Below are 57,671 nucleotides of genomic sequence, written 5' to 3'. Positions count from 1 at the left end.
TTAGTAAAATATTGTTTCGGTTCCTGATGCCCATTTTCTTTTAACCTAATGCACAGACCGTCATTTTCACTGATAACGCGATTCACAACTTGGTTTAATTTTGAATAATTCATTTTTCGATGAAGTTTAAATAAAAATCTTAAATTACATATTCCTTTATCAGAATGAACGACTTCTGTATACCATATTCTTCGCTGCGGATGGCTTAATGGATAGCATTCCTCATTGGTCATAAAAATCTTCCCTTCAAAAATTATTTGCTCTTATAGGTTCGTGTTTATGTTTAGCCCATAAATATTTCTGCAGTGAAACTCCAATTACTCCAATAATAACAAGCCCAATCCCTCCATAAACATAGAGTTGAGTTACTCCAAACAAATGCACTAATGGACCACTCATAGCAGGAGAAATAATTAGAACTGCGTTTGTTAAACTGCTTTGTATACCAAATACTCTTCCTACTTGATCTTGATCGGATTCTATTTGTAAAATGACTTGATTAGATACAAGCATCAGCCCACTTCCGATACCAGCGATAAAACTAATTAAATAGGCTAAAACGAAGACCGTACCGGGCGTTATCAAACCAATCCCCCCAAAACCAATTCCCATTAAAACCATACCTCCACATACTACCCAGCCATATTGAAATTGTTTTAATTTCTGAGTTAGTAATGCACCAAGTATTCCGCCAAGACCAATAATAGAAATGATATATCCCATTTTACTTTTATCATGTGGGAATAAGCTCTTAAATAAAGTTGGGAATTGTGAGTCTACTAATTGTAATACTGCCATGGCTATTGTAACGAAAATCATGGTTGATAATATTATCCGATTAGATAACACATAACCCCACCCTTGTACCCAAGCGGTCCAAGTACTTTGTTTTTGCTTTTCAACAAATTCTTTCGATATAGTTTCTTTAAATTTTATTGTGGGTATCAGAACCAAGGTAGCTAATAAACAACTTATAGCTCTTATAATGAGGCAGAACTCTGGTTGAAACCAGCTCAGCAACATGCCCCCTATAAGTGGGCCTACTATCTTTGTACCCTGCTCTACTATTCCGTTGATACTTACTGCTTTAGTAAGCAAGTCCGGGGATACAATCTGTCTTGTTAGTGTTTGCTGTGCAGGATAATAGAAAACAATAAAAATGGAACGAATCATTAATGCCACTAAGAGCCAGTGGATATCTTGTACAAATAAAAGAGCAATTGTTATTAGACCAACCATTAGGTTACAGAACATCATAATTGGAATTTTTCTAAAACGATCCGCAATAACACCTGCCCATGAGCCAAAAATAATTCCAGGAAGTGCATATGCAACAGGGATCAACCCAATCATAGTAGGATCTACTTCCCATTCAAACCCAACTATAGTCATAATCGCTAACATATCAATAAAAACACCAAGCATAAGCAATGAATAGGCAGAGAAAACTTGTAAATAAACCCTATTTCCTAATAGGCCTTTTGAATCGGTAGTTTTCATAAAAGCAAGCTCCTTAAGTTACTAATATAAACGCTTTTGCGTATAAGGTACCCCTTTATTAAACCTAATTAATTATTATTAACATCTCACCTAGAATTTAACTTCGTCAAAACTCAAACCAGCCTTATTTTTCATATATTTAAAATAGTCAGACAAACAAAAGCGTACCTATTTCTTCATTTTTATATCAACTGTTACAAAATATATCTTTACCTTACACTAATAACAGCTAAACGTTGCCTTAATATAACCCTTTACAGTCGTTTACACATTCAATTCACATCCTTTTTAAAGTTGGCTTTTTTCTATCTCAAATACTATCACACAAATATTTCACCTACTATATTCATAAAGTTGAAATATTCGAATCAGAAAATTCCGATAAAAAACAAAATCCAAAAATCATACCAAAAAATTATTTAGTTATATTGTCATTTTATAGATGGCTTTAGCCATAAGGATATTAAGAATTAAGTTTTTTAATTTTATTAACATAATAGTTTAAAGAGACTATAAATCCTACTAAACAAAAAGATAAATATACAATAAAGTATATTTATCTTTTCTTATCCTACATATTTTCTATGCAAATTAATTCCAATAACTAAAATTGATAATAAAAATATAATACTACCAATTACTAATGCACTCATAACAGAATTGAATAATATAGTATTAATACTTCTGCACCTACTACCTATTTTATTTATTGGATATTTATACTTCAAAAAAATTACACATTATTCACAATTAGGATACATACCCAAAATATGATTTGAATATGTTATTATATTTTAATATAATATAAAATCAGTTTTTCTATAAGAGAACTTAATTTTTATGTAGTACGAAATTGTTAGTAATACAGTATATATTTTAATTTAGTTATAAAAATGTTTAAAGACCACCTATTTCCATAAGTGATCTTTCTTTGTGATTCTACATTTATGAACTACTGTAGAAATATATCGTAGATACGCTTTGTTTGCTAAATGTTTAGTTCTTTCCATTTACTAAAAAATATAAATTCATACACTTAATATCATATTCTTTAAATTGCAAACTATTATTTTATCTTCTGTACAGGCAAACTACTAAAAATTAATTCAGCAACTTTTACATATCCTTTTGAGTTTGGATGAATTAAATCCTTAGACCAAAGCGTATTATCATTAACTAAATGATGATTCCAAAAATCAACATGATGAAGCTTATACTCTCTGCTCAGTGAATGTATAACTTCATTTGCCTCTAATAATTGTTCTTTTATTACTTGTTTTTTTTCAGAAGCAAAAGGAAGCCTAACTGTAAAATCTGGAAGGTTTGCTATAATAATATCAGCCCCTGCTTTACTTAATGTATCTATCATAAATTCCATATCGTTCTTATATGCATCGTGATTCCAACGTCCTTTTAAAACATCGTTTGCCCCTGCAATGAGACTAACCAAATCTGGATTAAAAGTTAGCGCTTTTTCCAATTGCTGCGAGCGAATTTCTTTAGTTACTAACCCACGCTTTGCAAAATTGGCATATTCTATATCGTTTTCACACAGTTGAACAAAATGATCTACCCAGCTTTTTAATGCAATTCCCTCAACTTCATCCCCTATCCCCTCTGTAAAACTATCGCCAATTGCTACAAATCGCTTCCACATATGTATTCCCCCTTTATTATTAACCATATCTATACTATACAATAGCTCACACCGTAATTGTTATTTCTAAGTGGTTTTCGATTTCAATTATATTCCACTTTACTATATTTATATTTAGAATCCAAAATTGACCGATTCCTAAGTATACTTAAGAATCGGTCATATTCATATATTTACTAAAGAGATAAAATCTATCTAGAAATTATACTTTTTTCAAAAAATTTATTGTTCTTTGTTTTGCCCAGTTGATACATTTCTTTTCGATTAAATGATATGAAACTATAGAAAAAAGTAGTGTCATTGCAATGCACAAAGTAAGAAGGAAAAAGATAGGTATCTTTGTATACAATAGTTTAAATAGTACCATCATGATTGGAAAATGACACAAATAGATACTGTATGAAATTTCTCCTAAATATACAAATACACTCTTATTTAGAAATGCTTTTACTTTTAGGTTACTCATAGCCATTATAATAAATATACTAACCCCCATTACGACACCCCAATCTTTTAATAAGAAAGTTGTATCATTACGGGAAAAACCATAAATTAAAATGGAATATAAATATAGAATAACCCCTAATGCAATAAGAAATCCTTTTTTAAATTTTTTCATATTCCTATATGAGTAGATAAGTTTTTCCTGATACTTAAAAAGTAACATTCCAACAATAAACATAGATGTAAAATGCAGTGTATCAGCATAACCATTATAAAATCCTTCAGCTTTCCCAATATGCAACATATTAAGAACAACACTAATTAATGAAAAGCTCAAAGCAAATAGTATCGTTTTCTTCCAATTCAGTTTATAAAAAAGAAGGAATAACAAAGGAAACACAATAGATATACGCATTTCTTGAGCCAATGACCAAATAACTGGATTATAATTTTCCGTAAAAAAGTTATTAAGAAGCACAAAGTGGTTTAGAATATCTAATTTTGTTATAGACCCTTGCCACCTATCATAGAACCAATCCCGTAATCCTACCACTTCATACGACGAAAATAAAATAAATAAAACAAAGGTAACGATTATCCAAAAATAATAAGGAATATAGATTCTTACAAATCTCTTAATTAAATATCCCCAATAATTTGTTTTTGAATGATAAAGTGCCATAGATAACACAAAACCACTTAGTACATAAAAAACGATAACAGCTTCCCCACCCGCCCATAAAAACCTAAGCGGGGAAAATTTAATAGAATTAGGCAACGATGGTAGCATTAAACAAAAATGTCCAAATACCACAGTAAGTGCCGCTAACCCTCGTATGGAATCTAATTCTTTTATTCTGTTACTCATAAAATGTTCTCCTTGTAAATTGTAAATTTTGCTGTTCATAAAGGCCACTATAAGAATGTAGTGGGAGAATTGTACATATTCTTTCTTTAAATTCCTAATATAAGCAGTACAAAGTTAATTTGACCTCCATTTCTTTATATACATAATTTAAAACAAAATATTTAATACAAAGAAAAGATTTTATTAAATTTTTATAAAGTGAAACATTTAGTTGTATCCTATAAAATTAGCTTTTTACTATATCAATCGCACTATCCCACATACTACTAAAAATAGATCCTGTTTTACGTATAAAACGTGTAAACCAATTTGCTTGTTCCACATTAGATTTTGTTACAAGGTCTATTTGTAATGATTTACCTGATAAAAACCCAGGATCTGTATTATCTTTAGGCGAGATAATCATTTTACTAATTGTTACACCTTTTTTAATAGGCACTTCTTGTTTTTTATTCAATACTTTAAATTCTTTTTTATAAATGTCTTTATTGCCCTTCGGCATTGGAAGTGAAACAGCTTGCTTCGTTTGAACTACTACATCTGTGTCTTTTGCATTTGCTACTCGCACTGTTTCATGCCCTTTTACTACTGAATCTTTTCTGTAGACATTCTTCACTTCAAAATTCGCAAATCCATAATCGTATAATTTCTTTGTTTCATCAAAACGTGCCGTATGAGATTTTGCTTTTATCACTACAGAAATTAGGCGCATACCATTTCTTTCTACTGTACCAGTGAAACAATCTCCCGCTTCTGGAGTCGTTCCTGTTTTCAAACCATCTACACCTTCATATTGCTTAATTAAACCTTTTAACATCCAGTTAAAGTTCGCCATATCAATTGGATATTTACCACCCTCTTGGAATGTTTTTTTAGGAATTTTTGCTGTATCTAATATTTTAGGAAAATCTTGAATAAGACGTTGCGCTAAAATTGCACAATCTCTTGCAGACATTTTATTTTTCTCGTCTAGAGTTGTCCCTTCTGGATGATATCCTTTTAAATCGTTATTTGTTAAGCCCGTAGAGTTTACAAATTTATAATCTTTCATTCCAAACTCTTTCGACTTATCGTTCATCATTTTTACAAAGTTGACTTCTTTACTAGCAATCTCTTCAACTAAAGCAATTGTTGCACCATTTGCAGAGTAAATTGCCATTGCCTCATATAACTCTTTTACCGTATAAGAGCCACCATTTTCTAATGGAACGTTTGATAATGAGCGATCTTGCGAAATCTTATGTGCATATTCAGAGATTTTAACTTTTTGATCCCATTTAAGTTTTCCTTTATCCACCGCTTCATGAACTAAGTATTCGCTCATCATTTTTGTCATACTAGCAATTGCCAATGATTCATCTGCATTTTTTTTATATAAAATTTTTCCGGAATTTGCTTCTATTAAAATTGCTGATCCCGCTTCAACGTCTATAGCAGAAACTGTTTCCGCTGCTGCTCTTCCAAATGTAACGAACATGCTAAAAAATAGTGTAAGCACTGTTACTATTGCAATAAATCTCTTGCAAAACATACCTTTCACTTCTGTTACCTCCAATATCTTTGTACTCAAAAAAAGCGTTATTCTAACATAATCTCAAAAAAATAGACAGTGTTCTCAAATTATATATACATATTAGACGTTAGGATCGCTTTCATATAGACCATCTCATCCGACACTTTTAGGTGCCCTAATACTTTGTATTCCCACACATATCACTATTTTTAATCCCCTTATATTTTTCAAAATGATTCGCACTTTCATATTTTTTAGGATTACAATTAATAGACAATCTAAATAATACATTTGTTCCACATGTACAAAAAATAAAGTGAAACTTTAATCAGTTGGGGTCTTACTGCCCGTTAATGCTTTATTAGCTATCAAGGATTTTAATTACTCAATTCAGCTATTTGCTAGACTTATATTAGAGATGAATTTTCTTTAGTCTAAACTATTAGTTTTTTGTAATAAAAAAACTACACCCTATACTGGATGTAGTTTTTCTAACTGATTTATTTATTTTTCACTTCATTTTTATAAAAAGCAAATAATGGTTCGATGGATGGACTAGATAACAGCGGAATTGCCTTCTCAATCAATTTCCTATCCCAATCAAACCAACGCATTTCCATTAACATGTTTATTTCTGTATCAGTGAATCGTTTCTTTATTTCCTTAGCAGGATTTCCACCAACTATTGTATACGGCGGAACATCTTTACTTACGACAGATCCTGCAGCAACAATTGCCCCTTCACCAATAGTAACGCCAGGCATTATTATAGCATTCATTCCAATCCAAGCATCACTTTTTATGACTGTATCACCCTTAGGTTCATATGATTGTTCAATTTGCTCAGCGAATGGATATACTGTAATCCATTCTGAGTGATGATTATGGTTACCACCCATTAAAATGACTACTCCACTTGCAATGCAAACATAATTCCCAATAATGAGTTTATCAAGATGCCATCCCATCTGTTCAATTGGATTGAAAAGTGCTTGAGACTTAGCATCCCCCCACAAATACCTTACACAGCCATCTTCAAAATTTTGATGACTATAATAGCCTGAATAATAGGAGTACTCTCCCACTTCAATGAGTGGATTTGTTACTATATCTTTTATATACTTTGTTTCTGACCAATGATTAAATAATGGATACTTCATAACTTTATTCCTCGCTTCTAAGTATTATATATTTTGCTATTTACTTAGAAGCTTACTACGACAGCTACATTTTTTAGCTTTCTCAAACGACGAATCATTATCTTCAAGCCTTTCTTTTATACTAAAAAAAGCATAACGCAATACATTACACTAGTCAAATTGTGTAATTTTGAACACATCTTAAACAGCGTAATACTGCAATAAGAACATGAAAACACTCAAACTTTGATCCAAATAATATATTGATTACATTCAGTTTATATTTTGTAAAAAAATTTTAATTGCCATGACAAAGCAAACAATAACCACTATTGGTCGTATTAATGCCGTCCCTTTTGTAAGCACCATCTTCGCCCCAATATATGATCCTATAATTTGACCAAGCATCATAATCAATCCAATTGTCCAATCGATTTGGCCAAAAATAATAAAATACAACAAAGCAGCGAAATTACTTGTAAAATTCAAAATCTTAGCATTTGCAGTTGCCCGTGTAGCACTATATCCACATAAGAGAATGAACGCTAAAGCAATTAAACTACCTGTTCCTGGGCCAAAGAAACCATCATAAAATCCAAGGAATGGAGCCACTGTTAACGCAAACAACAACATACTTATTTTTCTCGGTCGATCTTCGTTTGCTATATTTGGAGATAATAGAAAATAAAGACCAATAATAATAAGTAAAAAAGGTAATATCATGATTAGATATTCTGCCCGTATCTGTAAAACAAGCCATCCACCGAAAACGGATCCCAAAAAGGTCATTAAGATGGACAAACGCATATCTTTGAGATTAATTTCTTTCTTCTTAATAAAAATCATTGTTGCCATGAGGGTTCCGCTACTCCCTTGTAGTTTATTAGTTGCTATCGCTACAGAAGGAGACATACCTACTAATAACATTATCGGGATAGTTATCATACCACCGCCCCCAGCAATTGTATCTATCCATCCTGCTAATACAGCTACTAAAAATAGTAGTATGAGTAATTCAATAGTAAAATCCATACAAAGAATAGGGGCAGGCTTGAGCTATTATAACCCAAACCTCCCCATCGCCCCTCCTCTCTTTAAACTAGTTAATGATATCTGTAAAGTAACTTTCTTTCTGATCACGTAATCGGCTGGAAACGTACTGCCTGCAAACAATTCTTCTTCCGTACTTATTATCTCCAATCGGGATTTTATATTCTTCCTCAGATAACCTTTCCCTACCATGAGTTACATTTGTTTGTTTACCATAGTATGAATTTGGGATAATTAATAAATCTTCAGATGTAAGTGGAACCTTATAAGTGGGCGTTGTTCGTAAGAGTTCTAAAAATATGTCAAATTTCAATTTTTCTTCTTCACTTTCTCCCACATAAATCAATCTATTTTCTGCTCCATTCAAACAAGTTGCAATAATATCACCATTATCATCCAAAAATATAATTTGGTTTATTTCCCCTACAAATCCAGATATTTCACCATCCGCCATTCCTGCGATATGAGCAATAGGCATTTTACTTATCGCCAATATATCATCTTTACTGAAGTGATTTTCTTCAAGATGCTTTTGAAGTAATTTTGGCGTTCCAATATGAGTTTGAGTTTTTAAATTTAACACTCCTTTTAATAAAAGAGCATCAACTCTAGTAAATTTTCCACAAGTAATTTCAGACACTATTCGTTCCACGGATTTATTAAGTCTATTTGATACAATTTCTAAATTCGTATTGAATGTTTTCAATCTTGCTTCAATATCTGATTGGTCTTTCATATCTGTATACACTGTAGCATCGTTATGTTGATAAAAGTTCCCACCACCGGTGCTTGCACCGACATTTCGCAAAACTTCATCGTTGTTCAAAGGGGAAATGAGGTGAAATCTATTTTTCCCTGCATGTTCGGATGGGTGAATTAAAGCATCATAATTAAAAAGTGTGGCGAAAAGCCATGTGACCCATTCTGCATAAAAATATTTTTTCATTCTATCGTCTTCGTCTTCACCATAATTAAAACCTTTGCGATTCTCCCCAGGTAATAGTGTTTCCATAGGATCACATGGAATATTTTTAATAAGAGTAGGTGGTACGTTCCCACCACAATTCGCTACTTTTATCATATGTAGTAGTTTTTTCATGTCTGAATTCGAAGTTTTCTTTAAATAATCAATCAAACAATTAAGCCACTCTCTTGAAAAGCTTGCAGCTATTTCTTGATCACAAGTATAAGGATTATGAGTTTTTAATTCATGGTCTATTAGATTCTTCATTTTATCCTTCAATACATTAGGAATGCTAATTTCTTCGATTTCTGTAATCTGCAGTGTTCCTTTATTCATTATAAAACCTCCGTTGTTTTATTTTTTCACACCATATCTTCTATTAAATGACTACCTACTTCTTTTTTGCTCCTTTGCTTTTCTTCAAAGCTATTAGAACTACCAATTTACAGATAAAAAACGTGGAGTATAAGAGATTTCTTCTTAGTCACATTTCCCCCACGAATCTCCGTTAAATTGGCAAATTTAATTTGAAAATCTGATTCATTTTCATACTTTACTTTCAAACTATGTTTATATGATTTTCAATTCAAGTAAGAGTATTTCATTTTCTAAAGTTTTCTTGAGTTTAAAATCAGAATTTTCAAGATAAATATATTGACACTAAAAATATAACACGAAACCAAAAAATGTAAATAAATAGTTTTTTCATAAAAAATAGTCAGACTATTTATAAGGTAATTCGTATTTCATTGAACCAACTACGGCCTCTCAATTTTATTGATAACAATAAAAAGGTCCCCTAAATGGTGATAGAGGACCTTTTTCCAAGTATATTCTATTTTAAATTTCTTACTTACCTTTTATTTTAAAAGATATTGCTGTAACTTCTTTATTAACAGTTCCATCCCGTTTGGACTTACAATAATCTTCCCATTCGCTAACGAAATATTGCTGTCTGAAATATCCCCTGTAAGTGCACAAGCTCTTGGTGATTGATATTTTCGTAAAATAATCTGGTCCTCTTCTATAAACATTTCAAGAGAATCTTTTTCTACAATTCCTAAACTCCGTCTTATTTCCATTGGAATAACAATACGCCCCATGCTATCTGCTTTACGAGTAATTCCTCTTGATTTCATAAAATGCCACCCTTTATATTTATCTAATATTACGGTATTTATTTTAGCAATAAATAACAATTAGGAATAGTTCGTATTACAGCACTTTTTTTAGGAATAAATACCAATTAGGAATAACTTATGTTAGAATTATTTCTTGTTTATTCTTGATTTTTAATATATTTATCCCTGATCATTTTTATATATTGTTTTCTTTCTGTTAATTCAAATATAAATAATGCCTTTTTTATGTATGTTAAACCAACTTCATTAGAGTGCTGAACTTTTAATAAAATTGCACCTTTTTCAAAAAACAATTCACCTAATAAGTATAAAGTATTCATATTTATAGCTAATTTTATGCCTATTTCACTATACTTTATTGCTTCTTCATATTGATTTGCAAGGTGTAAACATTTTGTTAACGTATGAATGAGTCTTAATTTGATTTCTTTTTCTCTAGGGAATTCTATCTTATTAAAATTAATTAAACTTTGTTTTAATATATTTATGCTTTTCTCATAGTCTTCATTTTCTGCATGTATTATAGCAATTGAATTCATTATGCTTATTTCTTTTTCTGATAAAAAGTTACTACTACTTAAGGTTTGTTTTAGTGCTCTATTTAAAATGTCAAAAGCATTAATTGTTGCTCCATTTACATAATATATAGCAATCGCTTCATGCCATAATAGAAATTGTTTATCTTCTTTTGATTGGAAATTATTTTCGTTTTTCTCTTTTTTCACTATTTCGTAAAGCTCATTATATTCTTTTTGTTTCACACAATCTCTCATTACACATTTTACATTTTCAATATATTTTATTTTTTTGTTTTTCGTTAGCGCAAATATATAATTTGGGTCAATACCAAGTCTTTCAGATAATTGATACAACAATATGCTAGATGGATAAATAATACCTTTTTCTATCTTACTAATTTGGCTTTGTGAACATATTCCATGACATAATTCAGATTGTGACATGTTTTTTTTCTTTCTAAGTTCTTTAATAATAATACCAAGATTGTAGAATTCCATCTTTCCTCCCTCAAATGTAACACTTTATGAGTATAAGAATATTTTCCAACTTTTAATGTAATGTAAAATTAGTATAGTTACAATTACTATTTATATGGATTTATAGTTTTTTTGCAAACTTGAATGACAATACGAGAAATTATTAAAATATGGTTCACTAATAATCAATGGGAGTTTTATTCATCCCCACTGATTATTAGTCCACTCCAGGCAGGCTTTTTCAGGGAGTCCGACTTCTTTGCCACATCTAAATTTTGAGGTGGGAGTCTTACTACCCGCAAATAGCCAGATTAAAATAAATATGATTTTTCACCTTTATTTCTTTTAATAGTTTCTTTTGATTTTTATATAAATAATTTCGAAGGAGCGTATTTTATGAAAAGAATGTTGACCGAAAGAGAGTTAGAAGTGGCTATTTATGTAGCAAAAGGATTTACAGATGTAGAAATTTCAAAAAAAATATATGTTACCCCTCGAAGAATTTCAACGATAATTAATCATATTAAAGAAAAATGGCATATTAATTCTAGAGTGGAATTAGGTATTTTAGTTTATCATTATGGTTTTATAGATGCACCCTTATTTTCAAATAAAGAAAATCATTTATTCGAAAAGGTTGCACAATAATTGGCCAAGTATAATGTGTTCATTTACAAATAAAAACAGAAAAGTCGCTGAACTTTTATTATTTAAGGTAATTCTGAAGGTGATGGGCATGTATGGCTTGCTAAAAGAAAAAATATAGATTGTATTTAGATATTTTAGTAAGAATGATTGTACCAGAAACTTTTAAAACCCCGATAATAGAGGACTCTTTGGATGTTTTATTGAAGGGATTCGAACGACTTTTAAAAGGTAAAAACATACCTTTAGACAATGTTTCTTCTTCAACAGCAAGTATAGTTTTTAATGTAGAAAATCCATCCATTTTGATTAAGCTTTTTTCAAAAAGGGTGGGTTTCTTCAGTTTATAGGAAAGGTATACTTAACTTATAAAGTGAAACTTTAATCATTCGAGCTACCCGTTAATGCAGGATAAAAAATATAATAAAATAGGTAAAAATGCCATCGCATCTTTACCTATCCTATGGATAAACAGGTTCTCATAAGAAATAGAAAACTTCTCTAAACACTATAAATATATTATTTTAAATTAATTGGTTGTTGTTGAGTAATACAATGGATCATACCACCATTTTTATAAAGCTCTCTTACATCAATTCCCACAACTTTACGATCAGGATAAAGTTTTTGAATCATCTCATTTGCTATTTTATCATTAGGATCATTATAGTTAGGAACTAAGATAACTTGATTCGCTATATAATAATTAATATATGAACCTTTATAATCAAGCTGCTTCCCATTTTCTAATGTAACATTATTCTTGCTTAGCGGCAGATATACATACTTGTACTTATTCCCCTCAGCATCTTTTGCCTGCAACAACTTGTTAATATCTTTATCAGACGTTCCCCATTCAGCTAAATCTTTTTTGTTTAATGTTATAATAGTAGATTTATCGTGGAATTTTGCAAATCCATCAATATGAAAATCAGTAATATCTAAGTTAGGTACTCCATCTAACCAAATAAAATTTGTTACCCCAAGGTCACTAATATATTTTTCAATATCTTTTTCTGACAATTTTGCATTTCTATTTTTATTCGTTACAGCACTTCTAGTTAGTAAAGCAGTTCCATTACCATCTAATTCAAATGCGCCACCTTCAAGAACAAATTTATTCCAATCAATTCTTTCAATTCCTAACTGTTTACTAAGATTCTCACGAAGACGAGCATCTTTCTTATATGGTGTTTTCTTTCCCCATCCGTTAAATCCTGGGTCTAATATCTTTAGATTTTTGTCATTATCATAAACAAAAATTGGTCCAGTATCTCTCGCCCATACATCGTCAGTAGGTGCGATAAAGAAATCAATTTTCTCCATATTTACCCCGTGATCTATTAAAACCTCAGTAATTCTTTCTTTTTCTTCTTGATCATATGCAACAATATGAACTTTTTCGCCTTTACTTAAAGCATTTGTCATTTGAATCCAAATTGGCTCTACTTCTTGCTGATATTTTTGCCCATATGTAAATTCATGAGGCCATTGTAGCCATGTTCCTTCATGTTTGTTTTTTTCATCTGGCATTGTATACTTTCCTATTTGTTTTCGCACCTCTACTTTCTTCATATCTTTTCTTTGCGTTTTTTCAATTTCCTTCGCCTGAACTTTCTCAATCCCCTTCCCTAGAGCATAACCACTGAAAATAGATGTGGTTAGTATAGCACTCATACACAAATTCGTTATTTTTTTCATTTCTTAACCTCCTTTTCTGTCTTACTGTAAACCTTTACATAGTGTGAAGGTCAAGCTTTTCCGTTTTAATTATTTAAATATTTTAAATGTAAAGTGTAATTTGAATCGAACTTTATACAAAACAAGTAAGAATCAACTATTTCTACTATAATCATCATTTTTTCATAAAATCTTACACTCTTTTCTTTTGTTATCCTTTTTATACTATGTACTGTATTATTTTCGAAAATAATACAGTACATGAAATTTCATATTAAATACATATTCATTCATTTATTAATTTGTTTATTCAGTTTATATTTAACTATTCAAAAGCAGTTACAATTCTCTCTTTCATTTTCTGTAATACTTCACTGCTCAATACTTTTTGACCAGTAGGAAGTTTTAATATGGCAGCGGCACCTTTACTAAGGTATATTTCTTGATCATTATTTTGATTTACTACCAATATTCCTTGCCCTTCAAATTCGAAATAACTAATATCTTTTGTTTCATTTGTATTATTCTTTATTGCTGTATATAATCCATATAAATCTTTACTTCTATTTTCTCCGCCCGTTCGAATCGGTTCAATATCATTCGCAACAATTAGTCCTTCTGGCTGCTCACCCTTCATAATAAACCACAGCTTTTCATTTGTTGGTAATAGTAAATTCTTAAATTCAGAGCTATTTAAAATTTGCTGTGCTGGAATTGTTGCATAGATTGGTAACGAAAATGGAGATGTTGTTATTTTTTCAAAACTTAAATTTTCAGAAGAACTTCCCTTACTATATTGATAATCTTTTAATGCGATCGATTGTACTGATTCACTTTTATTTTTTGATGCATAACTAATTTTACTAGCGAAAATAATAACGGTCATTAAGCACATGCACGGTATCACAAGCTTAAGTAGTTTTCCCATTTATGAACCCCCGCTTTTAATATTATTAGTTTGCATGGATATTATAAACAGTTTCACTCCACCAAAAATTATTATTGTTATGGAACGTACTGAAATTATGATTATAATGATCACCATACCAAGGGTCCATGTACGTTATATAATCTGTTCCATTTGTCCCTTTATAAAATCCATCAAGTACTACAAAGTGTCCGATGTTAGCTCCATTTTGCCACATAATGAGTGCAATCATCGGCTGATTACTATTAATTTGACTTTTGAACCAATCATACGATTTTGCTCCAGAACTTATAGCTGAGCTAACACCATATCCCGATAATCCATATTGTATTTCACGTGAAGTTGCAGGATTATTATATGATCCACCCTTAACATACCTAACGTACTGATCTTGTGAAGGAGTTTTCCCAAAATAATTTAAAACTGAAACCGAAGTGCCTGCCCAACACCAATTTGATCTTTCTTGTAATATGTTAGGTACAGATAATTTACGATCTATTGATGTATTTGGAGGATTTCCATTAATATACGCTGACGTTACATATACTTTTTTTCCATCTTTAAAATAATAAAACCAACGATTATCTAAATTTCCTGTCCAGTAATCTTTAACCGCTTCACCATACTCCCATCCTTTAAAAGATACTGTTGTATTTCCGGGAATCACATCTACAATATTTGCATTCAAACTTTTTGCCTCTCTAACATTTACATTCAATGGAGCTGTTGTTCCTGTAAATTCAACTTCTTCTGCTATTATTTTCTGAACACCAATAAAACTAAATGTGAAGAACAATAAAAACATACAAACAATAAAATGCTTTCTTCCCTTCATTTCTCCACCCCTTCATCAGTACTAAAAAACATCAACAATTCATCCTTATTAATTGTTCAAGCTTAATATTACATACTAACGAAAAATGACTTCTCATAAAGTGAAACTTTGATCAGTAGTGGTTTTATTCATCCCCCACTGATTGTTAGTTAAACCAATCGGGCTGCTCTGCAAATAGCGGGATAAATTCCAATACAAAAAAGGAGCCTATAAATTTTTATAGGCTCCTTTTTATTTCGTCGTTATTACTTAGCTAATTCTTTTGTACCCTTCATTACATCAATGAAGAATCCCCAGTTATTCACTACAGAAGAGATACTGATATGTTCATCTGGAGTGTGGACGTTAAAAATGTCTGGTCCGAATGAAATTGCATCTAATTCAGGCATTTTTTGAACGAATGCGCTACACTCAATCCCCGCATGCACAGCGAAGATTTCAATTTCTTTATTGTATTTTTCTTGATGCACTTTTTCAAATAAATTACGAATTTGTGAGTTTGGATTGTATGGCCATTCTGGATACTCTGACTCTATTTCAAATGTAGCACCAACTAATTCAGCAATATATTTGATTTCTTCTGCAACATGTTGTTTTAAACTACTTACAGAACTTCGCACTTCGTTACGTAATTTAATTTCATCTTGCAACGTTTCAATAACGCCTAAATTTGTTGAGCTTTCTACAAGACCTTTAATATCCATGCTCATACTTTGAATGCCATTTGGAATTAAGAATAATGATGAAATAAGCTGCTTTTGTGTCTCTTTAGCAAATACTTTTTCAACTTTTTCATCCAATTTTGTCAGTGTAACATGAACATCTGGATCAACAGCACGCATTTCTTCTTGTAATACACGTGTCCATGATTCTAGTTTTTCTTCTACTTGTCCTACATCTTCTGTACGAATTAAAATTGTAGCTACACTTTCACGCGGAATTGCATTCGTTTTTAATCCGCCGTGAACTTCACTTATGTTAAACTCCGTATGTGCTGATAAATCACGTAATACTCGTCCTAATACTTTGTTCGCATTACCGCGTTGTTTATCAATTTCCATACCAGAATGTCCGCCTTTTAGACCACCAACATATAGACGGTATGCATCCATATTCGCTGGCGTTTCATCCCAAATTACGGGAATTGTTTCAACAGCTTTCGCACCACCTGCACTACTTACAAGTAATTTATGATCTTCTTCAGAATCAATATTTATAAATATCTTTCCTTCAAAATGATTTGGATCAATAGCAAAAGCCCCGCCCATTGTCGTTTCTTCTTCAGTAGTGATAACGACTTCAAGTGCTGGATGCGTAATTTCTTTTGAATCTAATAAAGCTAATGCATACGCAACTGCAATACCATTATCAGCACCTAAAGTTGTTTGATTTGCATATAACATATCCCCAATGATTCTTAATTCAATTGGATCTTTTTCAAAATCATGTACTGTTGCTTGATTTTTTTCGCAAACCATATCCATATGACCTTGAATAATAATAGCTGGTACATTTTCATAACCAGCTGTTGCTTCTTTTTTAATAATGACATTTAATGCTTCATCTTGAATGACTTCTAAGTTACGCTCTTTTGCAAAGCCCACTAAATAATCACTAATTTCCTTTTCATTACCTGATCCTCTAGGAATCTTTGAAATTTCTGCAAAATGATAAAATACAGGGTGCTTTGTTAATTGTTCTAAAGTAGAATACATGTTCAAGCTCCTCTCAAAATGAAAAAATAGTATGTAAGTCTTTTATCATTATACCATGATTCATTATTTTCCTTTTCTATTTCATACTTTAATATCCGCTCGTTAAACATTAAAATTGCATATAAAAAGAGAAAGAAAATGCACTATGCATTTTCTTTCTCTTTTTTTGCTCTCATATATTTTGAAGTACTATTATTCATTAACTTCTCTAACCGACTTATATTTTCCGTTAATGCACCTTTTACAAGAGAGAAATCTGTATTTGATTCTTCCTTTTTTTCTTTAAAAAATGAAGACTTTTGTACATTTACTTCAGCCATCTCTTCTCCCCCTTTTCAAAAAGATACAATCTTCTATTTATATTATATAGCAAATGCAGAAAGAGTGTACACTTATGATTTTCTTTTTAATTCTTCTTCTAACTCTTCTACTTGCTGCAAAGTATCTCCTTTTATTAAAGAGAAATCTGATGTACCTTTAACTCCTACCTGACGTTCTCTCTTTTTTATTTTTGTTAATTATCATAAAATTACCAATATTAATCTACTATTTAATAATAATATTTGATATTATAAAAAAGTAGATTTTATAATGGATTTAAAAACAACACAGTCTATTTACACTATTATGCGCCTAAATACAACCGAAAAGAATGAGGTTATTTCTGACAATGGATTCTTTGTTATTGAATCACCAAACACCCAATGGCTATTAACTCGAAATATAATAAATGATTCCTTTGATATAACCTATTTAACCAAAAATCTTTTCGAAAATGGAATAGCAAAACTAATAAAACATTAATCCTCTAAGACGGGAGTATATTTATATTGAATAAACATCAGAATTCTAACCAAAAAAAGGAAGGTCTTTTCGAAAATAGGATATTACCTATCATCACTGTTCTTTCAGGTGTAATTCTACTAGTGTACAAAGGGTTAGAATTTATTTCAAAGTATGTACTACTTTTAATCTTATTTGCCCTAATTATTGCTTCTTTATACTTATTGTTTATGCGAGAAATAGTTGGTGCTGCTATTGGATTTATTTTTGCAGCTCTTGGATATTATATGTATAAAATTATTTTTAAACAAAAAAAGAAATAGCGGATAAACAAATCATAAAGAAGTAATTTAAAAGAGAATGCTTTTACGCATTCTCTTTTAAATTACCCTCTTTTATATACTTATATGGGATCGCCTCTATAAGTTTTTCTAATCGATTTACATTTTGAGTTAATGCACCTTTCACAAGAGAGAAATCTGTATTTGATTCTTCTTTTTTTTCTTTAAAAAACGAAGACTTTTGTACATTGACTTCAGCCATCTCTTCTCCCCCTTTTCCAAAAGATACAACCTTTTATTTATATTATATAGCAAATGTAGAAAGAGTGTACACTTATGATTTTCTTTTTAATTCTTCTTCTAATTCTTCTACTTGCTGCAACGTATCCCCTTTTATTAAAGAGAAATCTGTTGTATCTTCGTTACCTTCTTTAAAAAAATCATTGTCATAATCTTTTACCACTACAATCACCTCTACATGCTAGTGTAGGAATGATTGTCCAATTTTATTCAACTTTGTCGGATTTTGTTTTTAATTTATGTATAGAAGAAAAGGACAGAAAAAGATTCTGTCCTTATTTACTAAAATAACTATGATGTATTGTTAAATTATATACATTTTCAAAATCCCGATCTTGCAGGTTATTTTTCTTTCCATCAATAACAATGAAAACGTCACTTACTATTTTTGCTGGTATAATCCCGACATTTTCTACTTGCACCGCTTTCTGCTCATTCAATTGCTCGATATGTTCTAACGGAACGATAATACTAAATTGCGAGCGAATACCACGAAAGTTTGTATTTAATTCCTTCGCGGCTTCAAAAACAACAATTTTCGCACCAATCTTTTCCCCATATGAATCTAAAAATGCATTTAAGCTCTTTGTATATTCCTCTTCCGTATGCCATTCCATCGTACCGAATACTGATGGATTAACATTTTGAATAATTGTCGTGTATATTTCTCCTCTCGCTTTAGATGCAATTAATGATCGTTTTATTGATTGAACTGTCTTGCCAATATCACTAAATTTCGCACCCCATATTTCTGAAATATTAGGTGTTAAAATGAACGCAATATCAACAAAAATAACCATTGCAGTAAACATTAAAAGATTTTTCCAGAGGGTTAAATCAATTCCTTTTATCATGAAATACACGGTGACAGATATGATAAACAAACCATACCAAGTCTTTCTAATACGTTGCTTTTTCTCCTCGTACAACTCCTCATTTTTCCAATAAAAGAAAACAAGGACTACAAAGACAATCGCTAAAACAAATAGGCCAATTCGAATGTTAGAGATCATTAATCACATCACCCTCCATTCAAAAACTACTCACGATATCATTACATGCGCAAGCTGCTCTCTTTATGACAAAAGACGTGGACAAGCTTCTAAAATTAGCTACATCGCATATATATTAGAAAGTACCACGTCTTTTATCCTGTTATTTGTGGGCAGTAAGACCCCCACTGATTAAAATTTCACTTTACCATGAGTCTATATTGTATATGTAGACAAGCATTCATTTCAAATTTTCGTATTAAAAAGAAATATGTTTCGGAATTTCCCCTTCAGGTACTTCTCCATCCATACTTAAATAATAATGACGAATCGGACGTAAGTTTTCGTCTAATTCATAAACAAGCGGAATGCTAGTGGGAATATTTAATGAAACTACACCATCACTTGAAAGGTTGTCTAAATATTTTACTAGCGAGCGAATTGTGTTACCGTGTGATGAAATAATTACTTTGTTACCACTTTTTAATGTCGGCGCAATTTCTGAATGCCAATAAGCAAGTACTCTCTTCTCCGTATCCTCTAAACATTCAGTTAATGGAAATTCACCTTTTTTGAGTGTTTTATATCTTGGATCGGTCGCTTCATATCGAGGATCGTCTTCAGTAAGAGCCGGTGGTCTTACATCAACACTTCTTCTCCAAATATGAACTTGCTCCTCACCATATTTTTGTGCAGTTTCATCTTTATTCAGCCCTTGCAATGCACCATAATGTCTTTCATTTAGCTTCCAAGATTTATGTATTGGAACCCAAGTAAGATCCATCTCATGAAGTACAATCCATAACGTCCGAATTGCGCGTTTTAATACTGATGTATAAGCCACATCAAAAGTATATCCGTTTTTCTTTAATATTGCTCCTGCTTCTCTCGCTTCACTTAATCCATTCTCTGATAGATCAACATCTGTCCATCCAGTAAAGCGATTTTCAAGATTCCATAAGCTTTGTCCGTGACGAATAAGTACAAGTTTTATCATTATAATTCCCCTTTCGGAAATGTGAATTTTATTGTTCCATTGCGTACACGTATAAAGTATCTAGTAATGTATCTTTTTATCCATTCACTCTATGACCAAATCATAGTTGCCAAATGTATGGATAAAATTTGTTCTTTTTCAAACGATAAAAACAGAAGTTTTTTCATTATTTTTGATCGACTGGTAGTTCACGTTTCGTTATCCAAGCATCAAAACCTGATCGGCTATTTGCCATTTCATTCATAACTTGGTGCCAATTGTCCTCACATGATTCACCAAATTTTGAAAAAATAGCACCCATTTGTTGTCTTTGTACATCACTCAGTTTTTTCTCTAAATCTGTACCTTTTTCTGTTAAAGACAACTGTTTCACACGTCTATCATGCATAGCTTCATTACTCTCAATTAAGCCCTTTTCCACAAGTTGACGTAGCGGTCCGTGGAGAGCTTGTTTACTTATTTCTAATAGTGATAATAACTCATTTACACTTATCCCTGGAAAACGTGCGATAAAAAATAAAATTCGATGATGTACTCGTTGAATGCCATATTCTTTTATAATTTCATCTGGCTTTTCAGTAAATGTTTTATATGCAAAATAAAATAATGCTAATGCCTCATTCATCTGTTCTTCTTTATGTTGTGTCATCTACTTTCCCCCTGTATGTAAATTATACCACAATCTAGTAATGAATATTTTAATCAACGCATTAGAACTTATTTAGTCTATTGAAACATTCATTGCATAATTAGGAGATGATTCATTTGAAAAAACAATATACTGTAAGTACATATTTATTGGATAGACTACATGAATTAGGAATTGAACATATATTTGGGGTTCCTGGTGATTATAATCTTGCTTTTTTAGATGATGTGGTAGCACATGAAAATTTAAAGTGGATTGGCAATTGTAACGAATTAAATGCTGCATATGCAGCAGATGGGTACGCTCGCATAAAACGAATCGCTGCTCTTATTACTACTTTCGGAGTTGGAGAATTAAGCGCTATTAACGGTATTGCTGGCTCATATGCGGAAAACGTGCCAGTTATAAAAATCACGGGTACGCCACCAACAAAAGTAATGGAAAATGGAGCAATCGTCCATCATACGTTAGGAGATGGAAAGTTCGATCACTTTTCCAATATGTATCGAGAAATCACTGTGGCACAAACAAATGTAAAACCTGAGCATGCTGCTGAGGAAATTGACCGTGTTTTACGTGCATGTTGGAATGAAAAACGCCCGGTTCATATTAATTTGCCGATTGATGTATATAATAAACCAATTAATAAACCTACAGAACCAATTTTATATAAACCGATTTTAAGTAATAAAGAAGCGTTGGATAAAATGCTACTACATGCCACTTCAATAATAAATAATGCCAAAAAACCTGTAATTTTAGCTGATTTTGAAGTAGATCGATTTCACGCTAAAGAAAATTTACATCAATTTGTAGAAAAAACTGGGTTTCCCATCGCGACGTTAAGTATGGGAAAAGGAATATTCCCAGAAAAACACCCTCAATTTATAGGGATTTATACTGGTGATGTAAGTTCTCCGTACTTGAGAAAAAGAATTGATGAATCTGATTGTATTATTAGTATTGGTGTGAAGTTAACTGATACTATTACAGGCGGCTTCACACAAGGTTTTACAAAAGAACAAGTTATAGAAATCCATCCCTACACTGTGAAAATTATAGATAAAAAATACGGTCCAGTTGTAATGCAGGATGTTTTACAACATTTAAGTGATTCAATTGAGCATCGTAATAAAGATACCCTTGACGTTAAGCCATTTATTTTAGAATCATCACCTTTTACTGAAGAGTTCAATCCAAAAGCACAAATGGTCACACAAAAGCGTTTTTGGCAGCAAATGTACCATTTCTTACAAGAAAACGACGTCTTAATTGTAGAGCAAGGAACACCTTTCTTTGGTAGTGCTGCTATCCCTCTACCTAATAACACTGCATATGTAGGACAACCGTTATGGGGATCTATCGGATATACACTGCCCGCTCTACTTGGTACACAGCTCGCCAATTTATCACGGCGCAACATTTTAATTATTGGTGATGGTTCTTTCCAAGTAACTGCCCAAGAGTTATCAACTATACTAGATCAAAATTTAAAACCGATTATATTTTTAATCAATAACAACGGATACACTGTTGAACGTGCCATTCACGGCCAAAACCAACCTTATAATGATATACAAATGTGGGATTACAATAAACTATCAATGGTATTTGGATCAGAAGAAAAAAGTCTAACATTTAAAGTAGAGAATGAAGCAGAATTAGCAGAAGTCTTAACAAATATAACTTTTAATAAGAATCAACTTATCTTTATTGAAGTTATAATGAGCCAAAGCGATCAACCTGAATTGTTAGCTAAACTCGGGAAAAGATTTGGTCAGCAAAATTCTTAATATAAAAGCATAACCTAATTATACAATTGGTAGTGTAAAACTTGTTTTGAGAATAGTTTCGACACTCAAAATACATAAGGAAAAGGATGGAAAGCACCATCCTTTTCTATTTTAAGAGCATTCTTCGACTAACGCCCCGTATGACAAGCAAAAATTCTTAATCCATCTTTAACTTTATAGCTTTTGTCGCAATAAATGTTTTAATATGCTTATCTAATATCCTTGTCCCACCAAAATCATCCTCATAAAAACCTGTTATAGCAAAACCAGCTTCAATTTGGCCTTGGATTTGGTCTTCTAAAGTATGCGCATATTCTATTGTTTGATTTGAATCGATGTAATCTTGAACTTCATCCTCTGGTAAATAATCCAATGTTGATGAAGGAATTGAATGTTTAACATCAAGAATACCTTTTTGTTCTTGGTTATCATCAAAGATCCATAGTAACGGATTTGTAAATCCAGCAATAAGAATACCTTTATTCTTTAAAACCCTAGAAACTTCATTCCATACAAGATGAACATCTTTTACAAACAAATTAGAAATAGGATTTATAACAATATCAAAATATTCATCCTCAAAATCACCAAGGTCTGACATATCTCCTTGTACGGTTTTTAAAGTCAAACCATCCCGTTTTGCTACCTTTTCATCTTGTTCCAATTGCTTCTTAGATATATCAGTAACTGTTACATCTGCTCCAGCAGCAGCTAGAACAGGTGCTTGTTGTCCACCACCTGACGCTAAGCAAAGTATCTTTAATCCATCTAATGACTTTGGAAACCACTCTCTAGGAACTGACTTTTCCGTAGTGACTGTAATCTCCCATTCACCTGATTTGCTTTTCTCAATAATCTCGCTACTTACAGGCTGCGTGTATCTAGAACCTTCTTCAACCTTCTTATCCCATGCATTACTGTTTTGTTGTGTAATATCCATTGCGATTAGTCCTCCTAACGATCTAGTTGCATTTTAAGTGTAAACTTATTAACTATTTATGCTTTCCTTTTTCTATTAACCCGCCTGATAGTTCATACATAGTTGTCTATATTTATATTAACAGATGAATACTAATAATTACTAAAAATTCTAAAAAGACACAAAAATACACATCCATTCCATTCATTTAAAATAATCGTAGAATTGGTAAGTTTTAAACAACTCATTTCCACAAAAAAAGCATTCCAAATCTGTTGACAGTTGGAACGCTTTTTTATGTTATTTAATTTTTCAAGCTTTTAACTAAATCCATTAAACAAATAAGCTATGCTTTTTCTTTTTTATTCAGCAAGAGTTAACTGCCAAGATACACCATACTTATCATTTAACCAGCCAAACTTTTTACTAAACGGATAAGAACCTAAAGGCATGAGAATTGCTCCATCCTGCGCTAGTTTATGAAAGACCGTTTCAATTTCTTCTTCTGTCTCACAAGTTACATAAAGAGACATAGCTGGAGTGAATGTAAAATTATGATTTACATAACTATCAATACACATAAACTCTTGGCCATTTAGCGTAAAATTTGCATGAATTACAGTTCCCTCTTTACCAGGTCCATTTTCATCGTAGCGAGAAATACTTACAATTTCTGATTGATCAAATAGCGACGTATAAAAATTCATTGCTTCCTCAGCTTTGCCTTCAAACATTAAAAACGTAGTAATTTTTTGATTTGTGTTACTCATATGGAGACAGCCCCTTGTTATGTATTTATGTAAAACATACGTCACTCAAAAACCGAACGTATATTCCTATGAATATATTGTCTATAAAAACGATGAGTTTGTCAATTATCTACTTTATTATTTCTTCTTAAATAATGCTGTCCAAAGAAATGATTCTCCAAACATTTCATTCGGTTGTTTCATTTGTTTCATCCTTCTAATCTCAATTACCTCAAATTCTTTAAATATCTCTCTTAACTTTTCTTCCGAGTATGCAAGACCACCTTGTAGACTCCATTCTCTATATACGTCCCAATCTGTTATTTCTGATCCATTTCGCTCATCTAAATCGCCTGCTGCAAAACATGTTAATCCGAAATAACCACCCGATTTTAATGAGTTTTTAATTAAATCCACATAATTTATTCTTCTATGCGGTGGAATGTGATGCAAACAGCCCGAATCATATACAAAATCAAATTCGTTTTGAACCTCTAAATTAAAAATTGAATCACAAATAAAATGAATTTCTACCCCTTTTGCCAATGCCCTCTCTTTTGCCCAGTTAATGCCTTCTACAGATAAATCCACTGCTGTTACATCAAATCCTTCATTCGCTAGATAAATTGCATTTCTACCCGGACCACATCCAAGTTCTAATATTTTCCCTTTTAAAACTCTCTCTTTTTGTATATAAGAAACTAGATTCTCATCTGGAACATTTTCAAAAAACGGAACATCCTTTTCTCTATTCTCATAAAACTCATTCCAAAATGGTTCAGCAGGTCTTAATAATGAATCAAGCATTTTTAAAATATCTTCTTGTGTTTGTAACGTTTCAGTTTTCATTTTTACCCTCCACATTTTAATAGTCAGAAAATTATTATATATCTTTTTGAACTTTCAAACAAAGAAAAAACTCCTACATTCAATAGGAGTTTTTTCCCTTTAAAATCCAAGTACATCTTGCCATTTTAGCAATTTCTCTTCCCGTACTTTCAAATAATCATGTTCATATTTCCCCATCCATATTTCACTAACAATTTCTCAGTCTGCAAAAAAAAGAACTCTTTCTGTTTTCGCTGCTACCTTTACAACATGAGTCACTTAAGAAGAATACTTTGCTGAAAAATAAAGCCGATTTCGTTAAGGTATATTTTTGCTAACGCCTCTTCTTTCATACAATCATACTTTTCTAATAAAATAACGTTTTTGTTCACTTTTTTGATACATTTACGAAACATTCATGTGTTATCTTCATTAAGTTGTTTTCTTTTTATAATGTCGTGTGAGATATACCAACAGAGGAAGCCCCAGATCCCCTAATCCTAGGGCTTTTTTATAAGAATTTTATACATTTTATTATTTCCACTAACTCTTTAAATTGTATATACATAATATAAAATTCTCATGTTGTTATATTTTTTGATGGCCTCTTATCTTTCCTTAAAAGGCCCTTTTTTCAAATAACGCTTTTGTTTAATTTATATTTAAAAAGTTCCTTTTCATAAAGACTTCCCTTATATGCTATACTCATTCTTAAATAATTGTATAAGGAATGTTAAAAATGGATGATAGATCGTCAAGACAATGGAGATTGCAACAAAAGTTAAGAGCACTGAAAACCAAAAACAACAATGACATAAACCCTTTGTTTAGTGAATGCCTTGAATCCCTAGGAAACGAAACTCTCATTTTCTCCCAAGAAAAAAGCCAGCAGATTGCTACTATTTTAATGAATTCATTTCCTATAACTGTATCGGGAAGAATAGATTGGGAACAGATAGATATTCAATTCATAGCTTCGAACAAAGAACAAATAATTTCCCTTATTAGAGCAAACAAACTAGATTTTGATGAACAGATTTTTATAATATGGGATAACTATGAAATCCCTGTAGTAAGTACAAATCTTGATAAAGTATTCCAATCACTAGTTGACGTTGATGCAGTCAGTTTTTATTACTGGCTATTAGACAAAGAATATAGATTCGTAATTGAAATAAATGATGAAGAATTGATTAGGGTTGGGTTTCGCTAATACTCTAAGCATATGAAGCTAGTTCCCTTCATTTCTTAATATTTTCTTCGTCACCACCGCTATTATTATCATAATGAAACTAATAGCAAATATAGGTAAATAAATTTTCGTACTGAATCCTTCAAACATAAAACCATATACGACTTGCCCAATTGGTGCCATACATTGAGATACCGCTGTTATAAATGCCATCACTTTTCCTAGATTTTCATTTGGTGTTTTCTTTTGGACTACAGTAATCACATAGATGGATACAATTGTCATAATCATTGCGATTAGAAGAGAAGAAAGTATAAAGAGGATAAATGGTGGATAGTATCCTAAATTAAGAATAAACGGTGTAACTGATAGTGCCACTGGCATTACTAATAAAGCTATGATAAGCATCCAATTATATAATGTTTTCATCTGTAACTTTTTAGCAAAGAAACCGATTGACAATGCACCTAATATAGTTGCAAAATCAATTAATCCCATTCCAATTCCATACATCGTATCGCTACTCTGCATAGTTACTCGTAACATAATAGGTCCTCCAACAACAAATAACGGTGTCAAAATTAAGTTTAATAAAGCGGCTAGTAACATAGCCTTCAAAATAAAAGGTTGCTTTAAAACATAAAGAAAACCTTCTTTCATATCTTTTACAATTGTAGGTACGATATGGCCTTCCTGTATTCTTTTTATAAATGGTATTGTAATAAACATTTCTAAAATCGCAGATAAAAAGAAAGCAAGACAACTTGTTATTACGAGCATTTTCAAACCAATTATGCCGTATAATATTCCTCCTAATACAGGAGCAACTATATTAGATAATGCTTGCACACCATTTATGATACCGTTTGCTTGTTCTAACTTTTTCTCTGGAACTAATTGCGGAATACTCGCCATTACAACTGGTGCGTACATTGCACTAATGACTGCTAGTAAAAACATAATTGTTCCAATCAATAAAATAGATACCGATTCAGTTAATAACAAAACTATAAAACTTAATACAATAGCAGCGTTTATAAAATCCAAAATGACTATTACATTACGGCGGTTGGAACGATCTGCTATCGCTCCGCCAAGAGGAGCTAACAAAAACGGGATACTCGTTACGGCATATAACCCTGCAAATATATCGGCACGTCCTGTGATATCTAGCGCATATAAAGACAGTGCAAAACGTAATAGTGTTGAACCTAAAATAGTAATAATTTGACCACTTACCATTAAGTGAAAATCTTTCAAGGAAGATTGAATACTTGCTGGCATACTCATCACATCCTTCATTTAGCTAGACCGACTGCCGGTCGATAATACTCAAACAGAAAATCACTATTTCTGTTTAATTAAAACTTCCATCATATAATCAAAATATCCCTCTTTCGCTCCGACAGATGCTTCCATCATTTTGATATAAGCTTTAGCTCTGTTTATCATTTCTTCCGGTTTCCACTGGAATAAACCATCATCAAATATGACTTGTGCTGAAGAGAGTAATAATTCAATTGTTTCTTGTGGGTATGGAGTAGAAAATATACCTTCTTCTATTCCTTGCTCTAAAACTTCCGTTAATACAGGAGATAAATGTATAATGGATTGCACTAAACTTTTCTGATGCATTTCTGCATTATTTGGTTGATGGAATTGTTCAATCATTTTTTCTTTTACATCTCCTGATTTTGGTGATTGTTCCATTAAAATTTTAAATAACTTATCTAAAACTGGAATATCGGGATTGGAGACAATCCTTTTCGCCTTAGTGACATCCTCTTTAATAATCCTCATAATGATTTCATCCATTACTTCCTCCTTCGACTTAAAATAATAATAAAACGTCCCCTTTGCTATACCAATTTCTTTTAAAATGTCATTCACGGTTGTTTTCGTATAACCTTTCGTAAAAAACAAACGCTCAGCTGTTTCTAAAATTTCCTTTCTACGCTCCTCATACTCCTTTACAATTCGCATTCAAGTTCTCCTTCCTAATAGACCGACTGTCGGTCTATTAAAATTATATGTTTAGTTAGTAAAAAGTTTCCTATTATTGTATATACAACATCCTACTTTCTATTTCCTTTATAAATTTTTATTTTTTAATGTCCGCTCAATTTGTTTAAAACGTATCTCATGTTTTTTATCGTCACCTTTCATTTTAGGAAAAGAACGATGCCCTCCGCTTGATCCTATTTTTCTCGATTCTTCATCCAGACGCACAACACTTTGTAGTTTTTCAGCTCCTTCACCACAAGTCAGCGCATCTCCTTTACATCGATGACTTCAAAAAATGACAATTGATTCATACGATACGGTTCCCCCTCGGTTCAATCTATGTATTTATCAATGGAGTATTTTGTTGAGTTCCAATATGTAATATTGCATATTTCGCACTTTTAATTTTCGCACATGCGATAATTTATTTATAAAAATATAAATTATTAATAAGGGTGATTTATATGAGCAAGTTCCGAAAGAAAATGATTAAATATTTGCAAACATTTTGGGGATGCTTAGCATTTGGTGTATTAATGTTTGCTATCTTCTTAATTACGGATTTAACAGATGCATCTTTAAATACATTAGGCTGGAGAGACTGGCTAGGTTCTGTAGCAGGCGCAACCATTTTATCTGTTGGGATGTTTACTTTAAATAAATTGAATTTAAAATAAATATTCGGTCAATACTGTATGTAGGCTGTATGCCAACATTCATTTAAAGTAGTCTTCTCTGTATCTCCTTGTATTGAGCAGTTAGCTTTTGCTAGCCGCTCTTTTATTTTGTTCCGGTTCTTGCCCTATCTACTTTCCCCCAATAAGTACACATATCTATTCCCCATTGCTACAAAATGAAATCTTTATTTTGTTTTACGGATCGCTTCTTCAATTAGCCAAGATACAATATTAAAATCATTAGCTTCACCCTTTAAAGATGTTCCCTTCCAAAAGTATTCTTTCATCACTTCAAATAATTCTTCAACAGCTTCAATTCATCTCATATTCATTTTCCCTTTCTCCCAAATAACTATTTTGTTTTACTAATTAGCTGATTAATTTCACAAACACCTTTTAAACATTCCATGTTTCTTCACCTCTTGAATATTTTTCAAACAAAAATACATACTATTTTCAAGCCGCCGTTTCCACGGCTAATACCTCTTTCTTTTGTTACTGCAAAAGCAGGTAGGTTCTTCACTTATCTGCTTTCTCTGTATATTTTTTAAGAAATCGAAAATAATACCAACAAGCTGTTTGAACTAGCAGCTTCACTCTTCTCGCAATGGGGATGCAAATTATCACAATTAGCTAACTCATTGAACTCACTGGCAGACAACCAAAATCGTTGTCTGCTTTTTGTATGAGATTTTTCGTTTTACATATACTACTTTTGAACCTGCAGACCAATACGAGCCATTTTGGTGCTTGGGATTTCCCTTCCGGGGATAAGTATTTTTTACTTATCCCTTTTTTGTATAGACACGTATATTTAGGGTAAAACTAATTACAAGCAGATTTTCTGTTTATGCGTAGTTCTAAACAAGATTACTTTTTCTCCTATTAAAGGACGGCAGGTACGACTGCTAGTCCTTTTTTCTTATTTCGCATGCTGTCCCTTCTGGTAACTTCATTCTTCATTACCTTCATCATCATAGTAAGCAATTTACTAATAAGGATGGCAGTTGTGCCTCTTGAGTTCCCCATCGAACAAAAAGAACAAATTATTTTTCCAGTTTCCAACGATCGTACCCCAATACGAGTTAAATTCTTCATAAACTTCTCTTGTCCCCTTTCGATAATTGCGGAACGTGTAATGAAAATACTCGCTCACTTTAATACCTTTTCTTTCAACCAAAGTGTTCTGCCGAAATAATAGACATAATAAGTTCCGTTCTCTTTTGCTACTGCATAACATTCCCATACCGTTTGAATATGTTACAAATTGCTTTCTCTCGATTTTTCCGCTTAAATATTTTTCATGCATAAGTTGCACTTGTTCTTGAATTGCGACATGGTAGTAATACCCTTGCTCTACTGGTTTTGGACTATAAAATTTCCTTTATAAATTTCAAATGCGGTGAATGAAATTTTTGTTTTTTCTTGCCATCATCCTTGTTGTATACAAACAAAAAAAGAGCCACAATATTTTGCGACTCTTTTACAATTATAACTATTTAACGGCCACGTCTTTGCTGACCTTGCTTTGTACTACCTTTTTTATTACTTGGCTTATTAAATGATCGGTTATTTTCATTTCTAGAACTATTTCTCGAACTATTTCTTGAATCACTTCTCGAGCTATTTCTCGAATCACGTCTTGATTCACTTCTTGAACCTTCGCGGCTATCTCTTTGACGATTTTGACCTGATTTCTTTGGAGCCGGCTTTGGTACCGGTTTTCCATTTTCATCTACACGTTTTATCTTCGGTTGTTCGATTATTTCTCTTTGTATTGGTGCACCAAGCGTTTTTTCAATTTCTTCTAAATGTTTTTCATCTTTCGCTGCAACGAACGTAATTGCAAGACCTGATCCACCTGCACGTCCTGTTCGGCCAATGCGGTGAATGTAACTTTCTACATCTTCAGGGATATCAAAATTAAATACGTGCGTTACACCATCTACATCAAGTCCACGAGCTGCTACATCCGTTGCAATTAAGTACTGAATTTTAGCTTCGCGGAAACTCTTCATAACTCTTTCACGTTTCGCTTGAGGTATATCACCATGAAGTTCAGCACAATTATAACCTAGTCCTTTTAAATTATCATAAAGCTTACTTGCTCTAACCTTTGTACGACAGAAAATAACTGCTAAAAACGGCTGATCACGATCCATAACAAAACGAAGTGCATCTGGCTTTGCACGATCTGTCGTCTCAATGACACGCTGTTCAATTGTATCTACCGTTACTTCTTCACTTTGTACTTGAATCATTTGCGGCTCATCCATATAACGCTTCGCTAATTTTTTAATATCTTTTGGCATCGTTGCTGAGAATAACATCGTTTGTTTACTACCAGGTGTCTCATCTAAAATATCTTCAATATCATATAAGAAACCAAAATAAAGCATTTGATCCGCTTCATCTAATACAATCGTTGAAAGATTACTTAAATCAATTGTTTCACGGCGTATATGATCTAATAATCGTCCCGGTGTCGCTACAACAATATGTGTATTACCTTTTAATTTTCTCAACTGTTGTGCGACATCTTGCCCGCCATATATCGCTAGTACATTAATATCTTCTCTTTGAACAAGCATTTTTTTAATTTCAGTTGTAATTTGCAGGGCTAGTTCCCTTGTTGGCGCAACGATTAAAGCCTGAACATCACTACACTCTGGATCGATTTTTTCTAAAATCGGTAACACGAATGCTAACGTTTTACCCGTTCCTGTTTTCGCCTGCCCAATAATATCTTTACCTGACATAATAACTGGAATTGCCTTCTCTTGAATTGGTGTTGCTTCTGTAATTCCATTTTCACGTAATGTATGATTAAAAGTTTCACTAATTCCTAATTCTAAAAAGTTTTTCAAATAGACCACTTCTTTTCCTTATTTTTCACATTAGCTTTCATTGTACCATTTGTTTCGCTAAATATGAAAAATAAAAAAATTCTTATCTTCTTTTTTTATATTCATCCTGTACTAGATGGACAAATTCTTTTTGTTTTTTCTCAGATTTTATTAATGCTTGCATATTAGTAGAAGATAGAATGAACTTTTTAATTTTTCTATTACTCCAAATTAATCTTGTATACTTTGTATCTTCGTGTAGCCTTCGAAACCACTCAAATTCACTTAATTTTGCAATATGGTGTTTCAATTTCATGTCATTTCGAGGATAAAATAAAATAACATTTGCTATTACATCAAATCACGAACCCATCTTTTCCCCCTATACCCTTGCTCAAATTATATATATTCTTCTTTGCATATATATTTCAATTTTACCGAAATATAATGTTACTGATTTGGTTGAAATCGCAAAATATATGAACTAAAAAACCGATCTTTTCGATTTAGGAAAGACCGGTTTTCATTAGTTTATACAGTAAGCTTTCCTCCATGATAGCAATAATACTGTGCTGCTTTAAGACTTTTAATCTTATTTAATGACTCTTTTGCTTTTTCTATATCTAAACAAAAATTCGGATTAGCTATAACTAACTCTCGATTCTCTTGAACCGCTGCGTCTCCTGTAATTACACAGTCTAAATTCGGAAAATATAATGAAATATGCCCCGAAGTATGTCCTGGCGTCGCTACTATTTGACATTCATTATTCAAAATCATTTGACCATCATGTACTTTTTCATCGACGGAAATATGTTTTATATTTTTTAACTGTTGTATAAACCATTTGCCAAATTCTTTTTCTTCATTTGGCATACGTTCTAACATTTCTTCAGCTTGAACTAACCTCTCTGATTTTATATCACCACTAATATAGTTAGATTCAATTTCACTAGCAATAATATTAATTTGAGGATATTTCAATTTGAAATCATATAAAGCCCCTAGATGATCATCATCATAATGGGTAATAATTATATTCTTTAAGTTTTTCATCTCATATCCATGTTTTAACATTGCATTTTCAATTAAAGGTAAAAAGCTTGGATATCCTGTATCGACTAACGTTAATTCATTATGTACTATAATTAAACTTGGATAAATACATTGTTTTTGCCCATTAAATTCGAATTCAATTGGTAGTTCTATTATTTTCATTTTCCTTCCCCCATACCGCTTATAAAATGCATAATAATAACTAAATCACCCACATACATCTTACAATATATATACTATGTAACGGAACACTGTGAATCGTTGCATAATCCAAATTATATTATTTTGAACAGGTATTCCCCTATTTTTATGGAAATATATAATTAAGAAAAACAATAAAATTGATTAATCTCTCACTTCTTTGTCCATCCTTTTAAAAAATCTATGTTTTTGTAAAAGGAGTGTTTATATGGAGAAACAGACACTTTGGAAAAAGTTCAAAAAAAGCTCTGTAAACCTCGGTAAATCCAGCGTATATGAAAGTATTATTTTATTCTACACAATGAAAAAGAAAGAATTACCTACTAAAGCGAAATTCATAATATTAGCCGCTTTATCTTATTACGTATTAGCAATTGATTTCATTCCAGATATAGCTGCTATTATTGGGATTGGCTTATTAGATGATGTTTTAGCAATCGCTGTAGCGCATAAATACGTTATGAGACACGCAGATGCTGAAATTCGAGAGAAGAGCAAATTGAAAATGGAGTCATTATTTACTTCAGCACAAGCATAATTAAACTATCTAGTCATTTACCATGAGAGCATTGCAGAATAAATTCCTAAACAGTAAAAGAATTTCTCTTAGTCCTCAAACTGTAAACAAATAGGGTGTCAGCACTTATTCCTAAGTTCTGTCACCCTATTATTTGTTCTTATATCTATCTGTTATACAGTTGCACGTGTCCCCCTATACAAAACTGCTATTGCCGCAACTATAAGGATCACACCCATAAAAGCAGGTGCAGCATGACCAAGCGATACATAGATTTTCCCTCCAATAATAGGACCAATCATTCTTGCTAAAGCTTGAATAGATTGGCTTCCACCTTGAATCCTTCCTTGTTCACTAGAACTAACAGACTTTGAAAGCATCCCGTTGAATGAAGGCCCGAAAATTGAATCACCAAAGCCGAACATTAACATTCCGACGATAAGTAGTGGATACACCGAAAACAAAGCTGATGCTGCAATAAAACTGTAGCCTATAATCTCCGAAACCATCCCAAGAATTGCTATTTGTTTATCACTAAGCTTGATTAAAAGCTTTGGCATGATAAAACTTTGTGAAACAATGTCTTGAAAGCCCAAAATTGAAAACATAAGTCCGATTAATGCAGGTTTCCAACTGAAAGTATCCATTGTAAATTGTGTAAAAATTGCTTGTAAAGATCCGTTAGGTATCCAAAGTAAAAACGCCGAGACAAGTAACCATTTTAAATTTTTCATGGAAAGTATGTTTGCTAGCTGTGCAAAAGGATTCAACCTTACAAAAGTAATCTCTTTCAACCTATTATTTTTGTCAAGACTCTCAGGCATATATTTCATCCCATATACAACATTTAATAAAGTTATGATTGCTCCAAAATACAAAGGTACAGTAGCACCAAACTTAGCAAGTAATCCTCCAAGGGTTGGGCCAATGATAGTTCCCGCACCTACAACTGCACTCACCCATCCAAAGTATTTCGTTCTCTGCTCTTTTGGAATAATGTCTGCAAAATATGCGAAGATAGTACTTATGCTCCCGCCTGTTATTCCTTCTATTATGCGTCCAGCAAATAGTACCCATAAAGCTCCTCCTATACCAAAAACTAAGTACCCAATTGCAGAACCAAATAAGCATATTAAAAGTAATGGACGACGCCCATATTTATCGCTTAAAGCTCCGAGTACTGGGGCAGCTAAAAACACGCAAGCCGCATATACGGAAGTTAGTAGTGTAACAACTAATGCTTGTTCTTCTGAATTACTTATATATGGCTGTACTAAGAATGGAACTACAGGCATGATGATACTGAAACCTATACCACAAAGAAATACAGAAATAAGTCCGAATAGTAAAGCATGTTTATCTATGTTTTTTTCAGTTTCCCTTTCATTTTGTGATCTAAATATAGACATTTAACTTCTCTCCTCAAAACATTTTGTTGCTGTGTCAACAAAATGATAACTCTGTTTTGTTGATTAGTCAACAAAAATAACATGATAAAAAAGCAGCCTATTCTCATTAGAGTAAGGCTGCCCGTAAAAGCCCGATTGGTGAGGGCTGATAATCAGTGGAGATGAAGAAAACCCCCACTGATTAAAGTTTCACTTTATTATTAAAATGTATTACGATTTAATATGTACACCTTGTTTCTTTATTTCTGCATCCAAATGTCTACTATACTTTTCCACGAAACGAATTATACTGTCGAATTCTTCTTCAGTTACTTGCTCAAATACAGCTTTATCCCGCTCTTGAAACTCTTTGTGCAGATCTTCATGGATTTTATAAATTTCTTTCCCTTCTTCCGTAAGCCTAAAATAAATTTCTTTCTTATTTTCTGACTTTTGGTAGCTTTCAATAAGGCCTTTTTGTATGAGCTTCTTAGTCATTCTACTTATAGCGCCGCGAGTCACATAAAAAGCCTCTGCGAGTTGTGTCACGTTAGAATCTGCATTGTTTTCAATATATTCAATGCAGTGAACTTCAGAAGACTTAAAACCTTTAAGACCTTCTTCCATCTTATCTTTATTAAGCCAAACCAGCTTATTATATAATTCCCTGAAACCGTTCATGACCTGTTCTTCTTTATTCATGACCTGCCCTCCTCACCGCTCATTAGCACATTAAAACTATTATATTAAATTTCTGCTTATGTTTCGACAATATTGAAATAATTATTGTAACATTAAAGATATGTGTAAAAATAGACGCTTAAATAAAACAATTCATTAAACAGCAAATTCTGCAAACTTATTGCTACTTACAGTAAACGGTAGACAAAAAGTAAGAGCTAAGATCATTTCTCTTAGCTCTTCTTTTATAAAACTATTTCACTTCATTAGCGACAAAAAAGTGCTCACATACACTTGATATGCGCTGTAAGTCCACGTTCCCACCAGATATAACCGCTACTACTTTTTTTCCTTTTATATAGCTATCAACTTTCCCTGCAAGCAGTGCAGCAGTCGCTAATGCACCTGCACCTTCTACAACAGCTTTCCCACGTTGTAATAAATCTTTCATCGCTACTTCCAGCTCTTTTTCTGATACAGTTACAATATCATCTACTAATTCTTTTACAATTTCAAATGTTAATTCCCCTGGTATTTTAACTGCGCAACCATCTGCAATAGTAGGCGCCTCATAATGTTCTACGATTGCTCCTTTATCGTAAGATGCCTTCATTCCATGAACATTATCTGCTTGGACACCAATTATATTAATGGATGGATTAAAAGATTTTAATGCTACAGAAATACCAGAAATAATTCCGCCTCCACCGATTGGTACAATGACAGTATCAACATCCCACATATCATCCAGAATGTCTAATCCAATTGTACCTTGCCCAGCCATTACCTCTACATCATCATATGGATGTAAGTATGTCTCACCTGTTTCCCTTATAATTTCTTCACATTTTGCCTTTGCATCATCAAAGGTTTCACCATGTAAAATCACTTCAGATCCATATCCTTTAGTTGCTTCCACTTTCGCCTGAGGTGCAGAAATTGGCATAACAATTTTACTCTTAATACCAAGTAAATGCGCTGATAATGCAACTCCTTGCGCATGATTACCTGCTGAACATGCAATTACACCTTTTTCTTTTTCTTGATCCGTGAGCCGCGACATTTTATTAAATGCGCCACGGAATTTAAAAGAACCCGTTAACTGCATATTTTCTAATTTCAAATGAATTTCTCCGCCCGTTTTACTAGTCAAGTAAAAAGATTTTACTAATGGCGTTTTACGAGCATTTCTATCTAGAATCTTGTGAGCTTTTTTAATATCGTCTATATGTAATGGGAGTTTTCTAGTTATCATACTTACACCTCTTCCAATGTTCTATTCCTAAGTTTTCGTAAGTCGTAGCTCCTTTATACGAAAAGAAAAAGTCTTTATATATGTACCCCACTCTGAAATAAACACATTTGCAAACAATTTAACATCCTCTTCATATCACGTTCTTTATAATGATTCAGGCATGCAATTTGGATCCAGTTATTCTTTTGTAAATACGCTGATTCATAATGGACAATATATCCTTGTAAAGCTAACGCATCACCTACCGTTTTAGAAGACTGACCTTCGCTTAATTGAATCGTAAGTATAATTTTCGCAGCATGTTCTTTAGGTGAAACAAGCTTTAACCCCATATCAGTAATAACTTCTTCAATATACTCGTATGTCTCTTTAATTTTTACAAATACCTTTTCATCTTCAAATCTCTTCAACGCTTCTTGCAATGCATAAATTAAATTCCATGATTGTGAGTATGGAATGCTTTCATTTTCTTCATACATACCAATGTCCATATAGGCCGGCACAGCCTCGTTTATTTTTACAATGTGGTTATGAAAAACGAAAGAAATTCCTGTATATGATTTAATCGCTTTACCGCTAACACCACTTGCAAAATACACATCCTTTAAGTCTAATGGTATTGCTCCAATTGAGCTTATGCAATCTACACATAGTTTTATTTGATTCTCGTTACAAAGAGTGTTTAGCTCGTTTAAATCGTTTAACATTCCAGTAGATGTTTCATGATGAACAAACCAAAGCCATTCATAATTTCCAGTTGTCATGATTTCTTCTAATTCGGTATAAATAAATGGATCTCCCATTTCCTTTTTATAAGTATCAAAATGTAACTGTGCTCGTTTTGCATGTCCAACTAATCTATTACCAAATTCCCCATTTGTTAATACTAGTCCTTTCCCTTTTAAAGAACGTAACTGTAAAGCGATCGCATCATTTGCTAACGTCCCTGTTCCTAACATAAGCTGTACATGTTTTGCTTTTGTCATGTAAAGTAACCGTTTTTTCACATTGTCCATCATCACTTGAAATGACTTAGAGCGATGCGAAATAGGCCGCGTAGAAAATGCCTTTCGAACGTTCTCTTCAATATCTACTGGACCAGGTAAAAACGTATATTCTTTCGTCATAATCCCCCCAACGCTCGATTCTTCAAACATAGCAGGGGTAACATACATTGGCTGGAAGGCCGCTTCTTCTGTACCAACTAACGTATGGAAAACTTTGAATCCCATTTGCTCATATAAAGCTAGTTCACGTGTTGTTGCAGAAATGAGTGCTAATTCATATCCATTTAGAAGCAAATAACGATGTAGAAAACGGATTAATCCTAACAACGCTCTTCCATTCCTATATTCACGTTCTACTGAAAGTAAACGAATTTCATACACTTTTTCTCCATGCTCTTGCAAATAAACATCTAAATTTGAAATTTTATAATCTAACGAGAATGGTCGTTTTCCCCGCACCGCGACCATACCTACTAATCTATCCTCATCTAAACAAATTAAATATGTATTTTCTTCATGAAACCGATCTATACGAAACCGGTCTTTCGTTTCTTCATGTTGCGGAATCTCTTCTACAAAAGTTTTATAATTTAATTTATGTATACTTTCAAATTCCCAATCTTGATCAGCAACTTTATAAATTAACCCCATGCCTTATCTCCTTTATCTATTTAATAAAAAATGATAAGTGGAGATTATCCCCACTTATTAAACATTTATTTTATTCTCGATTTACATATAGAATAAGTACAATAATCATTCCACTTAAAATAGTCGTAACAACAGAATAAGAATAAAGAATCATACAAATTGGTAAACAAGCAATCGTAATTAGTCCTGGCTTCGTAAATCCTTTGAATATTAAATAAAATACAATAAAAATGCCTATGAGGGTAAGCGCTATCAAATAATCAAATGCAATTAATCCTCCAATAAATGTTGAAATACCTTTACCGCCCTTACCTTTAAATAAAACTGGGTAAATATGTCCAATAATAACGGCCAATAATGTTAACATTACGAATGTAGGGTCTTCAAACAGATATTTTGCAACAGTAACAACGATTGCCCCTTTAATCGCATCCCCTAAAAATGTAGCGATGAAATACCCTTTTCCATATACGCGCCCCATATTTCTTGCGCCAGGATTTCCGCTTCCTTCATCCCTAATATCAACGTTATGTCTCAATTTTGTTACTATATAAGCGGTCAATATGTTTCCAATTAAATAAGAAGCCACCAAATATAAAAACTGCATACTATTAATCATGTAATCATTCACTTTCTAAATGGGAATACATATACAATATTCAATTACTACGTATATTGTACGTTTTTAACATACATCCCTTTATACATTTTAACATCATATTTTTACAAATCATACAAACATTCTCATGCGCTATTTTTAAAAATATATATCCCTCATTAAATAATATGTTCCTTTCACTGCCATTTCTGCTTGTGATACGAATGTAATTTCTTTCATACTTTCTTCACAGCATTTCTTAAATACAGCAAATATTTCAGGAACTAAACGCAATATACTGCCACTTACTGCAATTGGAGTTGAGCGCTTAAATTGCATCTTGTTATAAACATCTACCGTAATTCTTGCTAATTCCTTTCCAGCTTGCATTATAATTTCATGCGCATCATCATTGCCACTTCTCGCTTCCTGAATAACTAATGGTGCGATTGCTGCAATTTTATCTTTAGAAGAAGTATATACTAAGCTTTTTATATGAGACGGTGTCAAAAGTTGAAACTGCCTTTGAATATTCAAACTCAATGGACAAAGGCTGATTCCTTGATCGAATTGAATTGTCATTTTCTTTAAAGCTTGTAATGCAATCCAATATCCGCTCCCTTCATCTCCTAAAATATGTCCCCATCCACCGCTATACTGATATACTTCTCCTTTCTTTCCTATACAAATTGCACCTGTACCACCTATAGTTAATATTCCATCCTTACCTTTTAAAGCAGCTGCATGCGCGATCATTGCATCATTAAAAATTTCAATTTTTGTTCCGTATTTCTTTTTTAAACGTAATGTTAATTCATTTGTATTCGCTCCGCTTATACCAGCTAATCCTAAACAAATACAAACGCAATGCTCATTTATTAAATTCTTCTGGCATTGATTAATTGCTTCCATAATATGCAAAAGCGCCTGATCAAAATCTATTAATACATTTCCAAATCTGCTCGTACCTCTTACAACTTCATTTCCATTTTGATCAAATGCAATTGCCTCTGTCTTCGTTCCCCCGCCATCTACTCCAATCATATACTTCATATGTTCGCCTCATTTTCATTTACATATTGGAGGGAATGTTACATTCCCTAAAACCACGGAATTCTTAGCACCTGTTGCGCTCGGCACATTACTCGGATTACGATGATACGTTTCGTTTGCTAAAATAGCAAATGCAATCGCTTCTTTCGCTGCTGAAGAATGACCAATATCCTCTTGTATACATATACTACATTTCTCTTCTCTTAATCCATTCCGTATCATTTCAACAAGTGTATTATTATAACTTCCACCACCACCTAAAATCACCTCATCAATGTCATAATACGGTAAAATACACTCCTTATAATGATGAACAATTGAACATGCTGTAAACACCGTGACAGTTGCCAATATATTTCCTTTACTATGCTTTTCAAATCGATTTAATAATTCAGTCACAAACGCTTCTCCAAAATCTTCTCTACCTGTTGATTTTGGTGGTTTCACGTTCAAAAATGGATGGTTCATACAGTATGTTAAAATTTCATCTACAACCACCCCTTGACTTGCGATCCAACCATTTTGATCATATGGTACATGAAATAATCTTTGACATACTTCATCGATTACCATGTTGCCTGGTCCAGTATCAAAAGCAATAACACTCTCATTACTTCGTTTACTTGGAACCACTGTAACATTACCAATCCCGCCAATATTTTGCAGTAGTCTATTTTTAGTTTGATGCCGATATAAAATAATTTCTGAATATGGTACAAGTGGTGCACCTTGTCCCCCTGCCGCCATGTCCATCGTTCGGAAATTCGAGATAACCGTCGTGTTCGTTTCATATGCTATTACTGCTGGTTCCCCAATTTGCAATGTTGAAGAAATAATATTCCCTTCTTGCTTTGGCTGATGATAAATCGTTTGTCCGTGAGAGCCTATTAAATCTAATTGTCTCAAAGGAAAATTGGCCTCTTTACAAACTTCCTTTACAGCATTGGCAAAGCATAAACCAAGTTTAAAATTTAAACTACATATAAGTTGGACATTCGAAGTTTCAATTGATAACGCTTGTTGGATCTCATTTTTCATATCATTACAAAATGGAACAGTAGTAAAATGGATGAGTTCGATTTTAGAATCTACACCACTTCCTTCTATATGAACGAGCGCTACATCTATTCCATCTAATGAAGTACCAGACATTACCCCTGCAATATACATAACGTGCATGACCTCCTATTTACTAAAAAACAATCATGTAAGTAACGAACGTACAACCAATCGAAAACAATATAAATCTAAAAAACAACTGAGCTTTTGATGCAAACGATCCATCAATGAAAGAAACAACTACCGTAAGCAAAACGCTTGCCGCAATACTTGTAACGAGCCATATACTATGCATTTGTGATAGATTTAGCATGCCTAATAAAGGGACAAAAAGTAAATTTGCACAAATCACTCCAAATAATAATAAAAATACGCCTTTATAACTAAATTTTATATTCATTCTATTTCCCCCTTTCTAGTTTTAATGTGAAAGAAGTGATAGACAAAAAGTCTATCACTCAAAATAACAGCGTGCAGATTAAGGATTAACAGATTCCCCGTCACCATTCTTTTCAATTTCAAGCATATTTTTGTCGTACATTTTAAAGAATGGTAAATAAATAAGGAACGATATTGCTATATTTATAAAAACTAATACAATCGCACGCCAATCTCCACCTGTTGCTAAATATGCACCAATTGGAGCAGGTAATGTCCATGGCGGCATAATATGCGTTGGTGTTACAAATCCCATCGCAGTTGCTGAATATGCAACAGTTGCTGTTACAAGTGGTGTAATGATAAATGGGATAATTAAAATTGGATTTAGTACAATCGGTAATCCGAATATGACTGGTTCATTAATATTAAAAATACCTGGAACAATACAAGTTCTTGATAATGCTTTCGAATATTTCGATCGACCAAATATAATCATAGCTAATACAAGCCCTAACGTCGCACCAGAACCGCCAATCCATATAAACCATTGATATAACGGCTCTGGTGAAATAAATGGCAACTGATCTGCTCCACTAGCAACTGCTTCACCATTTTTCCCTAGGTATACTTCCCATAATGGCCTAGCAACAGTTCCAACAACCGACACACCATGGATTCCGAATGACCAAAAAAACGTAATTAAAAACACTGGAATCATTACACCGAAGTAACTATCCCCAGCTTTTACTAATGGTGCTGCTAATTTATCAACAACATGGTGTAAATCAATGCTAAAAACGACAGTTACTAGACTCATTATAATAATAACGAATGCTGCAGGTATAAGTGCTTCAAATGAACGCGATACAGATGGCGGTACTTGTTCTGGCATTTTAATCATTACATTTTTCTTCTTACAAAATCTTAAAATCTCTACGGATAAAATAGAAACAATCATCGTCACAAATAATCCATGACCTCCGAGATTTGTCATTGGAAGCATGAATCCTTTTTTATCAATTAACTCAGGCGTTAATGTTAAAAGTAGTGAACATACCGCGAGCTGTGCTCCTGATAAAGCATCTAATTTATAACTTTTCGCTAAATTATATCCTATTCCAAATGCGATATATAAGGACATAATAAACATGGTTAAACGATATGGTATCAATATACTTGTTTGATTCTTTAATGCCCAAACTGATATGAAACTATCTTTCGGCAGTGGTGGAAATGCTACTATTAAAAAGAAGCTTCCTACTATAATAAATGGTAACGCCGAAATAACTCCATCACGGATTGCTTGTAAATGTCTCTGCTCAGAAAGCCTTGCCATCGGTCCAGATAAGTTTTTATCAAGAAACGTGACAAACTTATTCATAACGTTTCCCCCTAACTTATTAATTCATTTACAGTTTTTAATAAAGTCGGGCCACCAAGCGGTGTGTATGCTTGCGGCGGTATGATGCCACACGGAATAGATTCCTCCTCTGCAAATTTTTTTACAGAGTCAAATCGGTGTCTTATTTGAGGTGCCACCATTACGACATCCCAGCCATTCTTTACTTCTTCCTCTACCTCATTCGTTCCAATTGCATGCACTTCCATGTTCACACCATTTTTCTCCGCTTCTTTTTTTAAAGCGTTTACAACAATTGCACTGGACATTCCTCCAGAACAGACGAACAAAACTTTCATTTATTAATCCTCCTATACTTATAATTTATTACCCTTCAAATGAAAGGAAGTTTCACTTTACTAACAAGCATATGAAGTAGTAAATGAATTTAGTTATAATGAAAGTAAATTTCATTAAAAATATTTTTCCTATTAAATTAATGTTTCAATATGCAATTTTCTCTATTGCAAAGTCAACCTCGCCTCATATATTATTTTAAATAATCATATGATAGGGAGGCGTATAAATGATCGTTAAACGTTTATTAATGATATGTTGTATCGTCATCTTGTTCATCCCTTTCTCTTTCATTCCCCCTCACTTTACTTATGCTGAAGTAAATACTGCATACAAAAAACATGAATTACGTGCTGTATGGATTGCATCTGTTCTGAATATTGATTGGCCCTCAAAAACTGGCTTACCCATTGAAAAACAGAAACAAGAATTTATAAGATTATTAGACGATGTAAAAAGCACTGGTATGAATGCAGTTGTTGTACAAATTAAACCAACCGCTGATGCTTTCTACCCTTCAAATTACGGTCCTTGGTCTGAATACATTACAGGAACACAAGGAAAAGATCCTGGTTATGACCCGCTCGCATTTATGATTGAAGAAACTCATAAAAGAAATATAGAATTCCACGCTTGGATTAACCCATACCGAATAACGATGAATCACACCGATATAAATCGATTATCAAATAATCACCCTGCAAGGCAACATCCCGATTGGGTTGTCACTTATGGCGGAAAGTTATATTACAATCCCGGTATTCCGGAAGTGAAAAAATTTATAACAGAAGGCGCTTTAGAAATCGTACAAAATTACGATATTGATGCGCTGCATATGGATGATTATTTTTACCCATATAAAGTAGCCGGTGAAGAATTTCCAGATCAGAAAACATACGAAACATATAATAATGGTAGATTTACAAATATAGAAGATTGGCGACGTAATAATGTAAATGAACTTGTAAAAGATTTAAATACTGCTATAAAACAAGAAAAATCATATGTAAAGTTTGGCATTAGTCCGTTCGGCGTATGGCGAAATATAGCTGACGATCCCACTGGCTCTAACACAACCGCAGGTCAAAGAAACTATGATGACCTTTATGCTGACACACGTGAGTGGATACAAAAAGGATTTATTGACTACATTACACCGCAAATATATTGGAATATAGGTTTCACCCCAGCTGCATATGACATATTAGTAGATTGGTGGGTTAAAGAAACAAATAACAAATCGATTCACCTATACATCGGTCAAGCGGCCTATAAAATTAATAATAACTCCGTCCCTGCTTGGTCTGATCCAGAAGAATATCCAAAACAAATTGCATTAAACCGGCTATATCCTGATATAAAAGGTAGTATGCATTTTAGCTTAAAAGATATTAATAACAATCCACTCGGAGTTAAAGATAGACTTTCAAAAAACATATATAAACATCCTGCATTAATCCCGCCTATGCCTTGGCTTGATCATGATCCACCAAAACAACCGACTTTAAAAGGCGCCATTCCAAGAGATGAAGGTATTGCAATCGGTATCATTGACAATAGAGATAATGATTCTACTTATTACGCTATTTACCGCGCGAATGGGAAAAATGAAGTGGATATACAAAATCCGAAAAATTTACTTACTACTGTAAGAAAAACAAAACTTGGAGAAATTTATGTAGATAAAACCGCTATTTCTGGAGAAACGTATACGTATGTCGTAACTGCAGTTGATCGATTGCATAATGAAAGTGTGGCTTCTAGTCATACTACCGTTAGTGCAAAATAAAACCTCATAAAAAAAGCGCCTTAAAGCTGTGATACTTAGCTTTTAAGGCGCTTTTTGTTATTTATTCTTAAACTTCTCAGTCGCTGCCCTCATCTTCACATTTAAATCGTGATCAATCGAGTCGCGAATATCTCGCTCTACTACTTCCATTTCTTTTTTGAAATTTTCCAAGTAGATCTTCAGTTCTTCTTCCTTCTCTGGTCTTTGTGAAGGTGGTAATTGTACTACCAACGATAACATGGCCGTTAAATCTTTCATTAAGAATGTTTCAAGTTTATGTTGTTGTTCAAACATGCGTTGCTCTTGATAGTACGGAAGTGCATTTAATACCGAAATTGTAATATCATCAACCGTTCTTTGTAATGAAGGATTTATTGAGCGTTTATACGCTTGAATTGTATTTAATGCGTCTGGATAACGGTCATAAAAATACAATTTGTAAAATGATAAGTCTGTCGGTTTTACAGTTTGCTGCGTTTCTTGTCTTAAGAAATCTTTCACTTTCATCGCAGCCACATCAATATCTTCATTCGTAAGCTTTTTCGTAGTTTTTGCCATTACATGCACTTTTTTCTGCTTTTCTTTCGGTAACATCGAGAAGACTTGCTCTCTCGTACGTTGACCTGATGCACAAAATAGAGTATTTAATGTATTTTGTTCTTTCTTTCCTTCGGTGCGAATCCAGCGATAAAACAGTGGATGTTGTGTAAATTCTTGTAGAAACGGTATTGATTTGTTTGATATTTTATCTAGAGAATCTTGCGCTCTTTTATATGGCTTCGTCCATGAAAAATACAGTTTCCGCCCGAAGTATACGACTAAAACAACGACAGTAAATGCTATTAAAAGCAATGTACCGAGTAGTAATAGTACTGTTTGAATGAAACTCATTTGTTCACCTCCTCTAATAATCCGTTATTTCCTTGGACGCTGAATGAGTTTCTGCTTCATCTCATCATTAAATGTGTCTAGTTCAATAACGAACTTCTTGCTTGACTCAATAATACGTTCTGACGATTTTTCAGATGCTTCAATTGCAGCGAACACATTTTGGAATGATTCACGTAATTTATCCATGCTAATAGCAGGGTTTTCAAGCAATTTCGTCGTTTCTTCTGTATTTTGTTTTAACGCTTGAGAATTACTTAATACCATCGATTCAATTGCTTCATTCGTCGCATTTACGGCATCAATTGTTTTCCGTTGATTCGTTAATGCAAGCTGAATAGCAGCTGAAACTGTTACAACGTTTTGTGTCATCGTAATCGCATTACGTATCGCCTCTGTTAATTTTTCATTATTTTTCTTAATGATGTCTACAGAAGCTATAGATTGTAATAATACACTTTTCGCTTGCTGCATATTACGTGTACGTACAAGTATCTTTTCTAATGCATCGTTAATTAACGGAATATCCCTTTGACGCTCTGGGTTTTGTTTCTCAGCTTCAAGCATGCCAGCAAGCTTTTTCCCTAAGTATACTTGTTTATCAAGAGCATGAATTTTATCGTGCGATTGTTCTTTTAACATTTCAAGACCAACTGTATCCTCTTGTAAGTTATCACGACCAATTAGAAGGGATCTAATAATTTCCTCAATTTGCTTATCTATAGATTGATATTTATGCACGTATGTTTCAAGTGGATTTTTCTTAAATACTTTAAACATAATTTTCTTCATACCACTTGCTTTTAATGAATTCGGATCAAGCTCTGATACTACTTTGCGTAATTCTAACAATGTATTTGGAATTTCTTCATTCTTTCCATTCATCATCGCTGTGACAGGACGTTTTAATGCTGATAACGTTTGTCCTGCTGCTTGTTGTTCTTTATCCCCCAAATCTCCTAGCTGCGACAATACTTTCGATAAATCTGTATTTTGCTCGCTATTTAACTTTTGTACATAAAGATCGGCTTCTTTATTTAATTCATCAAGTTCTTCATCTTTTATAACTGTATCAACTACTACTTCTACATTATTATCTTTCACAATTGATACGGGTTCTTTTTTCTCGAGTTCAGTCAACAAAATCGCTCCTTTATTTATATGTGCGAATTTATGTGCACTATATTTCATCTAATATATTGTATTTCATTTGCAAACAGCCTATATGAAATCAATTTTCAAGAAATACCTGCTTATGCAGTCATTCCCTGTTTCTTACTATAAGTATACCTGTAAACAACATAATTTTCCTCAGACTTAAGACCTAGAGACCGACATGCTGAAGGCGGATTCTTCGTATGTTACGTATATAAATTACGTCCTTCCCATACTACTGCACGCAATCTTTTGACATACACCCTTTTTCAATGTGATAATTATATTACACTCAATCCTATTTCTTCTTACGCGCTACAAATGCACCCTTTTGAAATGCCAATAATACTGTTTCAAACATTTCATCTTCTTCAATCATTTTTATAAACTCAACTAATTCACTCGCATGAGAAGTAGCATTATCGACAACAAGAAGACCTTGTCGTTGTAAAATGCGTTTTATATGTTCAAGCCACCACATGTATTGCGTACGCTCTGAATCTAGGAAAATAAAATCAAATGAATCATCTAGTTGTGAATCTAAAAATGCCCCTGCTTCTTGATTGTGAACATCAATCCTTTGTAAAAGGCTTGCCTTTTCAAAATTGACAAGTGCCTCTCCAACTCGTTCTGAAGAAAGCTCTACAGTTGTTACATTTCCATTTGTTTCTTCTACCGCATTAGCTAACCACAATGTAGAATAACCATTAGAAGTTCCGATTTCTAAAATGTTTTTTGCATTACACCCTTTTACTAAAATTGATAAAAATTGCCCCATCTCACGAGAAATATTCCGTAATTTTTCTTCCCGTATTTTTTTATTCCGATCATGCTCTTCTCCATATTGTTCAAGTTGAAGTAATAATGAATCTAACGTATCCATTCTTTTCATCGCCTTTCCAAGCAATATGATGAAAAAGCTCTTGCTGCCCGTCTACTTTTATTATATGCGAAACGAAATCCTTTTTCCCGTTATATGACAAAGATTTATAATTTTTTATAGCATATTGTTTCGTTTTTTGGTAAAGTTAATTTCTACGTGCAATTATTCCATTCATATTATTTCATATTAAAATTGCAGTTATTAAATTATATAAACCCCATTTAAATGAATCGGTATTTCAAATTCAATTAAGCGCCCTTTTCGGACGCATTTTCTTTGTTTATATATTTCCAGAAGAAAGGATGCTTACAAATGAACGTGATTAGCTTAGATGCTGCTCGAAAACGAAAGCAGCATAAAAAATTAATGATTACTATACCGATTATTACACGTATTTATGAAGAAGACGGGGAAATTAAATTTGAGGTAGCTGGCGAAAAAGATGTACCTCTTGAAATGTTAGAAAAATAATAAAAAAACGCATTTCTAAAGAAATGCGCTTTTTTATATTTTTACATTTAAATGCATAAGTTTTTCAGGATTAACCATCATATAAATATTTGAAATCTTCTCATCCTCAAATGCAAACGAAAGAACATACGTTACTTTATTATTTATTGTAACTATAACTCCTGGTATACCATTTACCATTTTAAAATCAACAGTGTACTCTTCTGTCAATCGTTGTGCAATCCCAAAGAACAAGCGAATAATTCGATCTGCAGAATAAATCGGATTGATCGCAGTTGTAACTTTACCGCCACCATCAGCTTTGAATATAGCATCTGTTTTTAATACTTCCAACATACCTTCCGTATCCCCACACTGTAATGATGCTACAAACTTTTCAACATAAGAAGCCATTTTCTCCGTGCTTAATTTTGATTGCTTCGGTTTCTCCAACATGCTTTTTCGTGCACGTTGAAAGATTTTTCTACAGTTCACACTACTCTTATCAACAATTGAAGCTATTTCTTCGTATTCATAACTGAAAACCTCTCTTAATATGAAAACAATCCTTTCTACCTCAGATAGTTGTTGTAAAAGTAATAAATATGCGGTGGAAAGGGATTCTTTCATTATAAATGACTTTGATGGCTCATCACTCTCGTCTACAAGTGGCTCTGGTAACCACATCCCTACATACACGTTACGTTTATGCGCTGCCGATCGTAATTTATCAATTGAACGATTTGTCGCCATCTTACATAAATATGCTTTCATATTTTCTATAGATTGAGGATCTTCTATATTATTTAGCGAGATAAATACATCCTGAACGATATCCTCAGCATCCATAACACTCCCAAGGATTCTGTATGCTAACGAAAATAATAATGGTTGATACGCTTCATATAACTGCTCCGTTTCCATGATGAACTGCCTCACTTTCATATTGCTTTAAAATGTGTAACGCTGCTCGTTTCCCGCTTGCTACCGCAGCATCAGCTAATATTTCATCATGCCCTGCCCAATCTCCTGCAACATAAACACCTGGCATTTCAGGTATATTAGGACCCGGCTTATCAACACGGTCAATATGAGGAAAATCATGTACTACTGTTATTTTCGGTAAATATTGCTGTGCAACAACTTCTCTTTTCCAATTTGGATGTAACAACTCCATCGTACTTTCCAACTGTTCTTTATCTTCATGAATATGATTCATCTCTAGCACAGGATTATGGTACTTAATTAGACTCACTGCAATTGATCCATCTTCACTTAATTTAGCTGCTCTCGATTGATTTGTGAAAAATATAGGTTGATCTAATCCTAATACAAATTGATGTGTAGGATTGGGTAATTGTCTCAAGCCAATATCTAATGCAGCAACAGTAACCGGTACCGATTGTTCATTCCATCTATGCAAACTTGTTCCTTCTGCACCTTTTATTATTTTACAAGCCTCTTTTGGCGGAGTCGTCCCGATGACTGTATCTACTGCAAAAACCTCATCATCAACACAATGTATTCTTTGTTTATCTTCATAATGCTCTATTTCCAAAACATGCTTTTTAGCCAAAAATTTTACCCCGACATCATTCGCTAAATCTCTTAATTTTGTTATTATCGTCTCCCAACCACCATCTACATAAAGCACTCCTTCTTTTATAGAAAGCTGTATTTGCTTTAGTACAGATGATGCTAATTGTATTGTAGGAGCAAACGTATATGTTGTTGTCCGGCATAGCGCATAAAATATATTACGAACCATTGGATCTTTTATTTCATTTTCTGCCCATGTAGTTAGACTCATTTTCGGAACTTCTCCTACATCTAAATTTCCTAAACGAATCATAAGACGTGAGAATTGTACTTTTGCAGACCAAGAAAGTAGTGGTGTTGATAAAATTGAGCGAAAATCTGTTGGGATGGTGAATATATCCCCTTTCCATATTCCATGTGCTTTTGTAGATGGTATTCCACCTGGAAGATTCAAACCGAGCTCATTAAAAGTTATAAACGCTGCCCCGCCTCTATATAAAGCATGTGCACCAAGATTCATGCAGATTCCATTTTTATTTATAGTCATCCCTCGGCCACCGAATTGACTGGATTTTTCTAATACAATCACTTTCTTTCCAGCTTTCGCTAAATATATAGATGCTGTTAATCCAGCAAGCCCACCGCCAACAATTGCTACATCAAATGTATTCATAATAAAATCCCTCCTTATCGTTCTACATACAAGACGAACGATTAAGGAGGGATGTGACATGAAAATAAATTTTTATTACCCTACTTTATTTCATTACTTTTTAATTCGGTCATATTGCATACGAAATAACTCAATTGCAAATGGAATATCCTCTTCACTCTTTATATAATAACTGATCCATCCTGATTCAGGTAATACGTGATGTGGTTTTACCAATCCTTGCTTCACTAATTCATCTCGCTTTAACTTCGGAAATGGTAAATCAGCTAATTTATCACCATGAAGATGGCCAAGTTCTTTCTTACCATAATTTATTTCAATACCACCAAATCGATGCGGTTTTTCAGAAACACCCGCCCAGCTGAGTACTTCATTTCTAATCATTTCACTAAATGACATGAACATTCACTCCTTATAAATGATTGATGTACTTTTAAATTAACATTTTCATTACTTTTTTCCATCAATCCAAAGTATGAATGGGAATACGAATATAGTTTAATCTTTATACTTTATTCTTTATGGAATAAGTGAATTTATTAAGCTACCGACAACAGCACAAAACAAAGACTAGACACATATCCTAATTTTGTAACCTAACTTACCTATAGAAAGGCGGGTAATACAATTGACTGCCAACATCGACTATACCTCCCCCTCAACCAATTTTACTTATGATGTAAATAAAAGTAATTTTTTTCGGAAAGATGCCCAAAATTATATAAATGTACTTGGTATTAAACAATTAAACACTTTAGAAAATACTTCTTTATTAGATATTTATTTAAGTACAGGAAATGTTGTAGAACCACATATTCATCAAAATGCAGCTGAACTTGTTTATTGTATTTCAGGGTCTGCTGTTGTTTCTTTACTTAATCCATTTACGAATCAAATATTAAACTTACCGATAAAACCGGGGCAAGTTGCCAACATTCCACAAGCGTGGTGGCATTATGAAATTGCTACAGCTGATAATACTCATTTATTAGCTATTTTCAATGCCCCAGCGCCAGAAGTTATTTTCGGTTCTGATATTTTAAGATTAACTCCGGCTCATATGATGGCCCATACTTACTGCCTCAATGAACAACAATGGAAACAAGCGGTTTCTCCTATTCAATCAACTACTGTTATTGGCCCTCCGGCAAACTGCAATCAAAACCGTGGAATGAAAAATTACCCAACCCAGCCCCTCCCTCAACAACATAATCCGTATCCCCAAGATTCTTATTACTTTCCTCTTTACTGGGGCTATTAATTTGTAAATTTTTAAAAGAATCATCATTTATCTCCTAGGAAAATACCGAGGAGATTTTTTTATTGTATGTTCTCTTCCTATTAATAATAGTAACAATTGATAGTGTACATACATATAATATTTATATATTAAATTGGAGGTGATAGTACTATGAGTAATTATAACTATCGAAAAAACTACTCTTATAATAAAAATAGTAGCTCTTCAGCATCCTCTCAATCTTCCAATTCTCAATCTTCCAATTCCCAATCGCAAAGAGACTTAGCCGAGCAAGGCTATGTAAAGAAAAAAGGATGTAACTGTAATAAAAATAAATAGTTTATTTTATGGATGAATTCTTTTTTAAAAGAATTCATCTTTTTTTCTGATCGGAAATTTTTAAAGTTACATAACTTATTCCTTAAATGAGAAAGGATAAATTATACTTTTTTATACGAACTTAATAAAGAGTAATTGTTCAATTGATTTATTACTTATTTCCTCAAAAAATATAGTCCTTCCTAAATTTATTAGGAAGGACTATATACAAACCCCTGTTTAATTTCCTACTAAACATTGTAACAAATTAAACGATATTAATACCTGCACTTACAAATCCAGCAACTGCAGCTATTGGACTTGCTGCTGTTAATGAAACATACAGTAGTATTTTATCTCCAGCAGCTACTGGAATAGCTTCAGCTATGATACCTGATGCTGTAGAACCAATCGCTATTGCGGCAAATGCTGGTGTTAATAAAAGAGGCGCGCCTTGTACTGTAAACGTATTGCTTGCTGCAGGTGCAGTTAATATTTGTATTTGCACTTGAACAGGTGATATTGGAGCTAATGCAGCTGTTGCACTAAAGAAACCTGCTAATGACGTGATAGTTCCTGCACGTGGTGCTACAAATGCATAATCACCTACACCTAATGCTAATGTGATACTAGTTCCACCTGTTAATGCTACACCAGGCTGACTAAATCCAAATCCAAGAAGAGTTCCTGTATTAGCTATTAACGCGTTAACTAACGCAGATGGTGTTGTACCTGAAGCAAATGGAATAATAGCTCCGCCACCAGCTGCACCAGTTGCTCCTGTTAAACCAGTTGCTCCTGTTAAGCCTGTTGCTCCTGTTGGACCTGTTGGACCTGTTGGACCTGTTGCTCCTGTTGCTCCTGTTGGGCCTGTTGCTCCTGTTAAACCTGTTGCTCCTGTTGCTCCTGTTGCTCCTGTTGCTCCTGTTGCTCCTGTTACTCCCGTTGCTCCTGTTACTCCCGTTGCTCCTGTTGGAATATATATTGGTGGAAGAGCTGGAAATGTAGGTCCAATATTCTCAGGTTCTATCTTACCTTTATTTATTGATAATTTATCATTCCGCTTCAATTTAATTCCTCATTCCACATATTTTTAATTAACTTACATAAGTATGAGTCTATTATTAAGGAATACTTTCATAACTATTCTTTTTTCTTTCCAAATGATTCATACAGTTATTAAACATTTTACCGTTGCTTTAACTACTACTATTAATATAATAAAATGATAGTTCCATTCCAAAAACACGAAACTTATTGCATTCTAATTTAAAAATGAGGTGATTTAAATTCAAGATAAAAATGAAAAAAGAATAGAAGAACTAGTATCAATAGCTCTTGAAATTATTCTTCCATACAGACTTACTGGAAGTACTGGACCTACCGGAAGTACTGGGTCAATAGTTACAACAAACTCTATGTTCGCTAATAATACATTAGGTATTAGGTGGAACTAATATTCCTCTTTCTAATAACCAAAGCCTCGGTAATTTTACAGTTAACGCCTCAAACGATATATTTACAATTCCTGTAACCAGAAGATATCATTTAACCTATCAAGTTAATACGACAACTGCTCTACTCACTGGAACAAAACTACTATTAAACGCTTCTACTCCACTTCCTGGTTCTATTTTTTCTCCCGCTATATCAACTTCAAATTATAACAATAATTTAATTGCCGATAATACAATTTCCCTTCAATTATTCGGCGTATTATACATCGTTAATTTGGTTGGAGGTGGTTCAACAGGTGCCTCTCTAACAATTATACGAATCGATTAAAAAATGATTCATTCTTTTTCTAATAAACATTATTAAATACTAAGTCTATCATGATAAAAACCTCCCAATTATTTCATAAAAGTGATGGCGCATTAAAGAACAAATTGCACTATATTCATAGTAGAAACTATCTATACTAAATTTTCCGTATATATATTATCAATTTACACTGACTTCCACCGATGTTACATTAAATATGAAGACAGTTTCTCTTTTACGAACCATCTCAATACGTATTTGAGAAACGTACTCCAATCCTATACGCGAGAGCAATACTATGTTGACACTCAGATGAGTGTCTTTTTTTGTGAATGATAAAAAATAAAAACCATCTCTTATAGATGGTTTTATCTTTTGTTACTATAAATGTAAACTTATGCAGTTGGATAATAAATTGTCATGCTTAATCGAGTCAAAGATTTCCCTAAATTATAATAAGAGTGTGATCTATCGGCCTTAAAACGAATTGAATCTCCACTATTTAATGTATATTGACAGTTATTCACTTTTACTGTCAATTCACCTTCAAATACCGTTATAAATTCTTCTGCGCCTTCTTTATGCCCTTCTGAACTTAATTTCCCTTCTGTTTCTATTTCCACTGTATACATTTCAAAATATCTATCATCTTGAAAAGGGAAAGAAGGATACACTTTATATTTTCCATTGTCTTCAGACAATACTTGAATATCCTTTCTTAAAATCACTTTCGTATCAGGCTGAGGATTGTTGATTAAAGAAGTAAAAGAAACTTTCAAGCCATTTGCAATTTTCCATATTGTTGTTAGTGTCGGGCTTGATTCCCCTCTTTCAATTTGTCCAATCATCGTTTTACTCACACCCGTTAATTGGGAAACTTTTTCTAAACTTAATTTTTCTTTTTCTCGTATTGTTTTTAAATTTTTAGCCAGGATAAGTTGAATTTCTTCCATAAAACACACCCCTACACTCTATACAATATAACGACCGTTATGTATAATAAAAAGCGCACGTTATATTGTTCTTTTCGGTCATTATAACACACACAAATAATTAGGGGGGGGCCAAATGCCTATATTTTCTTTTTTGTTATTTGTATTTATAAGTAGCTTCACACCTGGTCCTAACAATTTTTTAGCGATGACATACGCAAATCAACACGGATTAAAAAGAAGCATGAAGTTTTGCTTCGGAGTAGCTTTTGGTTTTTTCATCCTCACTTCTTTATGTAGTTTCTTTAATGTTGTACTACTTAATATCTTACCCATAATCGAATTCCCTTTAAAAATTTTAGGTGTAGCGTATATGTTATATTTAGCTATTAAAATACTTACTAGTAAAAGCAGTACGAATCCCGTTGAAAAAGATAATAAAAACTTATTCACAGTTGGGATTTCTCTTCAATTCGTTAATCCTAAAGGGATTTTATTCGGACTGACTGTAGTATCGACTTTCATACTCCCTTACTACAATTCATATTCAAGTTTTATACTTTTTTCATTATTTCTAGGTGTAGTCGGTTTAATGAGTACATTTAGTTGGAGTTTATTTGGTTCAATATTCCAAAAATTATTAGTAAAACATAACCAATTATTTAACATCATTATGGCCGTATTATTAGTTTTCAGTGCCGTTTCAATCGTTATACACTAATTCGATGCTCATTTTAGATTTTGTACTTTTTAATACCACTCTTCATCAATCAGACTACTTTATATACTAATCCATCCACATCCCCTATATGTTTTAAAACTTTTAAGAGGAAACCTTCTAACAATAGGTTTCCTTCCATATCATATTAAATAAGAAGCAGGTTAAATACGGAGGTGATTTTGATTAAGACTACTTTAATTTCTCATTTTTACAATGAAGAATATTTACTTCCATGGTGGTTAATGCACCATACAAAGCTATTTGATCACGGCATTCTTATTAACCGTGGATCCACTGATCGGTCAGTTGAAATCTGTAAAATATTCGCTCCTAATTGGGAAATACGAAACTCAAAATCACTCGAATTTGATGCTTATTTAGTTGATCAAGAAGTTATGGAAATTGAAAGAGAACTTACAGGATGGAAAATGGTATTAAATACGACAGAATTCCTATGCTGTTATAATAAAGAACAATTTTTCAAATCACTTAACACTATGGGCGGCAATATGTTTTCAATAAGAATGATTATGATGATTGATGATCCGACTTATGGCTACACTAATCCAAGATATGGTTCTCCGCTTGTTAAACAACGTTACCATGGCATAATAATTCAACCTAATCCAAATCAACTATATCTTAACGGTAGATTAATTCACAATAATTCGCACGGGAACTATAGAGTCGGGAGACATGGTTCGCATTATCCTTATAACATTTACATAGAACCTGCTTTTATTTTTAAATTTTTTTATAGTCCATGGAACGATGCAATGAAAAAACGAAAATTACAAATTGGGCCGACTCTTTCTCAACATAGTGTACAGCGTGGACTAGGTTCTCATCACTTAACAACAATTGAAAAATTAGAAACAAAATACAAATTCTATGCAACTTTAACTACGGACCTCCGGTTATTCCCAGAATACCAAATTATATTTCCTGACCTTTATCCTTAATGTCTTGAATATTTAGTTTCCACATCCATCCTTTTTTTATTAACATACCAACTCCAACTAAATACTTTTCTCTAGTAGAAATCTGAGCTAGGACTCTTGCTGCACGCAGATTCCTCTTATTTAATCTCGTATCACTAGCCTATAATCTTTCATACCATTTCATTGAGCACCTGATGTTGGATCAGAAATAAAAAATGGTAATTCATTTGGAAAATTTTAAATTTCAAATTATATACCTTCTAAAACAAAGAATTCAAACAATAGAACCTAAACTAATGTTTTAAGTTATGGTTTTATTTTTTTCTTATTATTCACTTTAAAATCTTTTTATAATAATATTGAAAAATACGGTATAATATAAGTCACTGTTCTTTGGGAGGGTTATAATGTCTGATAAGTATAAAATTTTCATTCTTATTGTTACCGCATCTTTTTCTTTCTTTTCCTTAATAAAAGATTTCCGCAACACTTCAAAAAGTTTCTTTTGGGGTAGTTTTGTAATTCTTACAAGCTTCATAATACTTTTAACACTCGCTTTAGATTTAACTCCAATACTCCTATATTCAACGCAAATTGCGCTTGAGATTATTACAATACCACGTATATTAAGACTGTTTTCATGAGCATTTCGTATATGTATGATGTAACTGATTAAAGCTATTTTCAAAGACGATATATCGGCGATAATTTATGTCTATTTCTTATAGGTGTTAGCAAGTTCGTTTGCAA

58 protein-coding genes and 2 pseudogenes (1 of these 60 running past the window's edge) are annotated in these 57,671 nt (G+C 32.8%); 13 read left to right on the top strand and 47 right to left on the bottom strand.

What is annotated here, in order from left to right; genetic code table 11:
• The 10 genes from CQ064_RS24845 to CQ064_RS24800 form a co-directional block, all read right to left on the bottom strand.
• Nucleotides 1–233, bottom strand: partial view of a non-ribosomal peptide synthetase gene (locus CQ064_RS24845; protein ID WP_000180440.1) — the 5' end (the start) only. Its footprint begins 4,324 nt before the window's first position; 233 of the gene's 4,557 nt are visible here — the first part of the coding sequence; it begins with the start codon at nucleotides 231–233; the stop codon falls past the left edge of the window.
• A 13-nt stretch (nucleotides 234–246) separates the two neighbouring features.
• The gene (locus CQ064_RS24840; protein WP_000858613.1) at nucleotides 247–1,500 is read right to left on the bottom strand and encodes an MFS transporter; all 1,254 of its coding nucleotides are present in this window, start codon (nucleotides 1,498–1,500) and stop codon (nucleotides 247–249) included.
• A 1,066-nt stretch (nucleotides 1,501–2,566) separates the two neighbouring features.
• On the bottom strand, nucleotides 2,567–3,157 hold the full coding sequence (locus tag CQ064_RS24835; RefSeq protein ID WP_000265883.1) for an SGNH/GDSL hydrolase family protein: 591 nt from the start codon (nucleotides 3,155–3,157) through the stop codon (nucleotides 2,567–2,569).
• A gap of 202 nt (nucleotides 3,158–3,359) precedes the next feature.
• Complete coding sequence (locus CQ064_RS24830) at nucleotides 3,360–4,508, bottom strand: acyltransferase family protein (RefSeq protein ID WP_003270581.1); 1,149 nt, start codon at nucleotides 4,506–4,508, stop codon at nucleotides 3,360–3,362.
• 187 nt (nucleotides 4,509–4,695) lie between these two features.
• Entirely contained in the window at nucleotides 4,696–6,009 is a 1,314-nt protein-coding gene (locus CQ064_RS24825; protein WP_000677654.1) for a D-alanyl-D-alanine carboxypeptidase family protein, read from the bottom strand.
• A gap of 473 nt (nucleotides 6,010–6,482) precedes the next feature.
• Nucleotides 6,483–7,142, bottom strand: coding sequence for a CatB-related O-acetyltransferase (locus tag CQ064_RS24820; protein WP_000876934.1), 660 nt, complete (start codon nucleotides 7,140–7,142; stop codon nucleotides 6,483–6,485).
• Between the two features lie 252 nt (nucleotides 7,143–7,394).
• The gene (locus CQ064_RS24815; RefSeq protein WP_000347983.1) at nucleotides 7,395–8,153 is read right to left on the bottom strand and encodes a TSUP family transporter; all 759 of its coding nucleotides are present in this window, start codon (nucleotides 8,151–8,153) and stop codon (nucleotides 7,395–7,397) included.
• A 67-nt stretch (nucleotides 8,154–8,220) separates the two neighbouring features.
• Nucleotides 8,221–9,471: a hypothetical protein gene (locus CQ064_RS24810; protein WP_001032615.1), complete on the bottom strand. Its 1,251-nt coding sequence runs from the start codon at nucleotides 9,469–9,471 to the stop codon at nucleotides 8,221–8,223.
• A 524-nt stretch (nucleotides 9,472–9,995) separates the two neighbouring features.
• Nucleotides 9,996–10,274 carry an AbrB/MazE/SpoVT family DNA-binding domain-containing protein gene (locus CQ064_RS24805; protein WP_000842216.1) on the bottom strand — a complete coding sequence of 93 codons (279 nt, stop codon included), beginning with the start codon at nucleotides 10,272–10,274 and terminating at the stop codon, nucleotides 9,996–9,998.
• A gap of 140 nt (nucleotides 10,275–10,414) precedes the next feature.
• Nucleotides 10,415–11,293, bottom strand: coding sequence for a helix-turn-helix domain-containing protein (locus CQ064_RS24800; protein WP_000397973.1), 879 nt, complete (start codon nucleotides 11,291–11,293; stop codon nucleotides 10,415–10,417).
• A 375-nt stretch (nucleotides 11,294–11,668) separates the two neighbouring features.
• On the opposite strand from CQ064_RS24800, the gene CQ064_RS24795 reads away from it, so the two are divergent.
• A complete protein-coding gene (locus CQ064_RS24795) occupies nucleotides 11,669–11,920 on the top strand; it encodes a response regulator transcription factor (protein WP_000827555.1) in 252 nt (83 codons plus the stop codon).
• Between the two features lie 516 nt (nucleotides 11,921–12,436).
• Here the strand turns inward: CQ064_RS24795 and CQ064_RS24785 are convergent.
• The 5 genes from CQ064_RS24785 to spoIISB (CQ064_RS33750) form a co-directional block, all read right to left on the bottom strand.
• Nucleotides 12,437–13,618 (bottom strand): agmatine deiminase family protein, encoded by a 1,182-nt coding sequence (locus CQ064_RS24785; protein WP_000724490.1) that lies wholly within the window; start codon nucleotides 13,616–13,618, stop codon nucleotides 12,437–12,439.
• A gap of 304 nt (nucleotides 13,619–13,922) precedes the next feature.
• A complete protein-coding gene (locus tag CQ064_RS24780; RefSeq protein ID WP_000517270.1) occupies nucleotides 13,923–14,525 on the bottom strand; it encodes a hypothetical protein in 603 nt (200 codons plus the stop codon).
• A 25-nt stretch (nucleotides 14,526–14,550) separates the two neighbouring features.
• Entirely contained in the window at nucleotides 14,551–15,360 is an 810-nt protein-coding gene (locus CQ064_RS24775; RefSeq protein WP_000678371.1) for a C39 family peptidase, read from the bottom strand.
• Between the two features lie 245 nt (nucleotides 15,361–15,605).
• Nucleotides 15,606–17,075, bottom strand: coding sequence for a beta-Ala-His dipeptidase (pepD, locus tag CQ064_RS24770; protein ID WP_000287547.1), 1,470 nt, complete (start codon nucleotides 17,073–17,075; stop codon nucleotides 15,606–15,608).
• Between the two features lie 143 nt (nucleotides 17,076–17,218).
• Nucleotides 17,219–17,395, bottom strand: a complete 177-nt coding sequence (gene spoIISB / locus CQ064_RS33750; protein ID WP_000852630.1) for a stage II sporulation protein SB — start codon at nucleotides 17,393–17,395, stop codon at nucleotides 17,219–17,221.
• A gap of 510 nt (nucleotides 17,396–17,905) precedes the next feature.
• On the opposite strand from spoIISB (CQ064_RS33750), the gene CQ064_RS24750 reads away from it, so the two are divergent.
• Nucleotides 17,906–18,181 (top strand): hypothetical protein, encoded by a 276-nt coding sequence (locus tag CQ064_RS24750; RefSeq protein WP_001032898.1) that lies wholly within the window; start codon nucleotides 17,906–17,908, stop codon nucleotides 18,179–18,181.
• Nucleotides 18,182–18,224: 43 nt separating this feature from the next.
• Here the strand turns inward: CQ064_RS24750 and spoIISB (CQ064_RS33745) are convergent, their stop codons facing one another.
• From spoIISB (CQ064_RS33745) to CQ064_RS24720, 5 genes are all read right to left on the bottom strand, one after another.
• On the bottom strand, nucleotides 18,225–18,401 hold the full coding sequence (gene spoIISB, locus CQ064_RS33745; protein ID WP_000852631.1) for a stage II sporulation protein SB: 177 nt from the start codon (nucleotides 18,399–18,401) through the stop codon (nucleotides 18,225–18,227).
• 72 nt (nucleotides 18,402–18,473) lie between these two features.
• Nucleotides 18,474–18,602 (bottom strand): hypothetical protein, encoded by a 129-nt coding sequence (locus tag CQ064_RS24740; RefSeq protein WP_000237819.1) that lies wholly within the window; start codon nucleotides 18,600–18,602, stop codon nucleotides 18,474–18,476.
• 112 nt (nucleotides 18,603–18,714) lie between these two features.
• Complete coding sequence (locus tag CQ064_RS24735; RefSeq protein ID WP_000624982.1) at nucleotides 18,715–19,452, bottom strand: type II toxin-antitoxin system SpoIISA family toxin; 738 nt, start codon at nucleotides 19,450–19,452, stop codon at nucleotides 18,715–18,717.
• A gap of 238 nt (nucleotides 19,453–19,690) precedes the next feature.
• Complete coding sequence (gene gpmA / locus CQ064_RS24725) at nucleotides 19,691–20,428, bottom strand: 2,3-diphosphoglycerate-dependent phosphoglycerate mutase (protein ID WP_000594152.1); 738 nt, start codon at nucleotides 20,426–20,428, stop codon at nucleotides 19,691–19,693.
• A gap of 166 nt (nucleotides 20,429–20,594) precedes the next feature.
• Entirely contained in the window at nucleotides 20,595–21,077 is a 483-nt protein-coding gene (locus tag CQ064_RS24720) for a MarR family winged helix-turn-helix transcriptional regulator (RefSeq protein WP_000191889.1), read from the bottom strand.
• A 107-nt stretch (nucleotides 21,078–21,184) separates the two neighbouring features.
• Here CQ064_RS24720 and CQ064_RS24715 point away from each other — a divergent pair, with 107 nt between their 5' ends.
• On the top strand, nucleotides 21,185–22,870 hold the full coding sequence (locus tag CQ064_RS24715; RefSeq protein WP_003270568.1) for an alpha-keto acid decarboxylase family protein: 1,686 nt from the start codon (nucleotides 21,185–21,187) through the stop codon (nucleotides 22,868–22,870).
• A 157-nt stretch (nucleotides 22,871–23,027) separates the two neighbouring features.
• Here the strand turns inward: CQ064_RS24715 and CQ064_RS24710 are convergent, their stop codons facing one another.
• The 4 genes and pseudogenes from CQ064_RS24710 to CQ064_RS24695 form a co-directional block, all read right to left on the bottom strand.
• Entirely contained in the window at nucleotides 23,028–23,810 is a 783-nt protein-coding gene (locus CQ064_RS24710; protein WP_000355672.1) for a class I SAM-dependent methyltransferase, read from the bottom strand.
• A 341-nt stretch (nucleotides 23,811–24,151) separates the two neighbouring features.
• A complete protein-coding gene (locus CQ064_RS24705) occupies nucleotides 24,152–24,559 on the bottom strand; it encodes a VOC family protein (protein WP_000072482.1) in 408 nt (135 codons plus the stop codon).
• 117 nt (nucleotides 24,560–24,676) lie between these two features.
• Entirely contained in the window at nucleotides 24,677–25,387 is a 711-nt protein-coding gene (locus CQ064_RS24700) for a class I SAM-dependent methyltransferase (RefSeq protein WP_000846304.1), read from the bottom strand.
• Between the two features lie 99 nt (nucleotides 25,388–25,486).
• Nucleotides 25,487–25,645: pseudogene (locus CQ064_RS24695) on the bottom strand (ABC transporter ATP-binding protein); the annotation flags it as partial.
• Between the two features lie 460 nt (nucleotides 25,646–26,105).
• Here CQ064_RS24695 and CQ064_RS24690 point away from each other — a divergent pair.
• Entirely contained in the window at nucleotides 26,106–26,579 is a 474-nt protein-coding gene (locus CQ064_RS24690) for a CDI toxin immunity protein (RefSeq protein ID WP_000342734.1), read from the top strand.
• Between the two features lie 18 nt (nucleotides 26,580–26,597).
• Here the strand turns inward: CQ064_RS24690 and CQ064_RS24685 are convergent, their stop codons facing one another.
• Both CQ064_RS24685 and CQ064_RS24680 read right to left on the bottom strand, forming a co-directional pair.
• On the bottom strand, nucleotides 26,598–27,842 hold the full coding sequence (locus tag CQ064_RS24685) for an MFS transporter (RefSeq protein ID WP_001111709.1): 1,245 nt from the start codon (nucleotides 27,840–27,842) through the stop codon (nucleotides 26,598–26,600).
• Between the two features lie 63 nt (nucleotides 27,843–27,905).
• Nucleotides 27,906–28,541, bottom strand: a complete 636-nt coding sequence (locus CQ064_RS24680; RefSeq protein ID WP_001223565.1) for a TetR/AcrR family transcriptional regulator — start codon at nucleotides 28,539–28,541, stop codon at nucleotides 27,906–27,908.
• 485 nt (nucleotides 28,542–29,026) lie between these two features.
• Here CQ064_RS24680 and CQ064_RS24675 point away from each other — a divergent pair, with 485 nt between their 5' ends.
• Nucleotides 29,027–29,239 carry a hypothetical protein gene (locus CQ064_RS24675; protein WP_000033159.1) on the top strand — a complete coding sequence of 71 codons (213 nt, stop codon included), beginning with the start codon at nucleotides 29,027–29,029 and terminating at the stop codon, nucleotides 29,237–29,239.
• 1,499 nt (nucleotides 29,240–30,738) lie between these two features.
• Here the strand turns inward: CQ064_RS24675 and CQ064_RS24670 are convergent.
• The 3 genes from CQ064_RS24670 to CQ064_RS24660 form a co-directional block, all read right to left on the bottom strand.
• Nucleotides 30,739–32,115 carry a DEAD/DEAH box helicase gene (locus CQ064_RS24670; RefSeq protein ID WP_003270559.1) on the bottom strand — a complete coding sequence of 459 codons (1,377 nt, stop codon included), beginning with the start codon at nucleotides 32,113–32,115 and terminating at the stop codon, nucleotides 30,739–30,741.
• 73 nt (nucleotides 32,116–32,188) lie between these two features.
• Complete coding sequence (locus CQ064_RS24665) at nucleotides 32,189–32,401, bottom strand: hypothetical protein (protein WP_003270560.1); 213 nt, start codon at nucleotides 32,399–32,401, stop codon at nucleotides 32,189–32,191.
• Nucleotides 32,402–32,616: 215 nt separating this feature from the next.
• The gene (locus CQ064_RS24660) at nucleotides 32,617–33,303 is read right to left on the bottom strand and encodes an MBL fold metallo-hydrolase (RefSeq protein ID WP_000691167.1); all 687 of its coding nucleotides are present in this window, start codon (nucleotides 33,301–33,303) and stop codon (nucleotides 32,617–32,619) included.
• A gap of 247 nt (nucleotides 33,304–33,550) precedes the next feature.
• Here CQ064_RS24660 and CQ064_RS24655 point away from each other — a divergent pair, with 247 nt between their 5' ends.
• Nucleotides 33,551–33,880, top strand: coding sequence for a YkvA family protein (locus tag CQ064_RS24655; protein WP_000415083.1), 330 nt, complete (start codon nucleotides 33,551–33,553; stop codon nucleotides 33,878–33,880).
• Between the two features lie 152 nt (nucleotides 33,881–34,032).
• On the opposite strand, the gene CQ064_RS24650 is transcribed toward CQ064_RS24655, so the two are convergent.
• The 10 genes from CQ064_RS24650 to CQ064_RS24605 form a co-directional block, all read right to left on the bottom strand.
• The gene (locus CQ064_RS24650) at nucleotides 34,033–35,268 is read right to left on the bottom strand and encodes an MFS transporter (RefSeq protein ID WP_000021816.1); all 1,236 of its coding nucleotides are present in this window, start codon (nucleotides 35,266–35,268) and stop codon (nucleotides 34,033–34,035) included.
• A gap of 210 nt (nucleotides 35,269–35,478) precedes the next feature.
• The gene (locus CQ064_RS24645; RefSeq protein WP_001030896.1) at nucleotides 35,479–35,949 is read right to left on the bottom strand and encodes a MarR family transcriptional regulator; all 471 of its coding nucleotides are present in this window, start codon (nucleotides 35,947–35,949) and stop codon (nucleotides 35,479–35,481) included.
• Nucleotides 35,950–36,181: 232 nt separating this feature from the next.
• On the bottom strand, nucleotides 36,182–37,183 hold the full coding sequence (gene tdcB / locus CQ064_RS24640; RefSeq protein WP_000632953.1) for a bifunctional threonine ammonia-lyase/L-serine ammonia-lyase TdcB: 1,002 nt from the start codon (nucleotides 37,181–37,183) through the stop codon (nucleotides 36,182–36,184).
• 74 nt (nucleotides 37,184–37,257) lie between these two features.
• Nucleotides 37,258–38,841 carry an aminotransferase class V-fold PLP-dependent enzyme gene (locus CQ064_RS24635; protein WP_000523043.1) on the bottom strand — a complete coding sequence of 528 codons (1,584 nt, stop codon included), beginning with the start codon at nucleotides 38,839–38,841 and terminating at the stop codon, nucleotides 37,258–37,260.
• 70 nt (nucleotides 38,842–38,911) lie between these two features.
• Nucleotides 38,912–39,460: a glycerol-3-phosphate 1-O-acyltransferase PlsY gene (plsY, locus tag CQ064_RS24630; protein WP_000610875.1), complete on the bottom strand. Its 549-nt coding sequence runs from the start codon at nucleotides 39,458–39,460 to the stop codon at nucleotides 38,912–38,914.
• A gap of 138 nt (nucleotides 39,461–39,598) precedes the next feature.
• Nucleotides 39,599–40,492: a BadF/BadG/BcrA/BcrD ATPase family protein gene (locus tag CQ064_RS24625; RefSeq protein WP_000876627.1), complete on the bottom strand. Its 894-nt coding sequence runs from the start codon at nucleotides 40,490–40,492 to the stop codon at nucleotides 39,599–39,601.
• Nucleotides 40,493–40,507: 15 nt separating this feature from the next.
• Nucleotides 40,508–41,662, bottom strand: a complete 1,155-nt coding sequence (anmK, locus tag CQ064_RS24620; RefSeq protein WP_000274970.1) for an anhydro-N-acetylmuramic acid kinase AnmK — start codon at nucleotides 41,660–41,662, stop codon at nucleotides 40,508–40,510.
• 22 nt (nucleotides 41,663–41,684) lie between these two features.
• On the bottom strand, nucleotides 41,685–41,951 hold the full coding sequence (locus CQ064_RS24615) for a hypothetical protein (RefSeq protein ID WP_001021963.1): 267 nt from the start codon (nucleotides 41,949–41,951) through the stop codon (nucleotides 41,685–41,687).
• Between the two features lie 78 nt (nucleotides 41,952–42,029).
• A complete protein-coding gene (locus CQ064_RS24610; RefSeq protein WP_001032277.1) occupies nucleotides 42,030–43,313 on the bottom strand; it encodes a PTS sugar transporter subunit IIC in 1,284 nt (427 codons plus the stop codon).
• An 11-nt stretch (nucleotides 43,314–43,324) separates the two neighbouring features.
• Nucleotides 43,325–43,630, bottom strand: coding sequence for a PTS sugar transporter subunit IIB (locus CQ064_RS24605; protein ID WP_000865907.1), 306 nt, complete (start codon nucleotides 43,628–43,630; stop codon nucleotides 43,325–43,327).
• Nucleotides 43,631–43,857: 227 nt separating this feature from the next.
• Between CQ064_RS24605 and CQ064_RS24600 the strand changes: the two genes are divergently transcribed.
• Nucleotides 43,858–45,417: a glycoside hydrolase family 10-like protein gene (locus tag CQ064_RS24600; protein WP_000635998.1), complete on the top strand. Its 1,560-nt coding sequence runs from the start codon at nucleotides 43,858–43,860 to the stop codon at nucleotides 45,415–45,417.
• A 57-nt stretch (nucleotides 45,418–45,474) separates the two neighbouring features.
• Here CQ064_RS24600 and CQ064_RS24595 read toward each other — a convergent pair whose 3' ends face one another.
• From CQ064_RS24595 to CQ064_RS24585, 3 genes are all read right to left on the bottom strand, one after another.
• A complete protein-coding gene (locus CQ064_RS24595) occupies nucleotides 45,475–46,308 on the bottom strand; it encodes a DUF3974 domain-containing protein (protein WP_000008372.1) in 834 nt (277 codons plus the stop codon).
• 24 nt (nucleotides 46,309–46,332) lie between these two features.
• Nucleotides 46,333–47,445, bottom strand: a complete 1,113-nt coding sequence (locus CQ064_RS24590) for a toxic anion resistance protein (protein ID WP_000137402.1) — start codon at nucleotides 47,443–47,445, stop codon at nucleotides 46,333–46,335.
• A 313-nt stretch (nucleotides 47,446–47,758) separates the two neighbouring features.
• Nucleotides 47,759–48,352 (bottom strand): O-methyltransferase, encoded by a 594-nt coding sequence (locus CQ064_RS24585; RefSeq protein WP_015055129.1) that lies wholly within the window; start codon nucleotides 48,350–48,352, stop codon nucleotides 47,759–47,761.
• 303 nt (nucleotides 48,353–48,655) lie between these two features.
• Here CQ064_RS24585 and CQ064_RS33740 point away from each other — a divergent pair, with 303 nt between their 5' ends.
• On the top strand, nucleotides 48,656–48,814 hold the full coding sequence (locus CQ064_RS33740; RefSeq protein ID WP_001100984.1) for a hypothetical protein: 159 nt from the start codon (nucleotides 48,656–48,658) through the stop codon (nucleotides 48,812–48,814).
• 33 nt (nucleotides 48,815–48,847) lie between these two features.
• Here the strand turns inward: CQ064_RS33740 and CQ064_RS24570 are convergent, their stop codons facing one another.
• The 3 genes from CQ064_RS24570 to CQ064_RS24560 form a co-directional block, all read right to left on the bottom strand.
• Nucleotides 48,848–49,717 carry a sigma-70 family RNA polymerase sigma factor gene (locus tag CQ064_RS24570; RefSeq protein WP_000447147.1) on the bottom strand — a complete coding sequence of 290 codons (870 nt, stop codon included), beginning with the start codon at nucleotides 49,715–49,717 and terminating at the stop codon, nucleotides 48,848–48,850.
• Nucleotides 49,695–51,005 carry a phytoene desaturase family protein gene (locus CQ064_RS24565; RefSeq protein ID WP_001091205.1) on the bottom strand — a complete coding sequence of 437 codons (1,311 nt, stop codon included), beginning with the start codon at nucleotides 51,003–51,005 and terminating at the stop codon, nucleotides 49,695–49,697. Before CQ064_RS24565 ends, CQ064_RS24570 begins: the two co-directional genes overlap by 23 nt.
• 93 nt (nucleotides 51,006–51,098) lie before the next feature.
• The gene (locus CQ064_RS24560) at nucleotides 51,099–51,404 is read right to left on the bottom strand and encodes a luciferase domain-containing protein (protein WP_000010317.1); all 306 of its coding nucleotides are present in this window, start codon (nucleotides 51,402–51,404) and stop codon (nucleotides 51,099–51,101) included.
• A 229-nt stretch (nucleotides 51,405–51,633) separates the two neighbouring features.
• Between CQ064_RS24560 and CQ064_RS24555 the strand changes: the two genes are divergently transcribed.
• Nucleotides 51,634–52,266 (top strand): cupin domain-containing protein, encoded by a 633-nt coding sequence (locus CQ064_RS24555; RefSeq protein WP_000126322.1) that lies wholly within the window; start codon nucleotides 51,634–51,636, stop codon nucleotides 52,264–52,266.
• A 565-nt stretch (nucleotides 52,267–52,831) separates the two neighbouring features.
• Here the strand turns inward: CQ064_RS24555 and CQ064_RS24550 are convergent.
• Nucleotides 52,832–53,632 (bottom strand): exosporium glycoprotein BclB-related protein, encoded by an 801-nt coding sequence (locus CQ064_RS24550; RefSeq protein WP_105559700.1) that lies wholly within the window; start codon nucleotides 53,630–53,632, stop codon nucleotides 52,832–52,834.
• A 220-nt stretch (nucleotides 53,633–53,852) separates the two neighbouring features.
• Between CQ064_RS24550 and CQ064_RS24545 the strand changes: the two are divergent.
• A pseudogene (locus CQ064_RS24545) lies at nucleotides 53,853–54,348 on the top strand (BclA C-terminal domain-containing protein).
• 374 nt (nucleotides 54,349–54,722) lie between these two features.
• On the opposite strand, the gene CQ064_RS24540 reads toward CQ064_RS24545, so the two are convergent.
• Complete coding sequence (locus CQ064_RS24540; RefSeq protein ID WP_000391310.1) at nucleotides 54,723–55,280, bottom strand: helix-turn-helix domain-containing protein; 558 nt, start codon at nucleotides 55,278–55,280, stop codon at nucleotides 54,723–54,725.
• 115 nt (nucleotides 55,281–55,395) lie between these two features.
• On the opposite strand from CQ064_RS24540, the gene CQ064_RS24535 reads away from it, so the two are divergent.
• The 3 genes from CQ064_RS24535 (at nucleotide 55,396) to CQ064_RS24525 (ending at nucleotide 57,565) form a co-directional block, all read left to right on the top strand.
• Nucleotides 55,396–55,980, top strand: coding sequence for a LysE family transporter (locus CQ064_RS24535; protein ID WP_001121284.1), 585 nt, complete (start codon nucleotides 55,396–55,398; stop codon nucleotides 55,978–55,980).
• Nucleotides 55,981–56,159: 179 nt separating this feature from the next.
• A complete protein-coding gene (locus CQ064_RS24530; protein ID WP_000598277.1) occupies nucleotides 56,160–56,942 on the top strand; it encodes a glycosyltransferase family 2 protein in 783 nt (260 codons plus the stop codon).
• Between the two features lie 386 nt (nucleotides 56,943–57,328).
• Nucleotides 57,329–57,565 carry a hypothetical protein gene (locus CQ064_RS24525; protein ID WP_001281134.1) on the top strand — a complete coding sequence of 79 codons (237 nt, stop codon included), beginning with the start codon at nucleotides 57,329–57,331 and terminating at the stop codon, nucleotides 57,563–57,565.
• The last annotated feature ends 106 nt before the right edge of the window (nucleotides 57,566–57,671 follow it).

This window comes from Bacillus sp. MYb78 (assembly GCF_002975115.1).
Taxonomy (GTDB): Bacteria; Bacillota; Bacilli; order Bacillales; family Bacillaceae_G; genus Bacillus_A; species Bacillus_A cereus.
This window is presented reverse-complemented; position numbering and strand designations above follow the sequence as displayed.

What these genes read in the sequence shown, in the direction of transcription:
- CQ064_RS24705 (WP_000072482.1), bottom strand. Translation starts at nt 24,559, where the DNA reads ATGAGTAACACAAATCAAAAAATTACTACGTTTTTAATGTTTGAAGGC.
- CQ064_RS24805 (WP_000842216.1), bottom strand. Translation starts at nt 10,274, where the DNA reads ATGAAATCAAGAGGAATTACTCGTAAAGCAGATAGCATGGGGCGTATT.
- CQ064_RS24795 (WP_000827555.1), top strand. Translation starts at nt 11,669, where the DNA reads ATGAAAAGAATGTTGACCGAAAGAGAGTTAGAAGTGGCTATTTATGTA.
- CQ064_RS24700 (WP_000846304.1), bottom strand. Translation starts at nt 25,387, where the DNA reads ATGAAAACTGAAACGTTACAAACACAAGAAGATATTTTAAAAATGCTT.
- anmK (WP_000274970.1), bottom strand. Translation starts at nt 41,662, where the DNA reads ATGTATATTGCAGGGGTAATGTCTGGTACTTCATTAGATGGAATAGAT.
- CQ064_RS24690 (WP_000342734.1), top strand. Translation starts at nt 26,106, where the DNA reads ATGGATGATAGATCGTCAAGACAATGGAGATTGCAACAAAAGTTAAGA.
- spoIISB (WP_000852631.1), bottom strand. Translation starts at nt 18,401, where the DNA reads ATGGCTGAAGTCAATGTACAAAAGTCTTCGTTTTTTAAAGAAAAAAAA.
- CQ064_RS24595 (WP_000008372.1), bottom strand. Translation starts at nt 46,308, where the DNA reads ATGAGTTTCATTCAAACAGTACTATTACTACTCGGTACATTGCTTTTA.
- CQ064_RS24540 (WP_000391310.1), bottom strand. Translation starts at nt 55,280, where the DNA reads ATGGAAGAAATTCAACTTATCCTGGCTAAAAATTTAAAAACAATACGA.
- plsY (WP_000610875.1), bottom strand. Translation starts at nt 39,460, where the DNA reads ATGATTAATAGTATGCAGTTTTTATATTTGGTGGCTTCTTATTTAATT.
- CQ064_RS24660 (WP_000691167.1), bottom strand. Translation starts at nt 33,303, where the DNA reads ATGAAAATAATAGAACTACCAATTGAATTCGAATTTAATGGGCAAAAA.
- CQ064_RS24665 (WP_003270560.1), bottom strand. Translation starts at nt 32,401, where the DNA reads ATGAAATTGAAACACCATATTGCAAAATTAAGTGAATTTGAGTGGTTT.
- gpmA (WP_000594152.1), bottom strand. Translation starts at nt 20,428, where the DNA reads ATGATAAAACTTGTACTTATTCGTCACGGACAAAGCTTATGGAATCTT.
- pepD (WP_000287547.1), bottom strand. Translation starts at nt 17,075, where the DNA reads ATGTATTCTACTTTAGAACAATTAACAAAGCACCCTGTATTTTATCAT.
- CQ064_RS24775 (WP_000678371.1), bottom strand. Translation starts at nt 15,360, where the DNA reads ATGAAGGGAAGAAAGCATTTTATTGTTTGTATGTTTTTATTGTTCTTC.
- CQ064_RS24735 (WP_000624982.1), bottom strand. Translation starts at nt 19,452, where the DNA reads ATGATCTCTAACATTCGAATTGGCCTATTTGTTTTAGCGATTGTCTTT.
- spoIISB (WP_000852630.1), bottom strand. Translation starts at nt 17,395, where the DNA reads ATGGCTGAAGTAAATGTACAAAAGTCTTCATTTTTTAAAGAAAAAAAG.
- CQ064_RS24820 (WP_000876934.1), bottom strand. Translation starts at nt 7,142, where the DNA reads ATGAAGTATCCATTATTTAATCATTGGTCAGAAACAAAGTATATAAAA.
- CQ064_RS24675 (WP_000033159.1), top strand. Translation starts at nt 29,027, where the DNA reads ATGAGCAAGTTCCGAAAGAAAATGATTAAATATTTGCAAACATTTTGG.
- CQ064_RS24535 (WP_001121284.1), top strand. Translation starts at nt 55,396, where the DNA reads ATGCCTATATTTTCTTTTTTGTTATTTGTATTTATAAGTAGCTTCACA.
- CQ064_RS24835 (WP_000265883.1), bottom strand. Translation starts at nt 3,157, where the DNA reads ATGTGGAAGCGATTTGTAGCAATTGGCGATAGTTTTACAGAGGGGATA.
- tdcB (WP_000632953.1), bottom strand. Translation starts at nt 37,183, where the DNA reads ATGATAACTAGAAAACTCCCATTACATATAGACGATATTAAAAAAGCT.
- CQ064_RS24610 (WP_001032277.1), bottom strand. Translation starts at nt 43,313, where the DNA reads ATGAATAAGTTTGTCACGTTTCTTGATAAAAACTTATCTGGACCGATG.
- CQ064_RS24525 (WP_001281134.1), top strand. Translation starts at nt 57,329, where the DNA reads ATGTCTGATAAGTATAAAATTTTCATTCTTATTGTTACCGCATCTTTT.
- CQ064_RS24655 (WP_000415083.1), top strand. Translation starts at nt 33,551, where the DNA reads ATGGAGAAACAGACACTTTGGAAAAAGTTCAAAAAAAGCTCTGTAAAC.
- CQ064_RS33740 (WP_001100984.1), top strand. Translation starts at nt 48,656, where the DNA reads ATGAACGTGATTAGCTTAGATGCTGCTCGAAAACGAAAGCAGCATAAA.
- CQ064_RS24650 (WP_000021816.1), bottom strand. Translation starts at nt 35,268, where the DNA reads ATGTCTATATTTAGATCACAAAATGAAAGGGAAACTGAAAAAAACATA.
- CQ064_RS24625 (WP_000876627.1), bottom strand. Translation starts at nt 40,492, where the DNA reads ATGAAGTATATGATTGGAGTAGATGGCGGGGGAACGAAGACAGAGGCA.
- CQ064_RS24840 (WP_000858613.1), bottom strand. Translation starts at nt 1,500, where the DNA reads ATGAAAACTACCGATTCAAAAGGCCTATTAGGAAATAGGGTTTATTTA.
- CQ064_RS24585 (WP_015055129.1), bottom strand. Translation starts at nt 48,352, where the DNA reads ATGAAAAGAATGGATACGTTAGATTCATTATTACTTCAACTTGAACAA.
- CQ064_RS24710 (WP_000355672.1), bottom strand. Translation starts at nt 23,810, where the DNA reads ATGGATATTACACAACAAAACAGTAATGCATGGGATAAGAAGGTTGAA.
- CQ064_RS24780 (WP_000517270.1), bottom strand. Translation starts at nt 14,525, where the DNA reads ATGGGAAAACTACTTAAGCTTGTGATACCGTGCATGTGCTTAATGACC.
- CQ064_RS24570 (WP_000447147.1), bottom strand. Translation starts at nt 49,717, where the DNA reads ATGGAAACGGAGCAGTTATATGAAGCGTATCAACCATTATTATTTTCG.
- CQ064_RS24645 (WP_001030896.1), bottom strand. Translation starts at nt 35,949, where the DNA reads ATGAATAAAGAAGAACAGGTCATGAACGGTTTCAGGGAATTATATAAT.
- CQ064_RS24715 (WP_003270568.1), top strand. Translation starts at nt 21,185, where the DNA reads ATGATTCATTTGAAAAAACAATATACTGTAAGTACATATTTATTGGAT.
- CQ064_RS24830 (WP_003270581.1), bottom strand. Translation starts at nt 4,508, where the DNA reads ATGAACAGCAAAATTTACAATTTACAAGGAGAACATTTTATGAGTAAC.
- CQ064_RS24720 (WP_000191889.1), bottom strand. Translation starts at nt 21,077, where the DNA reads ATGACACAACATAAAGAAGAACAGATGAATGAGGCATTAGCATTATTT.
- CQ064_RS24785 (WP_000724490.1), bottom strand. Translation starts at nt 13,618, where the DNA reads ATGAAAAAAATAACGAATTTGTGTATGAGTGCTATACTAACCACATCT.
- CQ064_RS24635 (WP_000523043.1), bottom strand. Translation starts at nt 38,841, where the DNA reads ATGGGGTTAATTTATAAAGTTGCTGATCAAGATTGGGAATTTGAAAGT.
- CQ064_RS24815 (WP_000347983.1), bottom strand. Translation starts at nt 8,153, where the DNA reads ATGGATTTTACTATTGAATTACTCATACTACTATTTTTAGTAGCTGTA.
- CQ064_RS24615 (WP_001021963.1), bottom strand. Translation starts at nt 41,951, where the DNA reads ATGAATATAAAATTTAGTTATAAAGGCGTATTTTTATTATTATTTGGA.
- CQ064_RS24560 (WP_000010317.1), bottom strand. Translation starts at nt 51,404, where the DNA reads ATGTCATTTAGTGAAATGATTAGAAATGAAGTACTCAGCTGGGCGGGT.
- CQ064_RS24605 (WP_000865907.1), bottom strand. Translation starts at nt 43,630, where the DNA reads ATGAAAGTTTTGTTCGTCTGTTCTGGAGGAATGTCCAGTGCAATTGTT.
- CQ064_RS24600 (WP_000635998.1), top strand. Translation starts at nt 43,858, where the DNA reads ATGATCGTTAAACGTTTATTAATGATATGTTGTATCGTCATCTTGTTC.
- CQ064_RS24565 (WP_001091205.1), bottom strand. Translation starts at nt 51,005, where the DNA reads ATGAATACATTTGATGTAGCAATTGTTGGCGGTGGGCTTGCTGGATTA.
- CQ064_RS24800 (WP_000397973.1), bottom strand. Translation starts at nt 11,293, where the DNA reads ATGGAATTCTACAATCTTGGTATTATTATTAAAGAACTTAGAAAGAAA.
- CQ064_RS24680 (WP_001223565.1), bottom strand. Translation starts at nt 28,541, where the DNA reads ATGCGAATTGTAAAGGAGTATGAGGAGCGTAGAAAGGAAATTTTAGAA.
- CQ064_RS24685 (WP_001111709.1), bottom strand. Translation starts at nt 27,842, where the DNA reads ATGCCAGCAAGTATTCAATCTTCCTTGAAAGATTTTCACTTAATGGTA.
- CQ064_RS24810 (WP_001032615.1), bottom strand. Translation starts at nt 9,471, where the DNA reads ATGAATAAAGGAACACTGCAGATTACAGAAATCGAAGAAATTAGCATT.